The organism is Microcoleus sp. FACHB-831 (genome assembly GCF_014695585.1).
GTDB lineage: Bacteria > Cyanobacteriota > Cyanobacteriia > Cyanobacteriales > FACHB-T130 > FACHB-831.
Window position 1 is genome coordinate 113,933 of record NZ_JACJON010000058.1, and the last position, 52,243, is coordinate 166,175.

Here is a 52,243-nt window from a genome sequence, read left to right on the forward strand (position 1 = left end):
CGGGGCTGATGTAGATAACCTGGCTGTTATCAGGGTTAGTCATCCAGAACACTTCATCAATATTTTCTGCCAGCTGGCGGAACCGTTCCTCACTCTCTCGCAGCGCCAACTCCGCAAGTGTGCGTTGTTGGTACATAGATATTGCCGTTGCTGCCGCTCGGAGAATATCCACATCTGATGAAGCCCAGGAGCGAGCTTCATGGCAATTATCAAAGCCAATAAAGCCAAACAACTTATCATTAACAATCATAGGCAAAACTAAAATCGAAAGAATCCCCTGCGGTTCTAAAATCTGACGCTCTGACTCTGGAAATTTCGCCACTACCCCAGAAACGATTTTCCCCCGCGCCAATAGGTTAGCCCAGCGAGGAAAATAGTCATTATAAGAGAGGTTTTGCAGCAAAGGATTGTCAATTTCGGGGTTGACACCCTCGGCGCACCACTCGGCACGCTGACTCATCCGCAGACAACCCGATTCATCTGTGTGGTTCTCGAACACGTAAATCCGGCTGGCACGCGAAACCGCCCCCAGCGTTTTCAACACCTGTTTGTAGCAGCTTTCTTTGTTGTTGGAAACCAATAACCGACGCCCAATTGCAACCAATGCTGCCCAGTGGCGTTCGCGCTTTGCCAGTGCTTTCTCAGCGGCTTTGCGTAGAGTGATATCCCGACCGACTGCCTGGAATTCGACAAACTGACCAAATTCGTTAAATATTGCCCGGTTTGTCCACTGCTGAATGCAAATCTCCTTGCTTGGCATTACTACCTGATGTTCGTAACTCAGTACTGATTTTTCTGGGGTAAGAAAAGCCATTTCCTGTGTTATCCATTCTTGCTTCTCTTCTAACATAAAGGGAGCAAAAGTTTGCCCGACTAACTCTTCGGGCTGTTTGTTGAAGAAACGACAGTAAGCGTCGTTGACGAAACTTAGGGTTCCGTCAGGCAAAAAGCGACAGATCATTTCCGTTTGATCTTCAACAACTGCACGATATCGCGCCTCACTTTCTTGCAGTGCAACTTCTGCTTGTTTACGCTCAGTAATGTCGTGGAAGTAAACGCTTAAGCCATCTTCATAAGGATAAACTTGTAACTGATACCAGGTATTTGATGACCCATAAAATGTCTCAAAATGAATTGTAATATTTTCGGATACAGCTTTGTGATATTGCTTTATTAAGCTAGAATTAGCTACCTCTGGCAACTCGTCCCAGATACATTTGCCAATTAATTCGTCTCTGGTTTTTAATAAGTACTGCTCGGCTTTTGAGTTTAAGTAAGTGAAGCACCACGATTTATCGAGGGCAAAAAAAGCATCTGTGATACTTTCTAAAATTTTAATAGTCCGCTGATTTGACTTTTCTAATTCTGCTTCGGCTCGCTTGCGTTCAGTGATATCAAAGATTGCCCCGTCGAGCCAAAGTACGCTCCCATCATCACCAAAGAATCCTTGACCTCTATCATAGACCCATCTGATGCTGCCATCTGCTCGAATAATCCGATATTCAGCGAGAAACAGTTGTCCCTCTTTCACGGCTTTCAAAACTAAATTTTCACAATTGGCTGTGTCTTCGGGATGAATAATACTAGCGAAAGTGCGAATTTTGTTGTGAATAAAGTCACTAGGTGGATAGCCAGAAATTTCTGCGATCGCATCGCTGATAAACTCCATTGTCCAGTCCGAATCGCAGCCAGAGCGATAAACTACGCCGGGAATATTGGAAACTAAGGAGCGGAACCGTAGTTCGCTTTCCTGCAAAGCAAATTCAGCTTGCTTGCGCTCCGTGATATCGTTCAGCCTACCGGAAGTACCCAATATCGCATTGTCGTCAGCCAATGTCAGACTTACATGAACCTCAATCCATCTGTAATCACCATCTTTTGTCAAGTACCTAATCTCATGTTTGCAATATTCTTTCTCTCGATTAATCAATAGTTGAAATAGCTCTATATTATGTTGGCGCTCCTCAGGATGGATATAATTTAGAAAATTTGTATCGATGCTTTCTTCGATGCTGAATCCAGTAATTTCTGTCCATGCAGGATTTAAAAATGTCCATATACCTGCTGTATCTGTCTGGAAAAATACTTCTTTAACGTTGTCAACAACCGACTTATACTGTCTCTCTCTTGCTAAGAGAGTCTTAAAACTATCCTGCTCCTCGGCAACTTTAACTGATAGGGTTTCATAAGGTTTTTTTAGGTCATTTGCAGGCGTTTCTACTGGAATTGCTAATTTTTCCTCTGCCTGTTGCCAGCTTGCTTCTAATTGCTGGTGTCGGCTTGCGTTTGGGGCTATAATCCCGATTTTATCGCTACCTTTTGAGCTATCCTGGGTGACGCTGCTCAAATTTTCCCCTTTCGGAGATTTCAAATTGGCAAATGTAGAATTAAGATTTGAAATTTCTTTTTCCAGCACTCGGCAAATACTTTGAGGGGTGATTACTCCCAATATTTGATCGCGTTCGCCTACTATAGGCAGATGGTGAATTTGATGTTGTTGCAATAGTGAAGATAATATAAAAATATCCGGTAAATTTGATATATTTAGAGTAATAACGGGTGCCGTCATCACATCAGCAACTTTAACATTTTCTAAAGAACTTTGTGCTAGGTTAAGGGGTATAATACTATGCTCGCTAAACAACCCAACTAACCGGGATTCCTCCATCACTAAAGCACACCTGCTCGAATCTCCAGACTGAAGACTAGCTATGACTTCTGGTAGAGGGTTGTCACGAGCAACAGTTAACAAGTGACGGTCAATTGCTTGTTCTAAAACTAAAGAACAATTGGGCTGGTTGTGGAGTTGCATAACAGTAAAGATTAAAATGCCCTGTTCGGGTGTCTTCAGTTTGTTGAGAGGGGAGATAAGATTAAAAAATGTAGTGGATTTTAACTAATTTTTGTGTTTGCTGCTAAATAAAAAAAACTTACAGCTTTTGTCTGCACAAAAAAGCAGTAGAAAATTAGATATTTTTGGCTTACATTTGGTAAGCTTACGGGAAAAGATAAAAGAAAAAATCTCTACTTAGAGTAAGTTTATAATTTTTACTCAGGAATGCCAACCAAGGATGCGATCGCGATCGCATCCTTGGCTGACAAGGAACCCCCAATTACCAATCCAAAATCCAAAATGGTATTATCCGTTACCATCGCCGACGTGGAAGCTGCTGCGGTGCGCCTTAGCGGTATTGCCCACCGTACACCTGTGTTGACCTCAAAAACTGTCAATCAGCGCACAAACTCCCAGGTGTTCTTCAAGTGCGAGAATTTTCAACGCACAGGTTCGTTTAAGTTTCGGGGTGCGTACAATGCAATGGCGCAGTTATCAAAAGCACAAAAGCAAAGCGGCGTTTTGACGTATTCATCGGGAAATCATGCCCAAGCGATCGCGCTTGCTGGACAACTGCTAGGCATTCGCACTACCATCATCATGCCTGATGATGCACCAGCAGTGAAGCAAGCCGCAACTCGCGGTTATGGTGCTGAAGTAATTTTGTACAATCGTCAGGAAACGACGCGGGAAGCTTTGGCGAAAGATATGGTCAGCGATCGCCATCTCACCCTAATTCCCCCCTACGATCATCCTCATGTGGTAGCAGGACAAGGTACAACAGCTTTAGAACTGATTGAGGAAGTTGGAAAATTAGACTTAGTGCTAGTTTGTTGCGGTGGCGGTGGTTTATTATCCGGCTGCGCGATCGCTACCAAAGCTTTTTCACCCAATTGTCGAGTCATCGGCGTAGAACCCGAACGCGCCGACGATGCTACGCGATCGTTTCACACCAAAACGCTGCATACTGTTACCAATCCTGACACCATCGCCGATGGCGCACGCACCCCCTGTTTAGGGAAAATTACCTTTCCGCTGGTGTTGCATTATGTTGATGATATGGTGACAGTTTCTGAAGAAGCCATCCGCAGCACCATGTTTTTCTTGTGGCTCCGCCTAAAGATTGTCGTAGAACCCACAGGCGCTTTAGCAGCAGCTGCTTTACTTTCAGGAGTTGTTACAGATGCAAAGATTGGTGTCATCATCACTGGGGGAAATGTGGATATGACACAAATTGGTAACATTTTCCTAGCCCGCTAAATGTAACACTAAGAGATAATGCAGGCAACAGTTGAGCAACTTTCTGAGATTCGGGTTTTTGTGGATCTAACTCCTGCGGAATTAGAACATTTACAACCTTACACCCAAGTACAGAAATATAGCAAAGGGGAGATAGTCTTACATGAAGGCGATCGCTTACCTCCTAAACTATACGCCCTGCTGGGTGGCTCTTTGCAAATCACCAAAACTGCAACAACAGGCAAAGAAACGATTCTGCGTACCCTACCACCGGGGGAAATTTTCGCTGCACCTGCCTTATTGGGTGATGGAATTTCTCCGGCGATGGTAACAGCTGAGCGTGATTCAATAATTCTTACAGTACAACGAGATGCCCTCTTAGAGGCAATTAGGCAAACCCCAGAAATTTCCTTGCGAATGCTGATGGTTTTCAATTCTCGATTGCAACAACTCCATGACACAGTGCATGGATTGGTTTCTGAAAGGGCAATTGTACGCTTAGCGCGGTTTATTCAGTATTTTGCATCTCAAGGAACTGAATCAACCCCCACTGGCGCATCTTTGAAGGTGAAGCTTTCCTATTATCAAATAGCGCGGAGTATTGGCATCACTTACGAGGAGTGCGTGCGAATGTTCAAGAGTTTGAAGTCGGTTGTGACTTACAGTCGCGGTGGTAAGATTACAGTGTTGGATGCGGAAAAATTAGAAGCGATCGCTTCCGGCACCTCAGAACTCCATGCTTGAGAGAGTGCGAAATGGAGGTTAGCGGACTCGAACCGCTGACATCCTGCTTGCAAAGCAGGCGCTCTACCAACTGAGCTAAACCCCCGAAATTTCAGTAGGAACTAAACCCACTTTTGTTATAGTAGCTCATATCTTTGGATGAGTAAAGGGGGTAAAGGAAAAAATATCTAGACGCAAGCCATCGTAAAGCTTCCTTTGTTAGGTTAGATGGGAAACTAGAGGAAAATATTTCTACTCCTTCGGGTGGAGGGGGAAAATGAGCCAAGTTGTTGTAACTTTCTATAAATTCGTCAAGTTGCCGGACTTTGCCGAGAAGCGATATCCCTTGTTATTGCACTGCGAAGCACAGGGTATTAGAGGGACGATATTGCTTGCAGCAGAAGGCATTAACGGGACGATTGCAGGATCGCGTCAGGCAATTGACTCGGTGCTATCGTTTTTACGTTCAGATCCCCGTCTGGTTGACTTAGAGCATAAAGAGTCTTATGCCGATTCTCCACCATTTGATCGGATGAAGGTGCGGTTGAAGAAAGAAATTGTCACCTTGGGATTGCCCCAAATCGATCCAAGCGATCGCGTCGGCACCTATGTCAGTCCGAAGGAGTGGAATGAGCTGATTTCAGATCCAGAAGTAACGATTATTGACACCCGCAACGATTATGAGGTGTCTATTGGTAGCTTTAAAGGAGCGCAAAATCCCAAAACTGCCTCATTCCGCCAATTTCCCGACTATGTTCGCAGCGACCTCAATCCGAGCAAACATAAAAAAGTTGCTTTATTCTGCACTGGCGGCATTCGCTGCGAAAAAGCGACATCATTCATGATGGCTCAAGGGTTCCAAGAGGTCTATCACCTCAAGGGCGGCATTCTCAAGTATTTAGAGGAAATTCCACCAGAAGAAAGTCTGTGGGAAGGGGAATGTTTTGTCTTTGATCAACGTGTCGCTTTACGTGAGGGTTTGGAGATAGGAACTCATGAAATGTGCCCTAGTTGCGGGCATCCTATCTCCGAAGCCGATAAAACTTCACCTCATTATCAAGAGAATGTTTCTTGTCCCTACTGTTGCGATCGCCCAGTTTGACACAAGAGCGGTATTCAACAGCACCCCAATTTCCAAATCGACGAGGAAGTCAGATGTACGACTTGACGAGATTCACTTTAAGGGACATGGTGGAGTGCGGGTTGGCTCTACGCCAGTTCGGCTTGGGGGCTGAAAGTATGGAAGAGGCGAGTAACAGAATTGTTAGGTATCTTTACGAAAATTTCTGTACTAAGTCAACTGGTGAGAAATCTTGCGCCCTCGTCCGTTTGTTCAAAACTCACCCTTATGAAGACTTAGAAGCCGAACTTGCCGAGTATGCCCGTAGTATGTTGGGCGACTATCCCCCTTTGCCTGCCATGAAGTGCATGACTCCACTGGCAACGGTAGGAGAACAAACGGAATGGAACTCAAGACACACATCCGTTGGACACAAGGCTATTCCACTGGCAAGCGAATCTGTAGTTGCTCAGATGCCGATGATCTCACAACTCATCAGACAGCTTGGCTTAGATATAAAAACAGTTATCAACCCTGACCCGAATCTTTTAGTAGAAATCGAGCAAAGGAAATACAACGTTTTCTATGTGCCTGAAGCGATTGGCAACCCCTATATTCCCGCCCAAGACTCCTTTGTGATTCCATTCGGAATCAAGTCTGTATTGGGGTTTGGTGGTCTATTGCCTTCGGGCAATCTGTTTGCAATCATCATGTTCTTGAAAGTCCAGATTCCTCATAGCACGGCTCAGATGTTCAGCACTCTGGCGCTGAACGTAAAGACAGCACTGCTGCCCTTCGATCGAGGAGCTGTCTTCGCTCAAAAAGATGAATCTGCTCCAGCCTCTAGGCAAATATTCACAAGAAACACTGAGCGGGAGCTAGCGCAGCTTAAATCCCAGGTAGTGACTTTAACGCAGTTGCTTGATGTTTTTGAGAAATCGATCTTAGTACAATCCGATCGACTCGAACAAGCCATAGAGCAACTGGCGGACTCCGCGCAAAAGTCAGAAGAGTTATTGCTCAATATTTTGCCAGAGGCAATCGCCAAGCAGCTCAAACAAAATCCAGCTGCGATCGCTGAACAATTCAACGAGGTGACAATTATGTTTGCCGATCTTGTTGGGTTTACGCCCCTATCGGCTCGCTTAAAACCGATTGAGCTGGTTAACTTACTCAATCAGATTTTTTGCACCTTCGACGCACTGGCTCAACAGTTGGGATTAGAAAAAATCAAGACGATTGGCGATGCCTACATGGTAGCCGCTGGGCTACCACTTCCGAGAGCCGATCATGCCGAAGCGATCGCAGATATGGCACTGGCAATGCAAGCTGCGATCGAGCGCTTGCGAACCGAAGGAGGTGTGAACGTTCAAATTCGCATTGGCATTAATACAGGCATTGTCATCGCTGGAGTCATTGGCACGAAGAAATTTATCTATGACTTGTGGGGAGATGCCGTTAATATTGCTTCGCGCATGGAGTCTTCCGGTCAAGCAGGAAGCATTCAGGTGACGGAAGCCACCTATGAGCGACTCAAGGATAAGTATGTGTTCCAAAAACGAGGAGCTATCAAAGTCAAAGGGAAGGGAGAAATGGTGACATATTGGCTCGTTGGCTCCTTTGCAAGTACAAGGGTTGGGGCTTAGTGAGAGCAAAGGTTATTGCCCGGAAGAGTGAGAGACAGTTGCTTTATTCTGCACTGGCAGCATTCGCTAGGGACTCATGAAATGTGTCCCAGTTGCGATCATGCCATCTCGGAAGCTGAAAAAACTTCCCCTCATTATCAAGAAGACATTTCCTGTCCCTATGGTTGCGATCGCCTCACGCCAGAGAAACCAGTACGATAGGAAGCAACAACATTACTGCTGAGATTAACTGCTAGAGCCTACGCTACTTGCAGCAGAATTTCTCTTTGCTTCATAGAAGCGGCTGGCAACATATCCTAGAGAGTAAATCAAACTAGCGTTACTCGACGCTCCAACCACAGCACCGATTACAGGGATGAGTTCCACAAAACTCAGCCCGCCTTTGAGGACTCCAGAACTTCCCACAGACAAACCGAAAATTACCAAGACTTCGCCCCGGCGTGTGGGATCTTTTAGCGGAAATCCGTATGCCGCAGCAATGCGATAAATCATCTCAGATTGCAGTGCTGCGATCGCAGCTAGCTCGATCCCGAACAAAGCAAGCGCTAAAGGAGGCAAAAAGTTAGTAGCTAATCCAATTCCCCCCGCTTTCAGGGCAGTATCGACCATTATTCGGTTAGCCAGTTGCTCAGGTTTGTCTAGAGGATATTCTTGTCGCAGCTTGTCTACCTCATTCTGAGCCTTCTCGACATCAACCTGACCGAGGGCAGTCATTAACACATTAATGCCTGGTACTTTGGCAGCATATTTGATTAACGGATTTTCAGCGATAGGAGTAACGATTCTGCCTACCGTTTCCGTCCCCTGCTCCACGAATTGCACAGCCGCAGGTACCGCCGACTTGCTGACAGCAGTGGTAGTATTTGTAATCTCTTCTGCTGTAACCATTGCTACATTAGAACCCCACTTAGCGGCACAAGCAGCCATTTGAGTTGCTGTAGCGATCGCTTCACTCATTTGGTCTGTGGATGAACCTTGTCTGTTCTTTACTGGCATAGTTTCAGTTAATATTTTTACATCTTTTAATTAACTTACACTCAATAACACCAAGGAATTATCTACCCTCTGATAGTAATTTGATGCTCTGGCGAATGACATAGAGCGATCGCTTTCCTTTAATGCAGAGGGGGGAAGATGCGATCGCGCTTATCGTTGCACAATAGGGAAGATGCGATCGCTTTCCTTTAATGCACAATAGGGAAGAAGCGATCGCGCTTATCGTTGCACAATAGGGAAGAAGCGATCGCGCTTATCGTTGGACAATAGGGAAGAAGCGATTCCCTGCGGGATAGCTTTGCTGCACGCAGATTCTACTTATGTGAAAAACTTCCTTAGAAAATTCAATATTTTAGAAGTTTTAATGAAGTTTGGGCTGCCGTCATTGACGGCTTCAGAAATAGTAGCTTTAAATAGAGCTAACTCGTGTTAAATGCTACAAGGCTAGAGCGTAATTGCACAGTAGTTCCAGGAAATTTAAGAGACGAGCGCGTCCATTAAATCTGAGCTGCTTTGTACGGAACCTGGTCATGGCTAGTAGTTATCTAGGGAATTTTTGTACTAAGCAAACAGATGTTCAAAATTAACATTCAGGAAATAGAAGCTGTAGCTTCAACGTTTCAAGAAACCGCATCCCAGGTTGTATCGACTACTCAAAGTGCAGTATCAGAAGCACTCTCAACAACCCAAGAGGCGACAAGTAGTGCAATTCAACAGGTTTCCAACTCAGTCACTTCTATAGCTTCAACGTTTCAAGAAACCGCATCAGAGGTTGTGTCAGCTACTCAAAATGCAGTATCAGAAGCGTTCTCAATAACACAAGAAGCTGCGAGTAATGTAATTATTGAAGCTCAACTGGCTTCTAGCTCAGTCACTGGCGCTGCAACAATTGCTGCACACGAGGCATTCAAAGTTGCTCACAACATTAAATTTGAGAACTTACCCCACAATTTGCAACTTAAATTTCACCGAGCTGGAGTACGCGAAGGTATTCGCAATGTTCAAGAAGCTGCCAAAGTGTATGAGACAATTCCAGCACAAATTCGCGCTCAAGGATATGAAGCGATTCGCGAGTTTTGCAACGATAAAGATTGGAGCCATATAAAAGCGCACGTCAACGGTGGAGGAAAAGAAGCTTCAAACGGTATCTTCGAGAACTTCCGAATCAACCGATCTCGTGGTGGAGTTGATATGACTCCTGAAGAACTTGCAGCAGCACGTAAGGTACTTGGCGATGCAGCTTTCAAAGCAAGTGTAGAGCAAGTGATTGGAGCTGCTGTTCAAGGTGCTTTGGTAGCAGCAGTTATTGAACTTGTATTCTCAACTCTAGAGAATTCATTGTCCTTTGCTGAAGGGAAAATTACGCAAGAAGAGCTAATTCGTAAAGTTGCAGTGGCAACAGCAACAGCTGGAATCGCTGGTGGTGTAATTACAGCTATTTTGATGTGCATCTGTATGATTTTCCCACCAATTGCTGCTCTACTTGGTTACGCTGCTGTTCCTCTTGCAGTGATTGGTATCGGCTTCATGTGCGTTCGTGCCTGGGAAATCTTCATCCGTGCTGATAAACTTTTTGGAATTACTGAAGAACTGGGAAAATTTACCCAAAACATTGAGCAAACAATTTTAAATTTTGACGCTTTGTGATCAGCGATCGCTCTTTGTCAAATTCAGTTTATACGCGCTCGGCTCCTCCCAAAAAATCCCCAACTTAGAATAAACGGTGGGAGCGATCGCATTTATCATTGCAGAAGATTGGCAACTCAGTTATCCTTGCGGTTGATTGTGCATTCCGCACTTGAAGATCGCACCCTACAATACCAATGCGATCACGCTAATTAGTTAACCGATAATCCTAGAAGTATTTAAATATGATAGAAAATATGGTTGCTGGCGCATTTTATCCTTTAACCGGCTTGTTTGAGACTATTCTCAAAGAAGTTTATGCTGAAAAACAAAGAAAGCATGAACAACGGATGAAAGAACTTCAAATTATTGCTGATTCGAGCCTTCGTGATGCCTATGTGCAACAGCTTTTACTGGATAAATTTCTTGCTCCTGTTGACAATGCACAGCATGAAATTCAAAATACAGCTAAACACGCACAGTATTTAGCGGAAACCTTTAACTATTACCATCAAGATCATCGTGCGACAAAAGAAGAAGCAAAAGAAATATGTTACCAACTTCGGCTATTAGCAATTAAGATATCTCAAATAGATTCACTCTATGAATTAAAAGTTATTTATCAAGCAGCTACTCTGTTTGTTTATCAATTGTCAAGGTTTAAACACGAAGATCGAAAATACTCTTTAGAGCGAGCGCTCCGCAAAAACATATTAGATGTATTAAATACTTGCATTGCTGTTGAGACAAATTTTCAAAGACGAGTTAGTTTTATGGGTGTTGATTGAGGCTAAAATCGCCAGAACAAGTTAGGGCGGTTAAGCTTTTGATGAGTGGTTTGATTCCCTTCGAGATACCAAAACTAAAACCTAATCAATAAGAGACTCAACCGCGTTAGTCTTAGCAATTTGGGAGATTATCGCTAATTATCGGCAACAGATACAGCAAAACTCCCCTTAATAAGGGGAGCAAACTTGCGATACCAAACAATTCAACTGGTAGTAGAAATATTCTGGGTGCTGACTACGACATTTCTACTGGCTCTTTTTCTGCCTGCTGTGCAATGTTAGCAGTACGCTCGTCAATGGCAGCTCTAATTGATTCCGGTAGAGGTAGTTTGTTGGCGCTGTGAGGACTTTGGAAAGTTTGTTGAGCGTCGGGTTGCTGACAAGCAATCATTGTTTTGACGTGTTCTAATTCGTCATCTCGGATAGCAAAAAACACATCATAGAGATTTTCGATGTGGGGACGACGTTGTTGCGGATCGCGCATAGTTTGAAATTCATCAAATAGATACAGGTCGCCGTTATGGTAGTAATCGATGGCTACGTCTGGGGCTGGCAAAGTTTTAAGTTCCTCGCCATGCTCTTTCAGAAAAGTGTCATAAGTGTGGTATGCGTGTTCTTCCACCTGTTGCATGAAGTTATAAGCAGACCGGGGAGACACCATATATACCAAGACAATAATCCAGTAGTAAACGAAGGCTCCCGTATGAGCAACAAAGCGATCAATCCAGTATTTATTACCACCAAGTGACTCGGCAATTAGTAGGTGATGTAATTCGTTCCAAGATTCGGCAAAGTGAACTTTTAGCCAGTCAGCCTTACGCCACCAACCCATAGTTTCATATAGGTGCAGAACTGAGGTGTAGGCGAAGTAGGGAACGCGAGCAACTGTTTCTAAGACAAAAAATCGCGGATATACACGAGTGCGATAAAAAGTGTTCAACAGTGCTTCTAGGAAATTCACGAGGAGTCTGATCATTTTAGTATCCTCTTACTCTTTTCTTTATGGAAATCCTGGGATTTACTATCGCCCTCCCTCTTCAGAAGTAACTAATCCTGAAATGGTACATCTTATACAGTAGAGGGCGATAGTAATTAGACTTGCGATCGCACGGCACACCATCCCTAAGATTGTAGAGCCTAAATTAATAGTATCTCTCTATTTCGGCTGATGCAGCTTGAGGGAAAAAATGGTGAAAAAAGTACCAGTGCAACAGTCCTCAACAAAAATTAGACAGCAACTAAACGAGACTGAGCCTCTTCACGGGCGGCGACAACTAGAACTAGACAAAGGGCTGCGATCGCTTGTTGCCATTCTTGACGCACTTGGGCATCTTCTACACCGTCAAACAACCCCACTAAGCGAGGAATTGAGGCTTCCAAAGCTGGACGCGGAACTGGACGATGCAGTTCCACTAAGCGCGTCAGACTTTCCTCCTGTTTCAGAAAATTAACAACCCATTTGGTAGTATGGTCAGGGCTATCTGGAACACGCTTCAGTCCTAATTCGTTTTTCAGCCAATTATAAAAGGGTGGCAATTCATTGGCTAAAACGGCGGCAGCGGTGGGTAAAGTTTTTTGCAGCAACCCAATATTTAAACTGTCGAGTTTCTCCTTAAAATCAGGTGTTTTGAGTAACTCCTGCAACCGTAATGAAAGCATTTTTTCTAGGTCGGTTTGGGAGAGATTGAGGTGTTCAGTAAAAGTGTTAAGCATGATCGTCTATTGGTTTGCTACTACAGATATTATGGCGTTTGAGAAGAGTTAGCAACTATGAGCTACCTCAGTTTTCATGTGAATGATGTTCAGAAAGTGTTAGCAAAAACGCTAGATTTTCCTGAGCCTGTAAAGCATGGGGCGCATTAGCAGGCATGAAGACGAATACACCTGCTTCGAGGGAAATTTCTCTTCCCTCTAAAGTCAGAATTCCTCGTCCTTCGATAACCGTGACAGTGGCATTGCGAGTTGATGTGTGTTCGGCAATTTCAGTGCCGGTTGCTAAACAAAAAAGCGTATGTTGACAGTTGTTGTCTTTTATCAGTACCTTGCTCAAAACTCCAGATTTTGGATACTCAATCTGCTCCCGAAGATTACTAACGAAAGATGTGCTATTTGTTGTTATGGAAGCCATAATTAATTTTCCACCTGAATAGTTGATTTGGTTAATGAACAAAGAATGGGGACTAGGGACTAGGGGCTGGGGACTAGGGACTAGGTAAGATTCTTCCCAATCCCCAATCCCCAGCTACGCGATCGCGCACACAGCGATATATCCCAACTCTTGCTGGTATTGGCTGAAAACGCGACGCATTTCCAGAACTCGGCTGCGAATAGCAGGTTTAGTTAACACATTCCACAAAATACGTGCCGTATTCAGCAACCCTTCATCCCGCAAGATTTGCCGCAGATTTAACAATGCCATTGCTCCAGTTTGATGCTGCTTTACCTCTAACCCAGCGGTGGAAAAAGCAGCTATCCAATTGGTTTCTGATAGAGGTGTGCTATTGATGCGAATTACCTGCGCCAAATCGCGGTGAATTTGTTCTTCGCGATCGCGTGCTAAAAGTTCATGAGAGAGAAATTTTCCTCCCGGCTTCAGGCGGTCGTGGATAGAACGCAGAATTTTAGCTTTCCCTGGTGGAGATTGCATCGTCAGAATTGCTTCTGCTAAGACGTAATCAAACTTCTCAGATATTGCATCTAGGCGGAAAATATCGCCCTCAATGACCTCCACCTGACCCACCAAGCCCGCCGCCGCAATGTTGGCACGCGCACACGCCACGCTGTCGGGGTTTTTCTCCACACCGACCACTCGCACGCCGTAGCGTTGGGCTAATGCGATCGCGCTGTAGCCAAAACTAGAAGCTAATTCTAGAACTGTCTCGCCGGCTTTGAAGCCAGCCCATTGAAACAGTTTCTCTGTGGCAATTCCTCCCCCCGGACGCAACATTTTCTTCCCAGCTGCTGCTAAAACTTGATGCCCCGAAGCCGTTTTAAAATTGAGGGTAGTAGTATTGGTCATATCTTTGACCCTCCAGATTGCTGATATCTCCACTCTGACAGAGGTTCAAGAGTGCGAATATGAGCCAGCTCATATTTATACCACTAGAATCAATTTGCTGGTACCAGCTACTCTTACGAACCCCCCTCAATCCCCCCGTTTCAGGAGGTGGTTTCATTTATTAAAAGAAAATTCTGTAACGTTGATTTTGGTTGGCGGTAGGGGCTTTTTGATTGCCATGCCCCTACAAAATGTCACAATTTTCGATATTTGCTTCGATTGTATGAAACCACCTTGAACCAACCGGGTTGGGGAGCAGTTCTTTGAGAATTACTGAATGGGTACTCTAGCACTACCCGAAATTGGCTATCATCGCAGGAGAAAGAGTTTCAGGCACGATGATGAGCGAATTTGCGTTTACAGTTCCAGAAACAGTCACATTTGAGGAAGCGATCGCCCTCACCCAATCAATTCTCGACAAGATGCAAGCGGGTGAATTATCGCCAGACGCGATCGCCGCCGCAATCTCAGAATTAGTGAAAACTGAAAATGGTGCCAGAGGCTTTTTTGTCAACTATCTAACATCGGAAAGCACAATTGCAGACAATCCCAGTCAGGAAGTCGTGCAGGCATTGCAATCAAATCCAGACACAGTTTCCGAATTATTAGTGAAAAATCTGGCAATGTCTGCGGGGATGGCAATTACCCATCGTCGCAATGATAATCACCAGATGGCTGAGGGTTCCGATAGAGTGCGATCGCGTACTGCCCGTATTATAGAACTGGTTAAACTTCCCCAAGTGTACCAACTAGCTCAAAGCTTGCTGGAAAGTGCCATTACTGGCGAAGGCGAATACAAACCTTTTTTAGCAAAATGGGGTTATGATGCCGAACAACGGCAAGTTATCTCTGAACAATTGCAACAAATTTTGAACTAGCTAACAGCTAAGAAATCTTAAATAATTAGCAATTAGCCATTAGCAATTAGCAAAAACTATGGTTACATCCTCTCCTCAATTCTCTGATATTCAAGATCATTGGGCGCGTTTATTCATAGAAGCCCTCGCCAGACGTGGCATCATTAGCGGGTTTCCCAATGGCACTTTTCGCCCTAATCAATCAATGACCCGCGCTGAATTTGCTACTATCATTAGCAAGGCCTTTGTGAGACCTGTAAAGCGAAAATATGTCCGCTTTGTCGATGTTCCCTCTGGCTACTGGGCAGGGGCAGCAATTGTAAATGCTTACGAAAGAGGATTTATCAGCGGTTTTCCCGATAATACCTTTCGTCCGACAAACAGAATCTCCAAGGTAGAAGTTTTAGTTTCCCTAGTCAGTGGCTTAGAAGTTGCCGCCAATATAAAACCTCACCTGCAAACATCACTGTCACAAATATATTTAGATGCTGCTCAAATTCCGAACTATGCAACAGATGATATAGCCGTAGCTACCAGTGCCGGAATGGTAGTTAACTACCCGAATATAAAATTACTAAATCCCAATGGTGCAGCAACTCGCGCCGATGTTGCAGCTTTTATCTATCAAGCTTTAGTGTATCAAGATGAAGCTCCGGCAATTGCATCTAGCTACATTGTAGTTCCTCCAAAACCGGGAACTTTACCGCAAACAGTTAAAGTTAGTCATCAGCGAGAATTTCGGGGTGCGTGGGTAGCAACAGTCTGGAACAGTGACTGGCCCTCCAAACCGGGATTACCCGTTGAACAACAGCAAGCCGAATTAAGAGCAATTCTAGACCGGATGCAAGCAATGAAGCTGAATGCTTTAATCTTGCAAGTACGACCGGAAGGGGATGCCTTTTATGCTTCGCAATTAGAGCCTTGGAGCTATTGGCTCTCAGGAGCGCAGGGAAAGGCACCAAACCCATTTTACGATCCTCTGGAGTATGCGATCGCCCAAAGCCACCAGCGCAACATTGAACTTCATGCTTGGTTCAACCCCTACCGCGCCAAAGTTAGCACCAAGCTACCGCCAAACGTCCGCCCTCACCTCTCTGTCACCAATCCCGAAGCCGTTTACCCCTGGGGAAATCAGCTGTGGATGGACCCCGGACTAAAAGTAGTTCAAGACAGAGCATACAACGTAATTCTCGACGTAGTGCGTCGCTACGACATAGATGGCGTCCATTTAGATGACTACTTCTATCCCTATCCCATCGAAGGCAAATCCTTCCCCGACGACAAAACCTACGCCGCATATCAGGCGAGTGGCGGAAAACTATCCTTGGGGGACTGGCGGCGAGAAAATGTCAATCAAATGGTTCAACGCCTCTCCACAGGCATTAAAGCAGCAAAATCCCACGTCAAATTTGGCATTAGTCCCTTTGGCATTTACCGCCCCGGACAACCGCCGCAGATTAAAGGACTAGATGCCTACAGCGTACTTTATGCCGACTCAAAAAAATGGCTAGAACAAGGTTGGATAGATTATCTAGCCCCACAACTGTACTGGCGCATCGACCAAACCGCCCAGAGTTACCCCGTCTTACTCAAGTGGTGGACTGATAATAATCCCAAAGAGCGACACATTTACGCAGGTAACAATTTAGGACAGCTGGACGGAAAAGCTTGGAACCTTGAGGAGATTAAAAAGCAAGTTCAAATTACGCGCAACTTGAGTGATAACTTGTCACTGGGAAATATCTTCTTCAGCATGGAAGCTTTCACCCAAAATCGTCAGGGCATTTACGACAACTTCAAAACTTCAACTTATACCCAACCAGCACTCGTTCCTAATATGTCATGGCGGGACACAATACCACCAGCCCCCCCAGCCGGAGTAGCGGTGAAAGATGGCAAACTAACGTGGAATGCTGCCAATCCCGATATTCGTTCTTGGACGCTTTATAAACAGAATGGTTCTACCTGGACGCTACAAAGAATCCTTCCAGCAGGAACCACATTTGCCACTCTGGAACCAGGAAAATATGCCTTAAGCGCAGTGGACAAAATGGCAAATGAAAGTGGAGGAGTTCTCGTTTCCGTCACTTAAAAACTTGTAGTTTCTAGCTTTGTTTGAGGCACCTTACCCGACAAATACTTATGTTATTTTCATTCCTGGGCTGCGGTCTGGGAATGAAGATAAAGAGGTGCCTCCATTTATTGAGAATACTGCATATTCTTGAGTATTCAAACTTCAGACAGAATAGAAATCTAGGCAACTATGTTAATTTCTATAAAATCTGCTTCTCACCCAATACTTCTCGGTTAGGAAAAATTGTAGGTTGGGGAGCCGCCCCCTCCGCTGTGTTCCCCGCGCCCTTGGTGCGTGGCGTTTGAGGTGAGCGTTACCCAACGCTAATAATATTAGGTTTGTTGGGTTGAGCGATAACGAAACCCAACTTACTTGCTCTCAAATTGTCGCTTATCCGAGAAGTATTGCTTCTCGACCTATTTACCTAAAAATCATCTCAACAAATTAAAGGATAATTCAATGGATCAACAATTTATCGAAAAACAAGTTAATTTAGGGGAATGTTGCATTACCTACTTTGAAAAAGGGGTAGCATCAGGATTATCTCCTATACTATTTATCCACGGTTGGGGTGTATTAGTTGAACCTTATCAAGGCAGCTTAAATATTTTGTCAGAGCGTTATCACGTTATCGCACCTATATTACCAGGTTTAGGACAATCAACTGCGCCTGAAATTATCCAAGATTACACAGATTATGCGCGGGTGTTAATTGATTTTCTAATGGCGCTGAATCTGAAAAAGGTTCATGTAATCGGGCATTCCGAAGGCGGAGCAATAGGCATGGCATTGGCAGCCTTAATGCCATCTATGGTTCGCAGTCTCACAATAGCAGATAGTACGGGAATTCCTCTAGGTTCCGTGCCGGAAGTCGTTGCCAAAAGGGCGATTGAGATGCCTGCACAAATGTGGCAAATGAAGGTTGAACCTGTGGCTGAAGTTTTTAAAAACTTGCTTTATAACAGTTTTACTAATACTCAAAATCTTATAAATATGGGATTTATTGGTATAGATAAAGACATCAGACCGCTGTTGCCAAGGATTGAATCTCCCTGTCTAATTTTGTGGGGAAAGAACGATTTGCTTACCCCCGTTTCATTTGCTCAAGAATTTTATGAAAATATTAAAGATTCGCAATTAATTGTCGTGGATGAAGTATACCACGAATGGGTACTTTTCTTCCCCGAAAAATTTGCATCTATGATTCTGAATTTTATTGATAAAATTGAAAATGTTAACTAATAGCAAGTAGGTTGGGGAGCAAGTAGGTTGGGTTGAGGTGAGCGTTACCCAACGCTAATATTACGTTTGTTGGGTTTTGCTGGCACACGAGTCCAACCTACAATTTTTACTAACCGAGAAGTATTGACATACAAACCCCATGAGTGAAGCTGTTCTAGTTAGTATAAGAAGTGCCTTTCTCAATGCGCCCGGTTTATGGGAAAGTACCCTAAAGCCACGCCAAGGTAATTGGTGCAAAATTATTGATGGTATTGATAAGACGCGAACTGATGGCTATTCCATTGAAGGGTCGTTTGTAAGTCAAATCGACTTGGTAACTTATCAACAACCAGGACTTTATCTGTTCTGCGAAAAGAAGGGACGCAAGCAGGGAAATCAGGTGCAATTATATGCCCTTTTTGCACTTGAGCCAAATGCCGAAGTTAAAGTTTTCAGGGAACTGAAAACTGCTACTAAAGATTGGGCGGTGCAGTTGTGGCCTGATATTGAAGCTTATATGCAAATACAGGAAACGAGTGCAGAAATTCGTCGCCAGGAATTATTAAGAATAATTCAATCTTTGGAATTTGAACTGAGTCAGCGACGTGCTGAACTGGGGGTTTTAGAAATGCAAATTGATGAAGAGTATTAAGTGTTATATAGCAAGTAATACTCCCATCAAACGCCACGCACCCCGTGCGCGGGTTCCCCGCGCACGGGGTGGCTCCCCAGCCTACGTTTATTTAAAATCGATTATGGGGCTGTACCAATGCCATCAATCAGCCATTGACCAATTGAACTGTTCGGAGCAACTAAGGTGTAAAATTGGGGCAACTGCTGATCGTTGGCAGAGAAAACTGGCTGGATGTAAGAGGCGCTGTACTCCACAGCAAATTTGTGGCCGTTGTTAGTCGAGAACTCCGGCATTAGCTGCACAGACTTGATAGTGACACCTTTGATGATGTAGTCTCGATACATCTTCACGAACTGCTGGTAGGATATTTGCGCCCGATAGCGGGGAGAAAGCAGATTGTAAGCTTCTTGATAGTTTCGGAGTGCGATCGCTTGAAAATATTTTTGCAGTACGCTTTCGGCAGGCGCTAGAGTTAAACCAGCAGCAATTTCCCTGGAAGATTGGGTTTCAAATGTTTGCGCCTGCACTGGTGCAATAATACTGGTGGTCAGAAGCAAGGTTGAGATCGCTAGAATTGCGCGTTTCATAGTTCGCGGCTTTTAGAGGCTAGAAACAAGTAAATCCTCTGTTGTCTCTAGCTTCGCTTCTCTGACCTTTTGATGACTTCGCACGATAGGATCGCCCGATTGGGTGATTTTTTTAATTTGATAATGGGTAATTATTCCCCATTCCCCATTCCCCGTCTTCAGTTGGAGTTCAGTCGCTTGGAAATTTGGCTAACCAACGCACTGAGAATTGCTCCTCCCATGAGAACGCCAAGCGCTGGGGTAAACAATGGTTGCCAAAGCTTGTACCACAAATCGAGTCCAAGGGGAACCCCTACCGAGTGACCGAAGACTGCGATCGCTAACCACCCAAAGCTTAGGAATACTAAGAATACATCAGCTACTAAAATCAGGTTTAGCCAATTGAGGAGTTTATCTTTGATCATCATATTTTGTCAAAAAATTTTCCTTAAACAACGCTTTCAGGTTTTCCATCCGCAGCTTAAACACTGTCTCCATGAGCTTACCAGACTTGTTCTACTGATAGAGCCACGGTTTCGCTCAACCTTTACAAATTAAAGCATATTTTGGCAAATTAAAGTTTTATATTATGACTCTTCAGTACCTAGCATGATAAAAAGTAGTTTAGTAAGTAAATGAAGGGAAATAAAAGCCTAAAATAGTAGCGCTAAAACCTTTATAGGGTTGACATCCAAAACTTATTTATAACTCAGTAATAGTTGAGCAAAATATAATCTTGAAGCGGCAGATGAGCATGACTATACAGTGGCGAATTAAATGACATCGGGACAAATTCGTGTCATCACGCAAGCTTGATCGCTGCACGCTTACAGCAATTTAGGTTGATGCTCCGCTTGTAAGTTCCCTGTACTCACTTAGAGCTGAACGCTAGACAAGCCAAGCTTCACAGCCTCAGTCACACTAAGTTGGCATTTTGACAAATAAAGAGGCACTGTACATTCTTCAGGGTAAAGAAGGCAATAGCTAATTTGTTTGCTTTTCCCCTTGACTCTCACGCAACGTGAGGCTCTTACCATGAATTTATCAATTGGAATTGTCTCGGAGCGGCAAGGAGGAAAGAAATGCAACCCGTTGCAATGAAAGTCGGTGATCTGGCAAAACAGACAGGAGTTTCCGTTCGGACATTGCACTATTACGACGAGATTGGATTGCTCTCGCCTTCTCGGAGGACGGAAACAGGCTACCGACTGTATATCGAAGATGACATTATCCGGTTACAGCAAATCGTGTCGTTACGGCAAATTGGCTTCTCCTTGGAACAAATCCGAGAGTGTCTGGAGCAAAGTCAGTTTTCGCCTCATCATGTAGTGCAACTGCACCTCTCCAAGTTGAAGGAGCAGATGGAGTTACAGCAACAGCTTTATGCGCGACTCGAAGCGATCGCTGCTCATCTGCAATCCGCAGAGACAATCTCTATCGAAGAATTTATTCAATTAATCGAGGTCACGATGATGGTAGAAAACTACTACACCCCAGAACAGCTAGACTATCTCCAAGAACGACGGCAAATACTTGGTGAAGAACGGATTCGGCAGGTTGAAGCTCAATGGCAAGAATTGATCGATCAAGCTCGAACTGCAATGCAAAACGACATTGATCCAACCAGCGAAGCAGTGCAGAAATTGGCTCGACGCTCACAAGAACTGATTCAAGAATTCACCGGAGGCGATGCCGGAATTGAGCGATCGCTTAATCAAATGTATCAGCAAGAAGGCGTCGAAGTTGCCAGTCGAGGCGCGATGGATTCAGTCTTAATGGAATATATGAACAAAGCAAGAGCAGCCCTAAAGCAACCGGAATAGGGAATATCAGATGACCACTGGCAAGGCTGCGAAATGAATGAAAAGCCTGCCAGTGGTAATCAATTTAAAAAAGCCCAATCAGTAAGGCGATGGGTGCTGCAAGCAACATCCACATCGTAGGTTGCAAACCATACTGTTGAGCAACCAAACCCAGCGCCAACGGAGCTAAACCACCCACGAAACCCGCCAAATTATCGAGCGTCATGACGGTACCACTCTGCCCTGGCATTGCTGTGTACAATTGCCCCTGGAGAATAGAGTACCAACCCGAATTAAGAAGACCCAGAAAGCCAAGAATGACCAACTTGATATTGATATTGGGTACCACCAAAAAAGCTGGATAAAGACACAAAATAAGAATGGCGCTAATCCTCAAATAATCTAATCCTCGCACCCGCTCTAGTAAGGGAATGAGAAGAAAATCTCCCAGCAAGCCAAAACCTAACCAGATTGTGAGAGCAAAACTTGCTTGCGTATTGTTTACACCCACAACATCAACAAAATACAGTGCCAAAAAGCCACGCAGAACATCCAACATCAAATCGCAAAATTGCAACAAAGTTAACCAACGCAACACCTTGCGCCGTTTTAATGCGTTGATGGCATTAGAGACACCATCTTTGAAACTAAGTACAGGTTCGTCAACTTGAGAAGATGTTGTTGGAGTTGTAAACGGATACTTCCACAACATTCCTACAAGTAATACCGTCAGTACCGCCAAAATTAAAAATACACTCCGCCAACTTTGATGGAATGCGATCGCACCCGCTAAAGCCAAAGGCCCAAGGACATTGCCAATAGAACCCGCCAATGCCCACCGTGCCATGTTTTGTTCGTGGCGCGTGGGTTCCATGTCCATCAGCGTCGCCTGGGAAAGACTGACAAAGGCACCAGATGCTGGATAAAACAGCACAAAGGCTGCTAATAACCAGGAAAAGTTATCGCTAACGGAGATGAGGAGTAATGCGATCGCAAAACCAACGCCTCCCCCCAAAATCAATTGCCGTCGCTGACCGATATCTGCCCAAATTCCCAAAATTGGCTCTATTAGGCTGCTGATTGTATTGGGTATCGTCAGCAATAGCCCAACTTGCACATAGGAAAGATGCAAGTCATTGCGAATTAATGGATACGTAGCACCCCGGACTCCATCCACCAATTCGTCTAATACTTCAATCACCAGGAAGATCAGAGTTAATAGAATGACAGTCCTGGTCGTTTTGTTTTTACCATTCAATGACATCGTGAAATTCTCCCGTCCTCAAAATTTGAACACCAGCGCAACATCTTCACGGCGTTGGCAAACGGAGGGGGAATCCACGAACAGACTTTCCGCCTTAGTTCTAAGGCGAATCGCTGGTTGGATTGGGTTCTAGAAGCTTACCAGGGAGGAAAAATCATACAGGTGAAGGGTAAAGAAAGGACTTGCAAATACGTCTGTAGCCTATTGTAGGCATACTAGAAGAGATTGCTTCTTGACGGGTTGAAACTCTATAGATTCAAAAGTTGGCAGCAAAATATGTCTGTTATGAAGACGGTTGGGATGTTATACAAACAATACCTACATAACATCCCAATTTTAAAAGTTAGACAGGAGCTGTCGAATCATGAGTTAGGTGTACTACAAGACAAATATATGGTAGGTCTTCATATCGATCCCTAAATTGAGAGCATGACGACGTTCCTTACAGACTCGGCTGACATCGCCAGGATTCATTTCTCTTCAAAGCTGAATTTCAAGCAGCGTAGTGAATTGGGACAGTTTATGACTCCTGCTCCGGTTGCTCGTTTTATGGCGAGACAATTTAGCAGTCTATCCGGTCACGTCAACCTTCTAGATCCCGGAGCCGGAGTTGGGGCATTAACGGCTGCCTTTGTAGAGCGACTATTGGCAAATCCTAACAAGGTTGAGAGCTGCTTCATAACAGCATATGAAGTTGAATCAACTTTTATATCATCTTTAAGAGAATGCCTCATAAAGTGTTGTGTAGCTTTAGAAAGCAGAGGTATTCAAGCAAATTACTGTTTACATGAGGAAAGCTTTATAAAGTCATTTACTGAAATAAATTTGCCGCTTTTTACTACGTCCTCCATTCGTTTTACTCACGCGATTCTGAATCCACCTTATAAGAAAATTAACAACCAATCAATCGAAAAAAAAATTATTTCAAAACTTGGGATTGAAACTGTAAATTTATATAGTGCGTTTGTTTGGCTTACTGTATTACAGCTTGCTAAGGACGGAGAGATAGTTGCAATTACGCCTAGAAGTTTCTGTAATGGTGCTTATTATCGTACTTTTCGTAAAGCTTTTCTTGAAAAAATCGAGCTTAAAAAAGTTCATGTTTTTGAGAGCCGCTCGACCGCCTTTTGCGAAGATAGCGTATTGCAAGAAAATATCATCTTTCATGCTTTAAAGTCCGGAGAAAAGCCTAATCATGTAGAAATAAGTAGTAGTTGTGGCACCAATATAAATGATTTTTTAGAATCAAGAATTATTCCTTACAACCAAGTTGTTGAAACAAATGACCCGGAAAGTTTTATTCATATTGTCACAAACCCTCTTGAAGATGCTTTAAAAGTGCAAATGGATAAATTTTCATCTACTTTAGATGAAATTGGGTTAAAAGTTTCAACAGGTCCAGTTGTTGATTTTCGTCTCAAATCAGCTTTGAGAAATTATTTGGATGAGCAAAGTGTTCCACTACTTTACCCAGAAGCTATGAAAGCAGGGAAAGTTTTATTTCCACCCAACAATCCTCGCAAGTCGATCGCAATTGAACAAAACCAAGAAACCGGAAAATGGTTAGTTCAATCGGGTTGGTACGTTTTAACAAAGCGTTTTTCTGCTAAGGAGGAAAAACGTCGTATTGTTGCTGCTGTGTGTCCTCCCGTAAATGCGCCAGCACTAGGCATAGAGAATCATCTTAATTACTACCATGCTAGAGGTAAGGGAATGAATCCCGACCTTGCACGAGGATTAGCTGCATTTCTCAATTCAACTTTATTTGACAGTTACTTCCGGCAGTTCAGTGGACACACACAAGTCAACGCAACGGATTTGCGTAAAATTAAATACCCTTGCAAAGATGATCTAATGCGACTAGGAAGGCAAATTAATGATTCTCACTTTGATCAAAAGCAGCTTGATACGGTTGTACACAAAACTCTGTCAATTATGAGCGAAGCAATAAATGCAGTTCAGGCTGGCAAACGAATTGAGGAAGCACTTGCAATTCTCAAAGATATTTCTGCTCCCAGAGAGCAACAGAACGAACGATCAGCACTTTGCTTACTTGCATTGGCAGACATTCGGCCTGAAACATCTTGGAATCAAGCGACAACACCAAGACGCGGAATTACAGAAATGATGGATTGGTTTCGTGATTACTACGGAAAACAATACGCACCCAATACACGCGAAACAGTTCGACGGCAGACAATGCACCAGTTTGTGCAGATGGGGATAGTTGTTGAGAATCCAGATCGACCTGATCGACCAATTAACAGCCCCAAATGGTGTTATCAACTTCATCAACAAGCATTGTCACTTCTTAAAGCCTATGGCTCTGAGCAATGGGAAGAAGCCCGTCGAAATTATGCTGTTTCAGTCACAAATCTATTGCAGTATAGAAATCGAAATATTCCGACAATTCCCGTAAGTTTGCCTGATGGTCAAGCCATTCAGCTATCATCAGGTGGACAAAATATATTGATAAAAGATATTTTGGAAAGCTTCTGCCCCAGATTTACACCTGGAGGTTTAGTTCTGTATGTTGGCGATGCCGGAAATAAGTTCATCATCAATGAAACTCAGAAATTCCGAGAAATAGGGATTGAATTAGATCCTCACGGTAAAATGCCAGACATTGTAATTTACTATGAGCGGCAAGATTGGCTTGTATTGATAGAAGCTGTGATTAGTCATGGTCCAGTCAACTTGAAACGTCACAATGAATTAAAGCGGCTCTTTCAGTCAAGTCGTAAGGGATTAGTTTTTGTTACAGCTTTCCCAAGCCGTAAGGAAATGACTCGGTATCTTGCTGAGATTTCTTGGGAAACAGAAGTTTGGGTAGCAGATCAACCCGATCACATGATTCATTTCAACGGGGAGAGATTTCTGGGACCCTATGAAGATCCAGAGAATTATTCTTAAATATCTCGGACAGTACACCTAACACGACGCAGCAAGCGATCGCTTAAATCAGCACTTGACATTCTTGGATAGTTTATTTAGCCTTGTAGTTAATTAACTTGGTGGTTAAATAAAAGTGTCTTCCGATCAACTGAGCGTCACCTTTGCCGCCCTTGCTGATCCCACCCGGCGTGCAATCCTAGCTCACCTCGCCAAGGGTGAGGCATCGGTGACTGAGTTAGCAGAACCCTTTGAGATGAGCCTTCCTGCCATTTCCAAGCATCTCAAGGTGCTGGAACGTGCTGGACTGATCACGCGGGGTCGGGAGGCTCAATGGCGACCCTGCCAGATCAAAGCGGAACCACTTAAGGACGCAATGGATTGGATCGAGCAATATCGCCAATTCTGGGAAGAGAGACTTGATCGGCTGGATGATTACCTGCACGAGTTACAAACCCAGGAGAAACAAGATGACCAACAAAAATGATTCCACCGATGCTCAGAGCGAGGGTCTACGACCGACCTCCGGTCAACGCGAGATCGTCATCACCCGCGTCTTCAACGCACCCCGTGAACTGGTGTTCAAGGCGTGGACTGACCCGAAACACGTAGCGCAGTGGTGGGGGCCGAAAGGCTTCACGACCAAGGTGATTGAGCTGGATCTGCGTCCAGGCGGTAAATCGCGCTACGTTATGATTGGCCCAGACGGCACAGAGTACCCGGTTAAAGGTGTCTTCCGCGAAATTGTGCCTCTTGAACGGATTGTTACCAGTGATGAATTTGATGAAGGCTTTGAGAAGGTCGTGAACGCCGATCTGCCAAAGGGGATCGTGATGACAGCGCTTTTCGAGGATTTGGACGGCAAGACCAAGCTCACACTCCGCATTGTGCATGAGTCTGCCGAAGACCGCCGGAAGCATGAGGAGATGGGGGTTATTGGAGGGTGGAACTCCAGCTTTGACTGTCTTGATGAGTTTTTGGTGACGGCTTGAGTCTCCCTTGCCACGCATGAGACGGTCAACTGGTGGTCTTTTGTGAAACGACTCAAGCGGAACATTAGCATCGCCTTGCCGATACTTCCATATATGCAATGAACTCTCAAAAGGAGAAAACATGGCTACTAAAATTTTCGTAAATCTGCCTGTAAAAGACCTCAATCAGTCTGTCGAGTTTTTTACAAAACTTGGCTTCAGTTTTAATGCCCAATTTACTGATGAAACGGCGACTTGCATGATTGTCAGCGATGACATATTCGTGATGCTCTTGACTCATGACAAGTTTAAAACGTTTACTCCGAAAGAAATTTGTGATGCAACCAAAAGCACAGAAGTGCTGGTTTGCTTATCTTCTGACAGCCGAGAACAAGTCGATGAAATGGTTCGCAAGGCAGTCGCCGCTGGTGGATCAACCTACAATGAACCACAAGACCACGGTTTTATGTACGGACATGGGTTTCAAGATTTAGATAGCCACATTTGGGAACTTGTCTACATGGAACCTAGTGCAATAAATCAAGGTTGAAAATGGAATCAGAGGAATGCTATTCAAGGGTCGATCGTTGTGGTAGTCAAAGGAATTTCGGGTTGAACGCTCGCTAACGCAGATTGCAACGCCTGGAAGCGGGTTTCAATTTGGTAAATTTGTGGCGATCGCATGGAATCAGTTTGTCCATTTAAGCTGTTGGCTGCTGCGGAAAATCGTTGTAATTTAAGTTTCTCGATGCGCCGCTGAACTTGCCCGGGTGTGACGACAATCCATACATGACGTTGCCGTTTTACTGCATCCTCGACCATTGTTTCGATCGCTAAGGCAGCCGTAACCCCAATCGATGGCACTTCGCTCAGATCCAACACCAAGGCTTGATAGTCTTTAACGATTGCCATCCGTTGAGAGATAATCTTGGCGGCTCCAAAGCTCAAGGGGCCGCCCAATTGGAATAGCAAAATGTCTCCCCCAGCCTGGGTTAAGATATCTTTCTCGGCAGGAGTCAGGTTCTGAGATTGAGTCGGGTCGGTAATGGCTTGGACGCGATCGCGTCCAACATCCGCGCAAACTTATCAATAAATTAAGAGGGCAGGACTCCTCGGCAAGCTTAGTAAGTTTCAAAATGATCTGAAACGCAGGAGTCCTTGCCTTAGCCCCAATTGAGATTTCTGTGGCTTAACCTATCTCAATCTCACCTGCTGTTAAATTCAAATTCAATTTGGGAACTATAAGGGTAGCAGCCTTTCTAGAGATTGGCTGCTCTTATGGTATGTGCGCGGAGACCGGAAATGCAGCCGATGGCAATAAAGCAGAAATTCCCAGTTAAACTCGACCGCACTTTCTTGATAGCAGCACTGGTAATTCCGGCTGTTCACCTCTATTTAGGATACGTAGGATTATCCACGACATTTGTCAATGGTGCCTCCGTATTTTGGCCTTCACTCGGTGTCTTTTTGGCAGCGATGCTAATACTGGGCTATCGCGTCTGGCCAATTTTATTTGTGAGTGATTTCATAGTTAGTCATATTCTTTTTTTCCCAAACAATCTTTTAATCAGTCTGATTATTCCTGCTGTCAACCTGCTCACTCCATTCAGCGGGACTTTTTTAATTAATCGCTTCATCAAACGCCACAATTTTTTAGAGCGATCGCAAGACGTTTTTAAATTTATCATCCTGACCATCCCCACCCCTCTGCTCAGTTCTCTCCTAGCCGCCGTCACGCTTTGCACAAGTGGGATTGCTCCCTGGACAGCCTTTGCAGAAGTGTTTCGTACCTGGTTGGCATCAGATAGCACGGGCATTTTGGTCGTTACACCCCTATTGCTGGCATGGTGGCAAAAATCTGAACATCCCAGAAACTTTAACAAGCAAGAAATTATAGAGTTTGTATTTGTATTAGTCTGGGTAATCGCGCTCGACCATATAGCTTTTTCGGGAGGATATCCAATCGAATACATGGTAATTCCCCCGCTGATTTGGTCGGCGTTTCGGTTTGAAGCGCGGATATCAACGCTACTCGTGCTAATTGTGTCAGCGATCGCAGTTTTTGGAACCGTTCGCGGTTTCGGCTCGTTTGCCAAACAAGCCTCGCCCAACGAATCGCTCATCTTGCTGCAATCGTTTATTTGCGTCATTGCGATCATCACCTTTGTCATCTCTGCGGTGACGAGTGAAAACCGCAAGGCAGAAAGAAAACTCCGGCAAGCGAATGATGAATTGGAGCAACGAGTTGAAGAACGGACGACTGAACTCAATGAGGCGAAAAATTCTGCCGAAGTTGCCAACCAAGCTAAAAGTGAATTTCTTGCCAACATGAGTCACGAACTCCGCACCCCTCTCAACGGTGTCCTGGGGTATGCTCAAGTTCTTTCTGCTGCCCCCAACCTTACCGAACAGCAACAACACGGCATCGACATCATCTATAATTGCGGCTCTCATTTGCTAACGCTGATCGAAGACGTACTCGATCTCTCCAAAATCGAAGCCCGGAAGATGGAACTGCATCTGAGTGATTTACATCTACCTGCCTTCCTGCAAGGAGTCGAGGAAATTTGCCGCATTCGCGCCGACCAAAAAGGCATTCAGTTCATTTATCAGCCACCCGATAATCTGCCCACAGCGATCGCCACCGACGAGAAACGCTTGCGACAAGTGCTGCTGAACCTTTTGGGCAATGCTATCAAATTCACCGACTCCGGTAGCGTCACATTCCGAGTCGAGGTGATTGAAAGTTCGCTGCAACCATCCTTCGCTCGATTTCGCTTTGCTGTTGAAGACACTGGCATTGGGATGTTACCAGCACAACTAGAGCAAATTTTCCTCCCCTTCGAGCAGGTTGGCGATACCAAGCGACAAGCGGAGGGGACTGGATTGGGACTTGCGATCACCAAAAAAATTGTCGAGATGATGGGAGGGGATATCCACGTTAAGAGCTTACCGAACGTCGGGAGTACGTTTGAGTTTGAGATTGAGTGTGCTTTAGCAACGAACTGGATAGTAACCAACACAGTTACTAAAGCAGGACGAATTGCTGGTTATACAGGCGATCGCAAAAGCATTTTGATTGTGGACGATCGATGGGAAAATCGCTCGGTCATGGTTAACTTGCTCCAACCGTTGGGATTCACCGTCATTGAAGCCTGCAATGGGCGGGAAGGGTTGGACAAGGCGCATCAAGTTCAACCAGATTTGATTATTACTGACCTGATCATGCCTACCATGAACGGTTGGGATTTTCTGGCGCTTCTGCGCCAGTCAGAAACGTTGAAGGATGTGCCAGTCGTTGTGTCATCGGCAAGCGTGTATGATGCCGATCGGCGTAAAAGCCTTGCAGCAGGCGGCAACGATTTTCTAACTAAACCCGTGCAAGTCGAGGAATTATATCGCCTCTTGGCAAAACATCTGCAACTGGACTGGATCTATGCCGAGGCAAAACCTGTTGAACCAGCGATCGCAACGCGCTTGGCAAACGCAACCCCAACGGAACTCGCTGTGCCACCCCTATCTGAACTGTCGAGCCTATTGGAATGTGCCAAGCGAGGACAAATCAAAGGTATCCAACAAGAACTGGAACGACTTGCCCAGCTAGATGAAAGCTATCAGCCGTTTGTCAATAAATTAAGTTTGTTAGTCAAAGAATTTAATATTCGGAAAATTCGCCAATTTCTTCAGGAAAAGGTGGGGTAATTTTCCCCTATTGCCCATCTATAAATACACCAGATTTCGACCGCAGGAGCAATTAAACCATGTTATTTAATGCCAGTCATGAAGTTATTTTAGTAATTGACGATAACCCAACCAATCTAGAATTACTGCATAATGCTTTGGGTTCGTGTGGCTATGAAGTTTTGGTAGAGATGGATGGTTTTAGTGGAATTGAGCAAGCCAAGAGCTATCCGCCAGACTTGATTTTGTTGGATGTCCAGATGCCAGGAATTGATGGATTTGAAACCTGCCGTAAATTGCAGTTCGATCCGTCTACAAAAAACATTCCAGTCATCTTCATGACGGCGCTGACTGATACCACAGACAAGGTGAAAGGGTTACATTTAGGGGCAGTAGACTATATTACAAAACCGTTTCGCCAAGAAGAAGCGCTTGCCCGGATTCAAACCCACTTAAAAATTCGACGTTTGAGCTTGGAACTTGAACAACAAAAACAAGAACTTGAGCAAGTTGTTCAAAAACGCACGTCTGAATTAACATTCGCGCTCCAAGAATTAAAAAAAACGCAATTGCAATTAATTCAAAATGAAAAACTGTCTACGATTGGTCAGTTAGTTTCTGGCATCGCTCATGAAATTAATAATCCAGTTGGTTGTATTACTGGCAATCTAGAGCAAGCTACTCTTGCTGTTAAAGATGCAGTCGATTACATACGTCTTTATCAAACCAATTTTCCTAATCCTGGCATAGAAATTGAACAAAAAGCGGAAGAGATTGACATTGAATTTCTTCTAGAGGATTTACCTAAAATGTTCGTATCTATGCAGACAGGAATCGAGCGAATTCGCAACATTAGTACATCACTCAGAACATTCTCGCGTGCTGATGTAGATTGCAAGGTATCAGTTAACATCCATGAGGGACTTGAAAGTACCCTGATGATTTTGCAACATCGTTTGAAAGCTCAGGATTATCGTCCGGCAATTCAAGTAATCAAAAAATACGCTGAAATTCCTAAAGTCGAGTGTTATTTAGGACAACTCAATCAGGTATTTATGAATATTTTGGCAAATGCGATCGACGCCTTGGAAGAAGCGAACCTGGGGCGCAGCTATGAAGCGATTAAAGCAAGTCCCAACCAAATTATCGTTGAAACCGAAATGAAGAATGAACAGCAGGTTGCAATCCGAATTATAGATAATGGCATGGGGATGACGAAAGATGTTAAACAACGTATCTTTGACCATCTATTCACGACTAAACCCGTTGGAAAAGGAACAGGTTTAGGACTGACGATCGCTCATCAAATTATCGTTGAAAAGCACGGAGGAACCATCGAAGTAAATTCTGAATGGGGAGGAGGTACAGAGTTTGCGATCGCGCTTCCGATTGTGTAATCTAGCCTCTAGAGTTAGATTAGATGAATCAATACCTCAATCAGATATGGTTTTGCTATTGTTTTCAGAGATGACGCTCTTAAATTTGTTCCCGGTATATTAGAAAGTTTGGAGCTGTTTAAATCTTTCAAACAGAAGATCATCAACTGTTCGGGATGTGGTAACAAAGAAGTACAAACCGTTGCTAAGGTTTTCAACCCCACTTAAGCCTAGGCTTCCTTGAGGAGATGCATCAGGCTATCGATCAAGCGATCGCTCTCCATCGGCAGAATATCCTGACCGTGAAGCATTTTCTGTACCAGCATGAAATGAACTAATGCACCTAACAAAATGCGTGCGGTTGCTTCGGGATCGGCAATCTTTAAGTTCGGACACGATGCTAGATACTGGCTTAAGGTTTCAACGCCCGGTTTTACCAGCGTCCGAACAAAGATTTGCGCCAGTTCGGGAAAGCGCCCAGACTCACCAATAATTAGCCGCAACAGGGCAATTTCTTCACTATCGCAAATGATCTCATTTAATGCCTTCGTTAATAGCTGCCGCAGCACCACGGAACCATCTCCTTCCAACGGCAGCAAACGTTGGATGATGGAAAACTTTCTGCGAGCAAACTGTTGGATGAGGGCAGCGAACAGTCCTTCTTTATCTTGAAAGTAACTGTAAACCGTTGCTTTGGATACGCCAGCCGTCTTCGCCACCCGATCCATGCTCGTAGCGGCATAGCCATGCACCAGAAACTCTTGCATTGCGCCTGTCAATATCTGTTCGGCTTTTTCTCCCAACCCATCCTGCTTCGTTTCCGTCATCTTCATCCGTCTCATTCATTCCTGACCTGAGTGCCACAGTCATTCTAGAGGTATTCGCTTTCTAGGAGTTCTAGAGAATTTTCCGGACTCCCTTGACGTTATTGTACTAGACCGTTTAGTTTAGTTGTATGAAAACTAAACCGTTTAGTTTAGTCACCTCATAGAACTGGGGAATCTGACAGATGATGCAAGAAGTAGCAGCAGGTAATCCATCCTCTAAACGTCTTTCTCGACCACTGACTCTGGTGGCGATCGCTGCAACGCTGGCAACAGGAGGAGTGATGGCATATAGCGTTTCCCAAGGGCGTATCCAGCAATCCAGTACCACCCCATCCACAGTTATTAGTACGCCCCAAATCAAAACTGTGACGGCGTTGGGACGGCTTGAGCCAGAGGGTGAAGCGATCGCGCTTTCTGCACCCACATCTGCTGAAGGGAATCGAGTGGATCAACTGTTAGTCAAGGAAGGCGATCGCGTTCGCAAAGGACAAGCGATCGCCATACTCAACAGTCGCGATCGCCTCCAAGCATCTGTGATGCAGGCACAAGAACAGGTGCGAGTTGCCCAAGCCAAACTCGATCAGGTGCGTGCAGGAGCAAAGACAGGCGAAATCCAGGCGCAACGCTCCCAGATAGCCCAACTGGAAGCGGAACGGGTTGGGGACTTGAACACGCAAGCCGCTACCGTTGCCCGTCTAGAAGCGGAAGTCCAAAATGCACAGGTGGAGTATCAGCGTTACGCATCGCTTTACCAAAACGGAGCAGTTTCGGCATCCCAGCGCGATAGTAAGCGACTAGCATTTACAACTGCCCAAAAGCAACTCCAAGAAGCGCAAGCCGCCCGCGATCGCACTCAGAATTCTCGCCAACAGCAACTAAATGAAGCCCGCGCCACCTTGGATCGAATTGCAGAGGTGCGTCCAGTTGACGTGCAGGTAGCCCAAGCTGATGTCAGACAAGCCCTAGCAGCCGTTGAGCAAGCCAAGGCAAACTTAGAGCAGGCATCCGTGCGATCGCCTCAGGATGGTCAAATCCTCAAAATCTACACCCGTCCAGGCGAACTAATTAGCAACGATGGGATTGCCGAAATTGGGCGAACGCAGCAGATGTTTGCGATCGCAGAAGTTTATCAGAGTGACATCAAGAACATCCGTCCAGGGCAAACGGCGCAGGTGAGTAGTGACTCCATCGACAGCGAACTTATCGGTACTGTCGAACAGGTTGGCTACAAAGTGCTGCGCCAAGACATTGTGAATAGCGATCCGTCCGCCAATATTGATGGGCGGATTGTGGAAGTCAAAATCCGTTTGGATGCAGACTCCAGTGGCAAGGCTGCCCGACTAACGAATCAGCAAGTTAAGGTGGTCATTAAATTATGATTGGCTTCCAACAACTCCAACGCCGGACACCTTTAGGATGGTTGCAACTGAGTCATCAAAAAGGAAAACTGGTTGTAGCCTGTGCGGGTGTCGTGTTTGCAGATGTCTTGATGTTGATGCAGTTGGGGTTTCAAGGTGCGCTATTCAACAGTGCCGTTCTTGTCCACAATAGCGTTCGCGCCGATGTCGTTCTGATCAGCCCTCAAGCACGCAATCTAACCAATATGTCGTCCTTCCCGCGACGGCGTTTGTACCAGTCAATGGATATTCCGGGCGTTCAGTCTGCGGAAGCGCTCTACGCCAACATGGTGAACTGGAAGCATCCGACCACCCAGCGCGAAACCAGTATGCTGATGTTGGGATTTGACCCTAATAGCTCAGTCTTTGAGCAACCGGACATTAACCAACAATTAAACTCGATTAAGCTGCCTAACACGGTTTTGTTTGACAGCGGTAGCCGTGGAGACTACAAAGCAGCGATCGCGCAACTCGGACAAAACCAGCCACTGAAGACAGAAATTGAGCGCCATAGTGTTACCATTGCTGGCACAATTCGCATCGGATCTTCCTTTGGTGCAGACGGACACCTGATTACCAGCGACCAAAACTTTCTGCGGTTGTTTCCCCGCAGACAGGCAAGCAGCGTCAGTGTCGGCTTATTGCAACTGCAACCCGGAACCGATCCAGTGCAAACAGTACAAGCTTTGAAAGCACACTTGCCGAATGATGTTCAGGTTCTGACTCGGCAAGAATTTATCGAGTTTGAAAGAAGCTACTGGGCAAGGAATACACCGATTGGATTTATTTTTAACTTGGGCGTGACAATGGGCTTCATTGTTGGGGTCATTATTGTCTACCAAGTTCTCTCAACAGATGTGAACGCACACATGGGAGAATACGCCACTTTCAAGGCAATGGGCTATCGCAATCGCTACCTACTCATGGTGGTGTTTGAAGAAGCCGTTATCTTAGCAATCATCGGTTTTTTCCCTAGTGTTGTTATTTCCGCAGGACTGTACCGCCTGACTCGTAACGCGACGAATTTACCTCTCTACATGACTCTGGCACGAGGGATTTTCGTGCTGATGTTGACGATGGTGATGTGTACCTTGTCTGGAGCGATCGCTACCCGCAAATTGCAATCCGCTGACCCGGCTGATATGTTTTAGGTTTATATGATGTCTCCTCAACCTGTCATCTCTATTTGCAACCTCGATCACTACTTTGGTCAAGGTCAACTCCGCAAACAAGTTTTATTTGACATTAGTTTAGAAATCAATGCTGGTGAGATTATCATCATGACTGGCCCCTCCGGTTCCGGCAAAACCACGCTACTAACTTTAGTTGGTGGATTGCGATCTGCCCAATCGGGTAGTCTCAAGGTGTTAGGACAAGAACTCTGTGGTGCAAATCCGACAGCACTGGTACAAGCGCGACGGCACAATGGTTATATCTTTCAGGCGCACAACTTGCACGGTAGCTTAACAGCACTCCAGAATGTCAAGATGGGCTTAGAGTTGCACAAGAATATTTCTTTGCACCAGATGCGCCAGCGCTCAGCCGAAATGCTAGAACAAGTAGGATTGGGAAATCGGATCAATTACTATCCCGCCGATCTGTCGGGTGGACAAAAGCAACGGGTAGCGATCGCCCGCGCCTTGGTAAGTCATCCTAAACTCATTCTTGCTGATGAACCGACTGCTGCTCTCGATAGCAAATCCGGTCGTGAAGTTGTTAGCCTAATGCAAACACTGGCAAAAGAACAAGGTTGCACCATTCTACTGGTTACTCATGACAACCGCATTTTGGATATTGCCGATCGCATTGTTCACATGGAAGATGGACACTTAATAAGTGATACTGCCAAGGTTGCAGCGGTCACTTAGAAATTATTTGTTACGATATTGGGCGATCGCCTTTACAGATGTCGTGCAACTGTCAGTCGGTTACATCTGCACGCCAGGGAACTTCCCTTTGTGCATCCACAATCTGGAGATTTGCATTTACGAACAAAGACACTGTTTTGATGAATTTCTCTTACGACGCTAACTTATCAAAATGCGATCGCCACTGCTTCAAAAAGACCCTCGCAAAACACTGATTCCAAGAGTGGACAAAACACCCCCAGAACCGATGGCAATCGTTTTGCCATCCGGGCTAAAGGCAATGCTGGTTGTGTATATGCGACCAACGTGTTGGTCGTTAATGGAAGGCTCAAACAGGGTTTTAAGTAACGTTCCAGTCCGCAAATTCCACAACTTGACTGAATGATCCCAAGCAGCCGTAACCAGCTTCTGCCCATCAGGGCTAATTGCAATGGAACCGGAAACTCCGGGTAATGTGTGGAGAAGCTGCTTTGTTCTCAGGTTCCATATCTTGATGGAATCTGCAACACTGACAAGAGTCTGCCCATCGGGAGCGATCGCAATGGAACTGATTGGGCTAGTATGTCCTTCGAGGGTACCCAGCAGTTTTCCTGTCTTGCTATCCCATAGCTTAATGCTGGTGTCCTTACTGGTATTTTGATCCACACTCTCTCCACCACCAGTTGCAAGCAGCTGACCGTTTGGGCTAAGGGCAATCGCTAGAATCGGCGTTGATTGGGGATTGATGGTCTGTAGGCGTTTGCCTGTTTTCAGGTTCCACACCAACACTTTCTTGTCATTACTGGCACTTACTAAAGTTTGCCCATCGGCACTAATTTCAAGGTGATTGACAGGTTGTGAATGACCGTTCAAGGTGCGGAGAAGTTTATTAGTTTTCAGGTTCCACACCTTAATCGTTTTGTTATTAGCCTGTGCTTTCTGGTCAACCGTCACCAAGGTTTGGGCATCGGGAGTAACCGCAACGACACCTGCGGCATATACTTTTTCATTAAGGGTACGCAGCAGCTTACCTGTCTTGAGGTTCCACAGCTTGATTGCCGTACCAGCGCTATGACTGACCAGGATTTGACTATTCTGATTGAAGGTCAGGAAAGTAACATCGTATTTATGTCCGCTTAAATCGTAGATTTGCTCAAAGTCTTTTTTGGAGTTAGAGGCTGTTGGCGTTGTTGAGCTGGTTTGGGTTGAGGATTGGGCTGTTGATGGGAGTTGAGCGATCGCTTCCAGCGCTGCGCTCCGCGCAATCGCGCCAGTGGCAATGGTTGCCATAACAGCCAGAGCGATCGCTTTTGGCGCTGCGCTACGCGCGATCGCGTTTTTCCAAGACAACTGGTCGAGATTTTTCATATAGATAGGTATGTAGCTCTAGTAGGACAACAACTCTATTACTAGCCGATACAATCCAATAAGACGGCAGTTGTATACGCGAATGTTTCTGTCATAACAGTTACAACAGCCCGACCTTAACAAAGTAATGTGCTGCACATCACCCAGTTGATTTACCTAAATGATTGATGCTTTTTTGAACTGGCAGGACTAGATTATGTAAGCTTCAATTACACCTTGCGGCGAACTAAAGTTCCGGCTGAAAGCTCAAACCCGTTTAACGGGTTGAAAGGGTCAAGTTGATAACTTTTAATTAACTTCTTACACCTAACTACAAAAATGTCCTGTTGATCAGGGGATATTACAGGAGTTCGAGCGAGGATTTTTGGACAGGAGTGAAAACTTAAAGTAGATTCCTGACCTCTCCAGTCCTCTGACATTATCCAATTGGTATTGGTGCATTGTCCTGCTTAGAGTCACCCAGCACATTCATGACTTTTCCACTCAAAGCACGTTTAAAACCCCATAAAAATTCACCAAAAATGGTGGTGCCGTCAATCAACCAACATTGGTTGGTGCGGATCGTCCTCCGGTCTATTTCCTACTTCCGCAAGGACTTCTGGCTGATCGTCACACTCTTGCTTCTGATCGGGGCATCGGTGCTTTTCAACCTTCTCAACGCTTGGCCTATGGCGATTCTAGTTGATACGGTTCTCTCACCGACCCCGAAACCTAACTGGGTTCATACGCTGTTTCTTGCCCCGTTCGGCGAAGGCAAGCTGAACCGAATTTTCGGAATGGCGTTCGTCGCGATGATCATCAGGATCATGAGCGATACCGTCTTCATGCTTCGTAAGATGTTGAACTACCGCATCCAGTACAACGGAACCTTGCGGGTTCGCACCGAATTATACGACAAAATGCAGGCGCTGAGTCTAGGCTGGCACGGTTCGCGATCGCAGGGTGATGCAATCTATCGGTTGAGCTATGACAGCCTCGGCCCCTGGGGGGTGATCGATACGCTGATCGGCTCCACCGCCGCCTCGGTGACGCTGACAGCGATGATTTGGATCATGCTGTCGCGCCATGTCCTTCTTACTGTGTTCGCACTTTCGTTCACGCCGCTTCTGTTACTCGCGAATTGGTACTTCGAGGAAAGGATTCGGCGTCGAGCCTTTGAGTCGAAGCAGACGGATGCGGTGATGACCTCAACCATGCAGCAAGCGATAGAGTTGATCGGACTGATTCAGTCTTTCCGCCGAGAAGCAACAGAGTCGCGGCGCTTCACGCGGGTGGTTGAGCGAAGCGTTGGTGCCTCTATGCGGCTTCATTGGCAAGAGAACCTCTATCCGCTCACGGTTCAGGTAGTCTTCGCTCTAGGAAGCGGGGTAATCTTCGGCTACGGCGGATACTTGGTCTATCGCGACCAGTTCTTGCGCCAGGTGCCGAACGGACTGACCCTCGGCGATCTGATCGTATTCCTGGCGTACCTCAATCAGTTCTGGGACCCAATCGGTTGGGTGTTGGGGTTCACGACCAAGATCCAGACGTTTGTAGCTTCATGCGATCGCGTCTTTACGGTCATTGACGAGCCGCCCACCATAGCGGACGAGCCTGATGCGCGATCGTTTCCCGTCCATCCCCGCACCCTAACCCTTGCCGATGTGAGCTTTGAGTACATCTCTGAGCGACCCGTGTTACGGGAGATCGATGCAACTATCGAACCGGGTCAGATGGTGGCGTTTTTGGGGCCTAGCGGCACGGGAAAAAGCACCCTGCTCAATCTCTTGCCGCGCTTCTACGACCCGACAGCGGGGAGCGTTCAACTCGATGGCTTCGACATCCGCACCCTTAAGGTTGCCGATGTCCGCAAACACATGGCACTGGTTACGCAAGGCAGCCCGCTTTTCCCTGGAACGATCGCGGAGAATATCGCCTACGGCTGCGCGGACGCGACCTTGCAGGAGATTCGGGAGGCGGCGGTGGAATCTGGGGCGGCTGAGTTCATCCTCGCCTTGCCGGAGCAGTACGATACTATTCTCAGTGAGGGCGGACAGAACCTATCGGGTGGACAGCGGCAGCGTTTAGCGATCGCGCGGGCGCTAGCTACTAAGGCTCCGATACTCATCCTCGACGAACCGACGAGTTCGCTAGATTTGAAGCACGAGCAATGGGTGATAGAAACCCTCCAGCGTCTGCGTCGCAAAAGAACCATTATCTTAGTGACGCACCGACTCGAAACCGCCGTAGACTGCGATCGCATTTTTGTGATGCAGGAGGGCGAGATTGTCGAGGAAGGCACTCATGACGAACTTCTGTCCCAACAAGGGCTCTACTTCCGAATGCTGGGCTACAAGCCATCCTCGACCTGACGGCCCTGGAAAATTGAAACACTTTAAGCTCATTCCCCGCCTGAAAGCCGGAGGATAAGCGGTAAAGCAGCCAATTCCAGATAACATCACCTGGATTTTGATCGGGTAATTATCGCACCCAGCAACCTGGAACACGACGGTAAGCGACAGTTTCCGATAGGCTATGAGTGTCTAGGGATGTCCGTCTAATCAAGACATTGGAGTTCGCATGGCAACTTATTTGGTCACGGGTGCTAATCGGGGAATTGGTTACGAATATTGCCGCCAGCTGCAAGTACGGGGAGAGCGAGTTATTGCCATTTGTCGCACTGCTTCTGAAGAGTTGAAGCAGCTAGGGGTGCGGGTTGAGGAGGGGATTGATATTACCTCAGATGCTTCGGTTACAGATTTACGCGATCGCCTTGATGGTACGACCATCGATGTCCTGATTAACAATGCGGGAATTGTCAAGCGCGTCACGCTGGAAGACTTAGATTTTGAGAGCATTCGAGAGCAGTTTGAGGTGAATGCTCTGGGGCCTTTACGAGTGACTCACGCGCTATTGCCACTTCTCAAAGCCGGCTCCAAAATCGCCTTGATGACAAGTCGGATGGGGTCAATTGCAGATAATACCTCTGGCAGTTCCTATGGCTACCGAATGTCTAAAGTGGCGTCGTCGATGGCAGGCAAGTCGCTATCTCTCGACCTCAAACCGCGTGCGATCGCAGTGGCAATTCTGCATCCAGGGTTAGTTCAAACCCGCATGACGAATTTTACGTCTGGTGGCATTACTCCGGAAGAGTCTGTCAAGGGGTTGTTGGCTCGGATTGATGAGTTGACACTGGAGAACACAGGCACTTTTTGGCACGCCAATGGAGAAGTGCTGCCGTGGTAGGTGCGTGATACGAATTTGAGGGATTGGAAGCTGCTATAGCCCAGTTGCAGGGAATTTGTAAGAATTGGGTGAGGAATTCAGTTTGTAGGTACGGAGTGAGAACTATGCACAGCATCACACTAAAATCCCATATCGGTAGCGATGGTCTTTTGAAGGTTCATTTACCTGACATGAGAGATACAGATATCGAGGTTGTCATTGTCTATCAAACTAGCCTGCCCAAAGGTGTTGAAGCTGCATCTGTTTCACAGTTTTACGGATGTATTCAGGATGACTCATTTATCAGGCATCCTCAAAACGAACAACCTGAACGCGAACCCTTGTAATGAAATATCTTCTTGATACAAATGTCTGCATCATTTATCTAAAAGGCAGAAATTTGAACTTAAAGCAGAGGCTTGAGGCGGTTCCGATTCAAGAGATAGCTGTTTGTTCGATTGTCAAGTCAGAACTTTGCTTTGGAGCGATGAAAAGCGCTAATCCAGAACGCAACTTTGCCCTACAACAGGCATTCTTGGCGCAATTTGTCTCACTCCCTTTTGACGATCTCGCCGCTACTATCTTTGGGGTAATCCGGGTACAGTTAGAAACTAAAGGGATACCCATTGGGGCTTATGATTTGCAAATTGCAGCGATCGCTCTGGCAAATAATTTAACTCTGGTGACACATAATACACGAGAGTTTAGGCGGATTGAGGGGTTGCAGGTTGAGGATTGGGAAATTGAGGCGTAAGCGATCGCTTCCTCTGTAATATGCAATTGCTCTCTCTTCATCAAGAATGCGATCGCCAAAATGCTCGAAGGAAGTTCTCAGCACATGGAAGCGATCGTAGCATAGGGAGTATCTACGCACTCAACTCAACTAAATACACACACTAGACCAGTTCTTTAAGGCTAGAGGCAGCTTCGTTGAGTTGTTGAGCAGCGGTTTTAGTTTGACTGATAACATTAGTTGTTCGGCTTGCTCCTAGGTTTAGAGAGTTCATCGCTTCAAAAACTTGTTGTATGGCAACAGCTTGCTGTTGAGCAGTCAACGAAATTTGCTGGCTATTTAGGGTAATCGTATTCACAGCGTTAGCAACATTATTAAATGTCTGAGCGCTCCTGTGAGTGAAATTCATGCCTTCACTAACGGTTTTCGTCCCTTCGTCCGTTACCATAGCCGTTGAGGTAATGGCTAATTGAATATCGTTGACCAGATTAGCAATCTTTTGGGCTGATCCTTTGCTTTGGTCGGCCAATTTGCGAATTTCTGAAGCAACGACTGAAAATCCTCTTCCAGCTTCACCTGCCCGAACTGCTTCCACAGCAGCATTAAGTGAAAGCATATTGGTTTGATTGGCTAAGTCCCTAGCCAAGCTAGAAATAGTACCAATTTGTCGGGTTTGCTCACTTAGGCAGGAAATCCGATCCGCGATCGCTCCTACCTTATTTTTCAAAGTATCCATACTGTTGAGGGTTTGACTAACAACCTGAGTTCCATTGTCTGCTAAGTTTAGAGCTTGCTTTGCTTCTATTAGGGCTACTTCAACCTGCTCTGCTGACTGACGCGCCGAACTGCCTAACTCATTCATTGTGGCGGTTGTTTGACTAACGGCGGAAGCTTGTTCTACTGCTAACTCTTCTTGCTCTTGGATAGCGGATGTGATTTGAGTAGTTACCGCAGAGATGGTAGAACTCACCTCGCGAATTGATTGAATTGAGTTTACTAGCATCCGCAGCACAAAAATCCAAACCAGTATTAAGATTATCAATGTTGCAATCACGATCAAGATTGCGATCGATGCTTTTTGGGTTTGTGTCTTGAGCGAGTTTTCTGCATACTGTTGCATAGCAGATGTAACCTGCCCCATTGCTGCTGTATAAATCTGTTTTTGTGTTTCATATTCTTGACCAAACAAAAGCTCGGATGCTAGTTGCCGCTGACCCCGTTGAACCAACTGAAACGCCTCTTCTTCCATAGCCAGCAGCTTTTGAGCAGAAGCATTAATCTGCTCGCTAGCCTTGCCCTCAAAAACAGTCGGGATTAACTTTGTCGCTTCTGCCAGCGCTGCAATAACTTGGGGGTCATATTTTTGGTAACGCTCTATCCATTGAGAATCACCTGTTGCAACAGCCATGTGAGCTGACATCGTTAGCACTTCATCAAGATAGGTAATCTCTGCACTCAATTGTTGAATCTGCATATCTTGTGTCTGGATTCTTTTGAAAGCTTGATAAGAATCCCACACATACCAACCGATCCCTCCAATCAAGGTGAGAGTAAGTGCTAAGGGAACTGTTAGAAGCTGGAGACGAGAGAGACTCCCAGAAGATAATATTTTAGATTTCATACTCAGGCGTATTATCACAATAAAGATATAGATTTAGTCATTGACAAGGTTCACCTAAACAACATAAGTACTCGTCCCTGCTCTATATCTCTAATATTAGGATTTCCTCTTAATATTTGCTGTGTTATTTATTGATAAGGAGAGCGCTCACTTTCGGTATACTATGCTAGGCGAGCGCTCTCCCTTCACGAATAATGCGATCGCCCAAATGCTCAAAGAAAGTTCTCAGCAAATGGAAGCGATCGCATTCTAGGGAAAATCTGACCAGATGTTAGACGGCCTCACTGCACCAGTAGTGATCGCACTTGTTCAGTGTTGGGTGAGTGCGATCACTATCCTCAAAAATGTGTCTTTACTCCTAGATGAACGGTTTATCGCGATCGCTTTCTTCTCCTCAACCAGGGAATTATAGCGATCGCGCTTTATACCAGCATATGTGGTAGCAGTTGTGCCGTACCCTCTGGAGCAGAAACTATTTTTCAATAGTTTCCTGTTTAAATGCTAATTTGACTGCTGGTAAACCAGAATTTTCTAATCGCTTACGAATCTCTCCTTTAGCAGATACGAAGGTAGAAAACTCCTCATTTAGTCCAAAAGGAATCCAAGCACTATATCCAATAGTTTCCAGTTTTATATTCACCTTCGCAGGTACTATATACTTACGAGCCGATATATAGAACTTCTCTACATAGCCTTCCCCATTACTTAACTTAGTAGCAGCAGGAATAGCAAAATCTTTCAGATACTCCTCAACCAAGAGCCATCCCTTTTTGTCAACACTAGATAAAAGATACACAATATCAAATTGATAAGATGCAGCGCGGGTCTTTTGGTTGTTTAGTATCCCGTAGGCTGTATTATAGCTAGGATGCTTCCGGTTGTTGACATCCATTACATATTGGTAAGGTATCTTCATATCAGCGCTAAAACATTTAATCCATAGTCCCATTCGCTCTCCAGCATAACCAAAGTTAATTACCCCTCCTGTACTATATTTCTGAGGATCAATTCCTCTCTCGATCAGTAGCTCTTCAATAGTCATAAATTCCGAGCTAATCAGCTTTGACTTAATAAGTCTGGAGCGGCTACCTATTCCACGCAACCCCGCTTTGTAGTCTTCACTAATCTTTGCCATCAGTGTTTTAGCAGTCTCACGATCCACTGGTTCATTGAAGAGTGGCTTTATCCGGTCTGAACTATAAGGATTGAGTCTCTTTAGGTACAAAGCAGATTGTGACTTTTCATCAGCCTGATTTTTAATTTTACCTAATGATTCTGGGGTTAATGCTCTAATAGACTCTTGAGCTAAAGTAGTCTCAGTATATTCTCTAATCCCTTGTGGTTCTTCTTTGGGACACCAACGGCTCCAGTAATTAACTTCGACTACATAGCCATTTACCCAGAGGCGATAGATAAAATAATGAAGATTTTCCCATTTACTAGCATAAGCTTTGCGACTGCTAAATGCTGCTTTGAGCACTGCTTCTTGCTCGTTTATTGAATCTGGCTGGAATTTTTCCTTGAGAATATCTATGTCTAAACAAACATGAATAACGCTTAATTCCAATAGTTTCTTCTGTGCCAGCCAGTCAATGCTAATTTGAGACTGAATTTCTTTTCTGGGCGGCTCTACTCCTAATAAGAATGCAAAATCAGCGATTGCAGTTATGGTTTCCCTTAATAGGGTTTCAGTCGGGCGCACTTTTTTCGTCTTTACTGGGCTAGAGTTTAAGTGTGGATGATATTTCTCAATCCTTTGCTTTTCTACGCTGTCTAGTTGAGATTCGCTAATTTGCTCATAGTAAATGGTGAAGTGTTTCTTTTTCTGGACTTCTAGTTGGTAGAAACGATGATGAGCTTTACCTTGCCAGCGGTTACGGATGTTTTTTGCCTGTCCTACGTACCAAACATTTTTACTTTCATCCAAAACGTAGTAGATTCCCGAATATTCGGGGAGTAGCTGTTTCGCCTGTAAGGTAACTTTCGGCAGTTCCAAAATTACTGCATCAGCAATCAAATGATGTACCTCCAATATTGCTTTACCTAGTTCTGATCTCAGTATTCCCATTACCGTGACTATTTCTCTCACTGAATCTGTAGAAATATCGTCAAAACAGTTTCTTGGCCGACAGATGGAGGGTTTGTTCAGATTGCAGATGCTCGACCAATTCCATTTACGTGTAGATGTAACCGACTGGCAACTGCGCTGCATCCATAGGAACGATCGCATAGGTTAGCTTTTGCTGCACGTAGACACCAGAGCGATATCTCATATTAGAATATAGTCACTAACCACGGATTGCGATTATGACAGTTGAGCAAATTGAGGCTGCCATCCTGAAGCTTCCGCCTGATGAATTTCAGAAACTTCGGGAATGGTTTTTGGAATTGGACAATCAGCTTTGGGATAAGCAGTTAGAGAAAGACATTGCTAATGGCAAGTTAGAAGATTTAGCCACTGAAGCGATCGCTGATTTTGAGGCTGGTCGCTATCGGGCAATTTGATGCACTACACAACTCGCCGATTTTGGGAATGTTACAACACTCTACCTGAATCTGTGCAGCGGACAGCCGATCAATGCTACGAGTTGCTGAAAGCCGATCCATCTCACCCATCCCTCCATTTCAAAAAAGTTGGCAAGTATTGGTCAGTAAGAGCAGGACAAAGTTACCGAGCATTAGGTGTAGAAATCGAAAAGGGTATTCTATGGTTTTGGATTGGCACGCACGCAGAATACGATAATCTCATCGGCAAATAGGATAGCGGCTACGCACTTGTTTAGTGTTGAGTAAGTGCGATCGCATCTTTGCTAATTTTTCGCTGCACGTAGTAGTGCGATCGCTCTTCTTCTCAACCACTATTTGTAATTGTCAGGCGCGATCGCGCTTATATGCGATGTTGTGCGATCGTCAAAACGGCGTATTTGCTTGCTGATGCTGGGGAAAGCGGGTCACTATGCCTTTGTATCTCAAACTGAAACAAAGCAACCGATTCAATCGCAAACTTGCCAGACTGGAAACGACATCAAGATCGAAGAATACTTAAGTTAGCGATATGAAGCGCTCTATTGTAGTTGGGTTACTAACATTTCTGGCTATTGGCTGTAGTACAAATCTTCCAACATCATCCACTCAATCTCCCACGCCTGAGGCAATTGCTGCCAAACCTGCGCCCAACTCCTCAATCCAAAGTCGGGATGTTTTTTACTTTAGCGATCGCTTTGGGGTTCGCTTCGTTTCTCCGCGTGGCTATGTCATCACGCCTACCGAAACGACTCAATCGACAAAGCCAAGTCCCCCGCTGGAAGTCTTAGAAATCTGGCAGCAGAAAGATTTTTTGAACCGGGAGAATCTACCTGAAACTCCTCCAATCGTCAGCATCAGTATTTACGACAACTCCAAGCGGTTGCCCCTAACCAGCTGGAAAGGCGAACTCAGCCAAAATGACGATCGCCCCCTCACCGTTGCGGGACAGAAAGCGATCGCTTACACTTCGACTGGACTCTACGAGTCTGATAACGTGCTGTTCAGCAGCGCTGATGGTCGCTATGTATTTCGGCTACAAGGCGCTTACCTGCAAAAGAACGATTCCATCCGGCAGGTATTTCAGGACATCGTTAAAAGCTTCACCTTCGATGCGATCGCTAGCACGGGTTCCCCCAACAAATGGCGCATCAACTACAGCCGCCTCAAAGGCCTTTTAGCAGCCGGTGACTGGCGGGGTGCGGATGTGGAGACTCGCGCCATCTTCCAGCGATTGCAGAAACTCCAAGGACAGGGTGCAGACTTACTCTACGGCAGCAAAACCCTGCTCAATAGTCTTCCCTGCGAAGACTTTCGTACCATAGATACCCTCTGGTCGCAAGCCAGTAAGGGACGCTTTGGGTACAGCGCTCAAAAGCGCATCTGGCAGCAAACTGCCTCCCAGACGAAAAATCCGAAAGCACGAGTTGAGAAGTTCGGGCAGGCACTGGGATGGTATAGATCCCAACCATTGCCGGAAAAGAATTCTTTTGGGGTAGTGTTAGCTGGAACCAAATGGCGGTTGGATTCAGAACTGAATTCTACTGCTACCGCACCAATTGGACAGTTTCCTTGGGGAGGAATTTCCTCAAACTTATTGAGTGACATGCTCAGCGAACCTGGTTGTGGCAGTTGTACCACGGATGCCATTTATCTTGCTAGCGATCGCTATTACGACTACGTGCCTGCTTTGTTTACCAAGCTCAATCAGTGTCAAGTTCGCTAGTGAGGCGAACTGACAAGTCAATGACTCGAAAGGTCAAATTAATCCGGGGAGGAACCGGACGTTTAGTTTTAGGAATTTGATGCTGCCAGTAATGTTGCGTTGTCCCTTGCATCAACAAGAAACTACCAGAGGTTAACTCTATTTGATGCTTCAAGCCTTTCTCGGCTCGGTGTCGCAGCATGAACCGCCGTGTTCCGCCCAAACTCAGAGAACCAATGATCGGATTTTGCCCCAACTCCGGTTCATCATCGCTGTGCCAGCCCATACTGTCGTTGCCATCTCGGTAGAGATTGAGCAACACACTGTTGAACACGACACCAGAAACCGCTTCAGCCTTTGCCTTGAGGTCAAGTAGCGTGCGCGTCCAGGGAGAGGGCTGCATCGTGATGCCAGAGTAAGTGTAGGATATACCGGGATTACTATACCAAGCCGTTAGCCTGGGTTGAGGCATTGAACGCCCGTAAATCGTAATCCAGTCCTGTCGCCAGTCGATTGTTTCAGTCAGTTGTGTGAGCAAGCGATCGCTTTCCTGCTCATCTAGCAGAGACGGGTAGAACACGATATCTGCATCAGGCAGTTGGAGAAGGACACTGAGCATAACATAACTGAGGGAGGCAAGAAATCAGCTTTCATTATTACTTCATTGGGTTAGCTTGCGCGTAACAAGCATCTGTCGCTCTAACAGCGCTTTTCTCTAGAATTGATGCCATGCCCATGCGTCAGCCAAAAATGCGCTCAAGGGCAATAGCTTGAATGGATGGAAACTGCCGTGCGAACTCTTAAACTACCTTCTGGACAATTAATTCCGATTCTTGGCATGGGCACCTGGCAGATGGGGGAGAGTGCCAGAAATCGCCAAAGCGAAATTGATGCTTTACGCCACGGACTCGATTTGGGTTTATCTTTAATTGACACTGCCGAAATGTATGGCGAAGGCGGTGCAGAGGAAGTAATCGCCCACGCGATCGCTTCTCGTCGGGCGGAAGTCTTTCTAGTCAGCAAGGTTTACCCTCATAACGCCTCGAAGCGAGGAGCGATCGCTGCCTGCGAAAGAAGTCTCAAACGCTTGAAAACCGACTATCTTGACCTTTACCTGCTGCACTGGCGCGGTTCTGTGCCACTGGTAGAGACTTTGGAAGCATTTCAAACGCTGCAACAAGCGGGCAAAATTCGCAGCTATGGGGTGAGTAATTTTGATGTGGAGGATATGGAAGAAGCGATTGGGTTGAAGGGTGGGAAAGCAATTGCTACCAATCAAGTCCTCTACAACCTGATGCGACGGGGAATTGAGTGGAATTTACTGCCCTGGTGTCAGCAACGAGGTATCCCTATCATGGCGTATTCCCCGATTGAGCAAGGGCGTTTGCTGAACAATCAAACACTCAAGGCGATCGCTCAAGAACGAGGCGTCACTGCGGCTCAAGTAGCGATCGCGTGGTTGTTGCATCAAGACAATGTAATTGTAATTCCCAAATCCAGCCGCATTGACCATGTAGAGCAGAATTATGCTGCCCTGAATTTGAAATTGAGTGCTGATGAATTGGCTTCTTTAGATGCTGCCTTTCCAGCACCCACTAAACCTGTTTCCTTAGAAATGCTGTAAACACTTCTCCAAGGAACTCAACGGATTTATCTCGCGTTGGATAGTGTCTCAAATGAGCAAGAGTGCCTACCATGACGAGTAAACTTACAGAGCAAACGCATGGCTCAACGACCTGGAATCTTCCCCACCTTCTTCATCTCTGGCTTTGAGTGTTCGACGTTTCTGTGGAAGGACAAGGGACGGCGGAATCTGATTGCAGAGACACAGCACGATCGCCACGCACAGGAAGACTACAACATCTTGCGATCGCTAGGAATTGATGTGGCGCGGGAAGGGATTCCTTGGCCTCTAGTCGATCGTAATGGCTGCTACGATTTCTCTAGCATTAACTCGATGATCGAAGCAATGCAGCAGACACAAATCGTTCCTATCTAGGATCTCTGCCACTACGGATATCCAGACGATCTCGATCCATTTAGTAATGAGTAAAGCGATCGCTTTACTCGTTACTGTCGCGCCGCAGCTGAGTAGCTATAACATTGTTTAAAGTTGTAGGATAAGCCATTGCGCGTTTTGTCGTTTCACACCTCTGTGCAATGCGGCCCGAGCTATCAGTAAGGAAAAAAGTTTATGAACGAAAATCTGATTTGTCGTCATACGTTCAACGCGCAACGCCTGGTAGATTCTTATCCACCAAAACTGTATGACACAAACAAGAAAATTGTTTACCAGAGCGCTTGTCCCCCTGGTTCTACGTTTAGTGGTGAGTTAGTGTTCTCGCGATGGCGTGCAATGCCATTTCCAAATATTCTTTCTTTCTCAGATTCTCAAACTGAGTTTCATCAGCAAACTGGTTACTTTGGTTACGAGCCATCAAATCAGAACACTAACCAGGTTGAGTGGTATCTCAATTTCGCCCATTCTGACCTTTTCTGTGCATACGGTGGTTCGCTATTCGCTCAGGATGAGATGCAGGTAGCTGAACATCCTGTTCTTGGTTCGCTTCGAGAAGCCTTGTTAGATGCAGGCATTCAGCCGCTAACCGTAGAGGCAGGAGAACCCACACCTGTCCTGATTTGTGGAGTTGAACGGCGATGTGAGATCGCTACTAATCCAAATGCAGAAGAGGGAAGACCTTTTGGGCTTTACGGTAACAATTTCGGACGTGCTACAGCAAAAGCCATTGAACTGGCAACAAAACCACTCAATCCACCCACAATTACCAACATTATCGCTATGGAAGCCCCTTCAGGTGGCTATGGCTCTTACTCCCAAGAAGATATTGAATATATTCTTGCGACAGCGTTTACTGGATTTTCGGCGGCAAGGATTGAATCATACTCACAATTGAAAGAACCGATTGTGATAATTCATACTGGTTTCTGGGGATGCGGAGCCTACGGAGGTAATCGTGTATTGATGGCTCTTTTGCAACTTTTGGCGGCTCGTCTTGCACAGGTAAATCGCTTGGTTTTCCATACAGGTGATACTACAGGTTCTCAGGCTTTTGCAACTGCTCAACAAATTCTCAATCAGGATTTAGCACCCATTGGTTCAAGTGTTGAAGTTTCTACTTTAGTAGCGAAGATCCATGCAATGAAGTTTCAATGGGGTGTCAGCGATGGAAATTGAGAGTTGTAATCCAGCGCGATCGCCCATACTCCTCGGTGCTATGCTGTTTGAGAATTGCCAGAATTCCTGGCATTGCTTGCAGAACGTAACTCCTGAAGCCGACATCATGAATGTAAGCAAGGTCTTTTCTGTACCACTCACTCATCCGTAACTTTTCCTCGCATCGTCTTAAGTTGCGATCGCTTAGTCTTGCTATCCAGACGCTTTCTTTGAGAACTCCGAGTCGGTTTGCTGGGTTTACGAGGTTTGGGGAGTGCGATAGCGAAGCGCTGCTGCGAAGCGCAGATCGCATTCTTAATCAAGTCTTGCAGTCGTTGCAACGCCTCTTCTCGGTTCTGCTCCTGGCTGCGGTGTTCTTGAGCCTTAATAACGATTACCCCATCCTTAGTAATGCGCTGGTCGGAAAGCTTCAACAGCCGCTTTTTGTAGCGATCGGGTAGCGAGGAAGCGATGATGTCAAAGCGCAGGTGAATGGCAGAGGATGTTCCAAATCTCTATTGTGTAGGAGCCGGAACCCATCCAAAAGCGGGATTACCAGGGGTTATGAGTTCCCAGAAGATTGTGGCAGAGATGATTGGTAGGGCAAGATAGTTGCGTTGTTAGGAATGTTAGGAATGTAGAGCATATCTTTTTTATTGACTGATTATTCAGTCATAAAATATCATGGAGATGAAACAATCGATCCTATCAGCCCAGGCTGTTGCTGGAAAATCGGGCTGAAACGTTCATTCTGACTGTCCTACAAACCTGAAAGGAGACAGATATGGATTTGCATTACGAAGTTCAAGGTAAGGGTGAGGCGGTTGTCTTGATTCATAGCGGTGGAGCAGATTTGGGGGATTGGGAGTTGATTGCCCCGCAACTAGCCCAGACCTATCAAGTGATCGCGTTTGACGGACGCGGTGCCGGACAGTCACCCCCACTGCTCGAACCTGCCCAGTATGTTGAGGATTTGCGGCAGTTGCTTGACCATCTCAATCTCGATCGAGTGATTCTAATTGGGCATTCGATCGGCGGTCAAATTGCGACCGATTTTGCCCTGGCTTATCCTGATAGAGTCACCAAGCTGGTGCTGGTAGCTCCGGGATTATCGGGCTTCCAGTTCTCACCCGATGTTCAACAATGGTACGCGCAAGTCAATACGGCAGCTCCAGATTTGGAAAAAATGGTTGAGTTGATGTTGAACCACCCTACGTACAGCGTCGTGATGTCCAGTCCACAGCGCGATCGTATGATTGAGATGACGACGCACAACACGAAACGGTATTTTGAATGGAAAACCTTTGAGATGCTCTGGGCACAGCCACCGACAATCGAGCGCTTAAGTGAGCTTCAACCCAAAACTCTGTTTATCATCGGCAAACAGGATATGGCTGATAATTTGCACGTTGCAGAGTTATTCCAACAGGTGCCCGACATTCGCTTCGCGTACATTGAAGGGGCAGATCATATGCCCACACTCACCCATGCAGATGAGGTTTCCCGTTTGCTCGTCCAGTTTCTCAGTCAGTAGAAGCCATGCCCCGTACCCCAGCAGAAAACGAGCGCATCCGTCAGGCAACGCGGGAGCAAATCTTGAAAGCGGCGATGGATTTGTTCTTCACGAAAGGCTATCACGCCACTTCGATTGAAGATATCGCAAGACTTGCAGAGATTTCCAAGGGACTGCTTTACCACTACTTCAAGGGTAAGGAAGACGTTTTGGCAGCACTGGTCGATGTGCGGCTCAATGATCTGCTGGTTGTCATGAATGCCGCCGCCGCCAAGTCAACGCCTGCTGAGCAAATTCGCCATATTGCCGAGGGTGCGTTAGACGATGTGCGACGGCAACCAGAGGTTTTCCGATTTTATCTCAATCTGTTTACCCAACCCCGGCTCGACCCGATTGTGGCGAAATATAGCCAGAAGTTGATGGATGAGCAGGCAAAGCAGTTTGAAATCCAGACGCAGATGTTCAGCGAGTTGGGAGTTGCTAACCCACGACAGCGATCGCTCTATTTTTCCTCAACACTTCAGGGCATTATGCTGATGTTTTCAACTTATCCCAAAACCTATCTGTTAGATGCGGTCAAGGCACAGGTGATTGCGGAGTTTTGTGAGGAAGATTGAGTGTCACAAAGCCATCTCATTCATCTGTGACTTTTCCTCGCATCGTCTTAATCTGACTGCGCTTAGTTTTGCTATCCAGACGCTTTCTTTGAGAACTCCGAGTCGGTTTACTCTTTTTGCGGGGTTTGGCGACTGCGATCGCACTCTTAATCAAGTCTTGCAATCGTTGCAATGCCTCTTCTCGATTTTGCTCTTGGCTGCGGTGTTCCTGTGCCTTGATGACAATGACACCTTCTTTAGTGATGCGCTGGTCAGAAAGCTTCAACAGCCGCTCTTTGTAGCGTTCAGGTAGTGAGGAAGCCACAATGTCAAAGCGCAGGTGAATGGCAGTCGCCACCTTATTTACATTTTGTCCCCCTGCCCCTTGCGATCGCACCGCACTCATCTCAATCTCATGCTCTGGAAT

At 45.7% G+C, this 52,243-nt stretch carries 53 protein-coding genes and 1 tRNA gene (1 of these 54 only partly in view); 35 read left to right on the top strand and 19 right to left on the bottom strand.

The annotated features are described in order from the left end of the window. On the bottom strand, window positions 1-2,812 hold the 5' portion of the coding sequence (locus H6F77_RS16015; protein ID WP_190427829.1) for a PAS domain S-box protein. The gene continues 1,730 nt to the left of window position 1, outside the view; the window shows 2,812 of its 4,542 coding nt (coding positions 1-2,812); it begins with the start codon at window positions 2,810-2,812; the stop codon falls past the left edge of the window. Between the two features lie 321 nt (window positions 2,813-3,133). On the opposite strand from H6F77_RS16015, the gene H6F77_RS16020 reads away from it, so the two are divergent. Both H6F77_RS16020 and H6F77_RS16025 read left to right on the top strand, forming a co-directional pair. Next, window positions 3,134-4,093, top strand: a complete 960-nt coding sequence (locus H6F77_RS16020; RefSeq protein ID WP_190428029.1) for a threo-3-hydroxy-L-aspartate ammonia-lyase — start codon at window positions 3,134-3,136, stop codon at window positions 4,091-4,093. Between the two features lie 18 nt (window positions 4,094-4,111). Further along, complete coding sequence (locus H6F77_RS16025; protein WP_190427827.1) at window positions 4,112-4,816, top strand: Crp/Fnr family transcriptional regulator; 705 nt, start codon at window positions 4,112-4,114, stop codon at window positions 4,814-4,816. 12 nt (window positions 4,817-4,828) lie between these two features. Here the strand turns inward: H6F77_RS16025 and H6F77_RS16030 are convergent. Beyond that, a tRNA-Ala gene (locus tag H6F77_RS16030) sits at window positions 4,829-4,901 on the bottom strand. Between the two features lie 171 nt (window positions 4,902-5,072). Between H6F77_RS16030 and trhO the strand changes: the two genes are divergently transcribed. Together trhO and H6F77_RS27590 are read left to right on the top strand one after the other, a co-directional pair. After that, window positions 5,073-5,897, top strand: a complete 825-nt coding sequence (gene trhO / locus H6F77_RS16035; protein ID WP_190427825.1) for an oxygen-dependent tRNA uridine(34) hydroxylase TrhO — start codon at window positions 5,073-5,075, stop codon at window positions 5,895-5,897. Further along, a complete protein-coding gene (locus H6F77_RS27590; protein ID WP_242022186.1) occupies window positions 5,867-7,501 on the top strand; it encodes an adenylate/guanylate cyclase domain-containing protein in 1,635 nt (544 codons plus the stop codon). The genes trhO and H6F77_RS27590 overlap by 31 nt, the downstream gene beginning before the upstream one ends. A gap of 225 nt (window positions 7,502-7,726) precedes the next feature. Here H6F77_RS27590 and H6F77_RS16050 read toward each other — a convergent pair whose 3' ends face one another. After that, window positions 7,727-8,497, bottom strand: a complete 771-nt coding sequence (locus H6F77_RS16050; RefSeq protein WP_190427821.1) for an EcsC family protein — start codon at window positions 8,495-8,497, stop codon at window positions 7,727-7,729. Between the two features lie 573 nt (window positions 8,498-9,070). Here H6F77_RS16050 and H6F77_RS16055 point away from each other — a divergent pair. Both H6F77_RS16055 and H6F77_RS16060 read left to right on the top strand, forming a co-directional pair. Continuing rightward, window positions 9,071-10,144 carry a hypothetical protein gene (locus H6F77_RS16055; RefSeq protein ID WP_199313357.1) on the top strand — a complete coding sequence of 358 codons (1,074 nt, stop codon included), beginning with the start codon at window positions 9,071-9,073 and terminating at the stop codon, window positions 10,142-10,144. A 224-nt stretch (window positions 10,145-10,368) separates the two neighbouring features. Beyond that, the gene (locus H6F77_RS16060; RefSeq protein ID WP_199313356.1) at window positions 10,369-10,911 is read left to right on the top strand and encodes a hypothetical protein; all 543 of its coding nucleotides are present in this window, start codon (window positions 10,369-10,371) and stop codon (window positions 10,909-10,911) included. Window positions 10,912-11,146: 235 nt separating this feature from the next. Here H6F77_RS16060 and H6F77_RS16065 read toward each other — a convergent pair whose 3' ends face one another. The 4 genes from H6F77_RS16065 to H6F77_RS16080 all read right to left on the bottom strand — a co-directional run bounded on the left by H6F77_RS16065 (window position 11,147) and on the right by H6F77_RS16080 (window position 13,930). Then, window positions 11,147-11,887 (bottom strand): alternative oxidase, encoded by a 741-nt coding sequence (locus tag H6F77_RS16065; RefSeq protein WP_190427819.1) that lies wholly within the window; start codon window positions 11,885-11,887, stop codon window positions 11,147-11,149. 251 nt (window positions 11,888-12,138) lie between these two features. Then, a complete protein-coding gene (locus H6F77_RS16070; RefSeq protein ID WP_190427817.1) occupies window positions 12,139-12,624 on the bottom strand; it encodes a hypothetical protein in 486 nt (161 codons plus the stop codon). A 67-nt stretch (window positions 12,625-12,691) separates the two neighbouring features. Beyond that, entirely contained in the window at window positions 12,692-13,039 is a 348-nt protein-coding gene (locus H6F77_RS16075) for a cupin domain-containing protein (RefSeq protein WP_190427815.1), read from the bottom strand. A 114-nt stretch (window positions 13,040-13,153) separates the two neighbouring features. Next, entirely contained in the window at window positions 13,154-13,930 is a 777-nt protein-coding gene (locus H6F77_RS16080; protein WP_190427813.1) for a class I SAM-dependent methyltransferase, read from the bottom strand. A 341-nt stretch (window positions 13,931-14,271) separates the two neighbouring features. Here H6F77_RS16080 and H6F77_RS16085 point away from each other — a divergent pair, with 341 nt between their 5' ends. The 4 genes from H6F77_RS16085 (at window position 14,272) to H6F77_RS16100 (ending at window position 18,773) form a co-directional block, all read left to right on the top strand. Beyond that, window positions 14,272-14,847 (top strand): sll1618 family protein, encoded by a 576-nt coding sequence (locus H6F77_RS16085; RefSeq protein ID WP_309228860.1) that lies wholly within the window; start codon window positions 14,272-14,274, stop codon window positions 14,845-14,847. A 58-nt stretch (window positions 14,848-14,905) separates the two neighbouring features. Continuing rightward, window positions 14,906-16,918: a glycoside hydrolase family 10-like protein gene (locus tag H6F77_RS16090; protein WP_190427810.1), complete on the top strand. Its 2,013-nt coding sequence runs from the start codon at window positions 14,906-14,908 to the stop codon at window positions 16,916-16,918. A gap of 441 nt (window positions 16,919-17,359) precedes the next feature. After that, window positions 17,360-18,142 carry an alpha/beta fold hydrolase gene (locus tag H6F77_RS16095; RefSeq protein ID WP_190427809.1) on the top strand — a complete coding sequence of 261 codons (783 nt, stop codon included), beginning with the start codon at window positions 17,360-17,362 and terminating at the stop codon, window positions 18,140-18,142. A 139-nt stretch (window positions 18,143-18,281) separates the two neighbouring features. Continuing rightward, window positions 18,282-18,773, top strand: a complete 492-nt coding sequence (locus H6F77_RS16100; protein ID WP_190427808.1) for a hypothetical protein — start codon at window positions 18,282-18,284, stop codon at window positions 18,771-18,773. 101 nt (window positions 18,774-18,874) lie between these two features. Here the strand turns inward: H6F77_RS16100 and H6F77_RS16105 are convergent, their stop codons facing one another. Continuing rightward, window positions 18,875-19,342, bottom strand: coding sequence for a DUF4829 domain-containing protein (locus H6F77_RS16105; protein ID WP_190427807.1), 468 nt, complete (start codon window positions 19,340-19,342; stop codon window positions 18,875-18,877). Between the two features lie 158 nt (window positions 19,343-19,500). Then, window positions 19,501-19,743, bottom strand: a complete 243-nt coding sequence (locus H6F77_RS16110) for a DUF8620 family protein (protein ID WP_190428018.1) — start codon at window positions 19,741-19,743, stop codon at window positions 19,501-19,503. Between the two features lie 660 nt (window positions 19,744-20,403). Between H6F77_RS16110 and H6F77_RS16115 the strand changes: the two genes are divergently transcribed. Next, window positions 20,404-21,144 (top strand): MerR family transcriptional regulator, encoded by a 741-nt coding sequence (locus H6F77_RS16115; protein ID WP_190427806.1) that lies wholly within the window; start codon window positions 20,404-20,406, stop codon window positions 21,142-21,144. A 64-nt stretch (window positions 21,145-21,208) separates the two neighbouring features. On the opposite strand, the gene H6F77_RS16120 is transcribed toward H6F77_RS16115, so the two are convergent. Then, on the bottom strand, window positions 21,209-22,387 hold the full coding sequence (locus H6F77_RS16120; RefSeq protein ID WP_190427805.1) for an MFS transporter: 1,179 nt from the start codon (window positions 22,385-22,387) through the stop codon (window positions 21,209-21,211). Between the two features lie 429 nt (window positions 22,388-22,816). Between H6F77_RS16120 and H6F77_RS16125 the strand changes: the two genes are divergently transcribed. The 4 genes from H6F77_RS16125 (at window position 22,817) to H6F77_RS16140 (ending at window position 26,800) form a co-directional block, all read left to right on the top strand. Further along, the gene (locus H6F77_RS16125) at window positions 22,817-25,300 is read left to right on the top strand and encodes a BsuBI/PstI family type II restriction endonuclease (RefSeq protein ID WP_190489606.1); all 2,484 of its coding nucleotides are present in this window, start codon (window positions 22,817-22,819) and stop codon (window positions 25,298-25,300) included. 115 nt (window positions 25,301-25,415) lie between these two features. Further along, window positions 25,416-25,766: an ArsR/SmtB family transcription factor gene (locus tag H6F77_RS16130; RefSeq protein WP_190427802.1), complete on the top strand. Its 351-nt coding sequence runs from the start codon at window positions 25,416-25,418 to the stop codon at window positions 25,764-25,766. Then, window positions 25,750-26,271 (top strand): SRPBCC domain-containing protein, encoded by a 522-nt coding sequence (locus H6F77_RS16135; protein WP_190427800.1) that lies wholly within the window; start codon window positions 25,750-25,752, stop codon window positions 26,269-26,271. Before H6F77_RS16130 ends, H6F77_RS16135 begins: the two co-directional genes overlap by 17 nt. Window positions 26,272-26,392: 121 nt before the next feature. Beyond that, window positions 26,393-26,800 carry a VOC family protein gene (locus tag H6F77_RS16140; protein WP_190427791.1) on the top strand — a complete coding sequence of 136 codons (408 nt, stop codon included), beginning with the start codon at window positions 26,393-26,395 and terminating at the stop codon, window positions 26,798-26,800. 23 nt (window positions 26,801-26,823) lie between these two features. Here H6F77_RS16140 and H6F77_RS16145 read toward each other — a convergent pair whose 3' ends face one another. Next, window positions 26,824-27,297 (bottom strand): sodium-independent anion transporter, encoded by a 474-nt coding sequence (locus H6F77_RS16145; RefSeq protein WP_190428017.1) that lies wholly within the window; start codon window positions 27,295-27,297, stop codon window positions 26,824-26,826. A 255-nt stretch (window positions 27,298-27,552) separates the two neighbouring features. Here H6F77_RS16145 and H6F77_RS16150 point away from each other — a divergent pair, with 255 nt between their 5' ends. Beyond that, complete coding sequence (locus H6F77_RS16150; RefSeq protein WP_190427789.1) at window positions 27,553-29,952, top strand: MASE1 domain-containing protein; 2,400 nt, start codon at window positions 27,553-27,555, stop codon at window positions 29,950-29,952. Window positions 29,953-30,011: 59 nt separating this feature from the next. Then, window positions 30,012-31,328 (top strand): hybrid sensor histidine kinase/response regulator, encoded by a 1,317-nt coding sequence (locus H6F77_RS16155; RefSeq protein WP_190427786.1) that lies wholly within the window; start codon window positions 30,012-30,014, stop codon window positions 31,326-31,328. Between the two features lie 209 nt (window positions 31,329-31,537). On the opposite strand, the gene H6F77_RS16160 is transcribed toward H6F77_RS16155, so the two are convergent. Beyond that, window positions 31,538-32,149 (bottom strand): TetR/AcrR family transcriptional regulator, encoded by a 612-nt coding sequence (locus tag H6F77_RS16160; RefSeq protein ID WP_190427783.1) that lies wholly within the window; start codon window positions 32,147-32,149, stop codon window positions 31,538-31,540. Window positions 32,150-32,316: 167 nt separating this feature from the next. Between H6F77_RS16160 and H6F77_RS16165 the strand changes: the two genes are divergently transcribed. From H6F77_RS16165 to H6F77_RS16180, 4 genes are read left to right on the top strand one after another with little or no spacing between them, the layout of a single operon-like run. After that, a complete protein-coding gene (locus H6F77_RS16165) occupies window positions 32,317-33,513 on the top strand; it encodes an ABC exporter membrane fusion protein (RefSeq protein ID WP_190427780.1) in 1,197 nt (398 codons plus the stop codon). Continuing rightward, complete coding sequence (devC, locus tag H6F77_RS16170; RefSeq protein ID WP_190427777.1) at window positions 33,510-34,682, top strand: ABC transporter permease DevC; 1,173 nt, start codon at window positions 33,510-33,512, stop codon at window positions 34,680-34,682. Before H6F77_RS16165 ends, devC begins: the two co-directional genes overlap by 4 nt. Window positions 34,683-34,691: 9 nt before the next feature. Further along, window positions 34,692-35,399 (top strand): DevA family ABC transporter ATP-binding protein, encoded by a 708-nt coding sequence (locus tag H6F77_RS16175; RefSeq protein WP_199313375.1) that lies wholly within the window; start codon window positions 34,692-34,694, stop codon window positions 35,397-35,399. A gap of 7 nt (window positions 35,400-35,406) precedes the next feature. Then, window positions 35,407-35,562: a hypothetical protein gene (locus H6F77_RS16180; protein WP_190427769.1), complete on the top strand. Its 156-nt coding sequence runs from the start codon at window positions 35,407-35,409 to the stop codon at window positions 35,560-35,562. Window positions 35,563-35,588: 26 nt separating this feature from the next. Here H6F77_RS16180 and H6F77_RS16185 read toward each other — a convergent pair whose 3' ends face one another. Further along, the gene (locus tag H6F77_RS16185) at window positions 35,589-36,746 is read right to left on the bottom strand and encodes a WD40 repeat domain-containing protein (protein ID WP_190427767.1); all 1,158 of its coding nucleotides are present in this window, start codon (window positions 36,744-36,746) and stop codon (window positions 35,589-35,591) included. Window positions 36,747-37,216: 470 nt separating this feature from the next. Here H6F77_RS16185 and H6F77_RS16190 point away from each other — a divergent pair, with 470 nt between their 5' ends. From H6F77_RS16190 to vapC, 4 genes are all read left to right on the top strand, one after another. Beyond that, a complete protein-coding gene (locus H6F77_RS16190; protein WP_199313355.1) occupies window positions 37,217-39,097 on the top strand; it encodes an ABC transporter ATP-binding protein in 1,881 nt (626 codons plus the stop codon). Window positions 39,098-39,305: 208 nt separating this feature from the next. Beyond that, on the top strand, window positions 39,306-39,971 hold the full coding sequence (locus tag H6F77_RS16195; RefSeq protein WP_190427765.1) for an SDR family oxidoreductase: 666 nt from the start codon (window positions 39,306-39,308) through the stop codon (window positions 39,969-39,971). 104 nt (window positions 39,972-40,075) lie between these two features. Continuing rightward, entirely contained in the window at window positions 40,076-40,297 is a 222-nt protein-coding gene (locus tag H6F77_RS16200; RefSeq protein WP_190427764.1) for a hypothetical protein, read from the top strand. Further along, a complete protein-coding gene (gene vapC / locus H6F77_RS16205; RefSeq protein ID WP_190427762.1) occupies window positions 40,297-40,704 on the top strand; it encodes a type II toxin-antitoxin system tRNA(fMet)-specific endonuclease VapC in 408 nt (135 codons plus the stop codon). The genes H6F77_RS16200 and vapC overlap by 1 nt, the downstream gene beginning before the upstream one ends. A 142-nt stretch (window positions 40,705-40,846) precedes the next feature. Here vapC and H6F77_RS16210 read toward each other — a convergent pair whose 3' ends face one another. Further along, window positions 40,847-42,304: a methyl-accepting chemotaxis protein gene (locus H6F77_RS16210; RefSeq protein WP_190427760.1), complete on the bottom strand. Its 1,458-nt coding sequence runs from the start codon at window positions 42,302-42,304 to the stop codon at window positions 40,847-40,849. Window positions 42,305-42,572: 268 nt separating this feature from the next. Here H6F77_RS16210 and H6F77_RS16215 point away from each other — a divergent pair, with 268 nt between their 5' ends. Next, window positions 42,573-42,716, top strand: a complete 144-nt coding sequence (locus tag H6F77_RS16215; RefSeq protein ID WP_190427758.1) for a hypothetical protein — start codon at window positions 42,573-42,575, stop codon at window positions 42,714-42,716. Window positions 42,717-42,776: 60 nt separating this feature from the next. On the opposite strand, the gene H6F77_RS16220 is transcribed toward H6F77_RS16215, so the two are convergent. Further along, a complete protein-coding gene (locus H6F77_RS16220) occupies window positions 42,777-44,321 on the bottom strand; it encodes a GIY-YIG nuclease family protein (RefSeq protein ID WP_190427756.1) in 1,545 nt (514 codons plus the stop codon). 290 nt (window positions 44,322-44,611) lie between these two features. Here H6F77_RS16220 and H6F77_RS16225 point away from each other — a divergent pair, with 290 nt between their 5' ends. From H6F77_RS16225 to H6F77_RS16240, 4 genes are all read left to right on the top strand, one after another. Further along, window positions 44,612-44,809, top strand: a complete 198-nt coding sequence (locus H6F77_RS16225; protein WP_199313354.1) for a hypothetical protein — start codon at window positions 44,612-44,614, stop codon at window positions 44,807-44,809. Then, the gene (locus H6F77_RS16230) at window positions 44,809-45,063 is read left to right on the top strand and encodes a ParE family toxin-like protein (protein ID WP_190427754.1); all 255 of its coding nucleotides are present in this window, start codon (window positions 44,809-44,811) and stop codon (window positions 45,061-45,063) included. The genes H6F77_RS16225 and H6F77_RS16230 overlap by 1 nt, the downstream gene beginning before the upstream one ends. A 26-nt stretch (window positions 45,064-45,089) precedes the next feature. Continuing rightward, a complete protein-coding gene (locus H6F77_RS16235) occupies window positions 45,090-45,239 on the top strand; it encodes a hypothetical protein (protein WP_206753471.1) in 150 nt (49 codons plus the stop codon). A gap of 120 nt (window positions 45,240-45,359) precedes the next feature. After that, a complete protein-coding gene (locus H6F77_RS16240) occupies window positions 45,360-46,553 on the top strand; it encodes a GUN4 domain-containing protein (RefSeq protein ID WP_190427752.1) in 1,194 nt (397 codons plus the stop codon). Here the strand turns inward: H6F77_RS16240 and H6F77_RS16245 are convergent. Further along, window positions 46,531-47,151 (bottom strand): alpha-ketoglutarate-dependent dioxygenase AlkB family protein, encoded by a 621-nt coding sequence (locus H6F77_RS16245; protein WP_190427751.1) that lies wholly within the window; start codon window positions 47,149-47,151, stop codon window positions 46,531-46,533. The two genes, H6F77_RS16240 and H6F77_RS16245, sit on opposite strands and share 23 nt — an antisense overlap. 171 nt (window positions 47,152-47,322) lie before the next feature. On the opposite strand from H6F77_RS16245, the gene H6F77_RS16250 reads away from it, so the two are divergent. From H6F77_RS16250 to H6F77_RS16260, 3 genes are all read left to right on the top strand, one after another. Continuing rightward, window positions 47,323-48,156, top strand: a complete 834-nt coding sequence (locus H6F77_RS16250; RefSeq protein ID WP_309228861.1) for an aldo/keto reductase — start codon at window positions 47,323-47,325, stop codon at window positions 48,154-48,156. A gap of 99 nt (window positions 48,157-48,255) precedes the next feature. Next, window positions 48,256-48,531, top strand: a complete 276-nt coding sequence (locus H6F77_RS16255; protein ID WP_190427747.1) for a hypothetical protein — start codon at window positions 48,256-48,258, stop codon at window positions 48,529-48,531. Between the two features lie 195 nt (window positions 48,532-48,726). Continuing rightward, window positions 48,727-49,728 (top strand): hypothetical protein, encoded by a 1,002-nt coding sequence (locus tag H6F77_RS16260; protein WP_190427743.1) that lies wholly within the window; start codon window positions 48,727-48,729, stop codon window positions 49,726-49,728. On the opposite strand, the gene H6F77_RS16265 is transcribed toward H6F77_RS16260, so the two are convergent. Together H6F77_RS16265 and arfB (H6F77_RS16270) are read right to left on the bottom strand one after the other, a co-directional pair. Continuing rightward, the gene (locus H6F77_RS16265) at window positions 49,712-49,873 is read right to left on the bottom strand and encodes a hypothetical protein (protein ID WP_190427740.1); all 162 of its coding nucleotides are present in this window, start codon (window positions 49,871-49,873) and stop codon (window positions 49,712-49,714) included. The two genes, H6F77_RS16260 and H6F77_RS16265, sit on opposite strands and share 17 nt — an antisense overlap. Further along, window positions 49,866-50,201, bottom strand: a complete 336-nt coding sequence (gene arfB, locus H6F77_RS16270; RefSeq protein ID WP_309228864.1) for an alternative ribosome rescue aminoacyl-tRNA hydrolase ArfB — start codon at window positions 50,199-50,201, stop codon at window positions 49,866-49,868. The genes H6F77_RS16265 and arfB (H6F77_RS16270) overlap by 8 nt, the downstream gene beginning before the upstream one ends. A gap of 290 nt (window positions 50,202-50,491) precedes the next feature. Here arfB (H6F77_RS16270) and H6F77_RS16275 point away from each other — a divergent pair, with 290 nt between their 5' ends. Continuing rightward, on the top strand, window positions 50,492-51,241 hold the full coding sequence (locus tag H6F77_RS16275) for an alpha/beta fold hydrolase (RefSeq protein ID WP_190427738.1): 750 nt from the start codon (window positions 50,492-50,494) through the stop codon (window positions 51,239-51,241). Between the two features lie 5 nt (window positions 51,242-51,246). Beyond that, window positions 51,247-51,837: a TetR/AcrR family transcriptional regulator gene (locus H6F77_RS16280; protein WP_190427736.1), complete on the top strand. Its 591-nt coding sequence runs from the start codon at window positions 51,247-51,249 to the stop codon at window positions 51,835-51,837. Window positions 51,838-51,853: 16 nt separating this feature from the next. Here the strand turns inward: H6F77_RS16280 and arfB (H6F77_RS16285) are convergent. Then, a partial coding sequence (gene arfB, locus H6F77_RS16285) for an alternative ribosome rescue aminoacyl-tRNA hydrolase ArfB (RefSeq protein ID WP_199321365.1) occupies window positions 51,854-52,243 on the bottom strand: 390 nt, incomplete at its 5' end.

Excerpts from the sequence above, each read along its gene's own strand:
- H6F77_RS16115 (WP_190427806.1), top strand. The coding sequence starts at position 20,404 with ATGCAACCCGTTGCAATGAAAGTCGGTGATCTGGCAAAACAGACAGGA.
- H6F77_RS16225 (WP_199313354.1), top strand. The coding sequence starts at position 44,612 with ATGACAGTTGAGCAAATTGAGGCTGCCATCCTGAAGCTTCCGCCTGAT.
- H6F77_RS16280 (WP_190427736.1), top strand. The coding sequence starts at position 51,247 with ATGCCCCGTACCCCAGCAGAAAACGAGCGCATCCGTCAGGCAACGCGG.
- H6F77_RS16255 (WP_190427747.1), top strand. The coding sequence starts at position 48,256 with ATGGCTCAACGACCTGGAATCTTCCCCACCTTCTTCATCTCTGGCTTT.
- H6F77_RS16195 (WP_190427765.1), top strand. The coding sequence starts at position 39,306 with ATGGCAACTTATTTGGTCACGGGTGCTAATCGGGGAATTGGTTACGAA.
- H6F77_RS16095 (WP_190427809.1), top strand. The coding sequence starts at position 17,360 with ATGGATCAACAATTTATCGAAAAACAAGTTAATTTAGGGGAATGTTGC.
- H6F77_RS16245 (WP_190427751.1), bottom strand. The coding sequence starts at position 47,151 with ATGCTCAGTGTCCTTCTCCAACTGCCTGATGCAGATATCGTGTTCTAC.
- vapC (WP_190427762.1), top strand. The coding sequence starts at position 40,297 with ATGAAATATCTTCTTGATACAAATGTCTGCATCATTTATCTAAAAGGC.
- H6F77_RS16200 (WP_190427764.1), top strand. The coding sequence starts at position 40,076 with ATGCACAGCATCACACTAAAATCCCATATCGGTAGCGATGGTCTTTTG.
- H6F77_RS16050 (WP_190427821.1), bottom strand. The coding sequence starts at position 8,497 with ATGCCAGTAAAGAACAGACAAGGTTCATCCACAGACCAAATGAGTGAA.
- H6F77_RS16240 (WP_190427752.1), top strand. The coding sequence starts at position 45,360 with ATGAAGCGCTCTATTGTAGTTGGGTTACTAACATTTCTGGCTATTGGC.
- H6F77_RS16215 (WP_190427758.1), top strand. The coding sequence starts at position 42,573 with ATGTTAGACGGCCTCACTGCACCAGTAGTGATCGCACTTGTTCAGTGT.
- H6F77_RS16185 (WP_190427767.1), bottom strand. The coding sequence starts at position 36,746 with ATGAAAAATCTCGACCAGTTGTCTTGGAAAAACGCGATCGCGCGTAGC.
- H6F77_RS16070 (WP_190427817.1), bottom strand. The coding sequence starts at position 12,624 with ATGCTTAACACTTTTACTGAACACCTCAATCTCTCCCAAACCGACCTA.
- H6F77_RS16080 (WP_190427813.1), bottom strand. The coding sequence starts at position 13,930 with ATGACCAATACTACTACCCTCAATTTTAAAACGGCTTCGGGGCATCAA.
- H6F77_RS16055 (WP_199313357.1), top strand. The coding sequence starts at position 9,071 with ATGTTCAAAATTAACATTCAGGAAATAGAAGCTGTAGCTTCAACGTTT.
- H6F77_RS16160 (WP_190427783.1), bottom strand. The coding sequence starts at position 32,149 with ATGAGACGGATGAAGATGACGGAAACGAAGCAGGATGGGTTGGGAGAA.
- H6F77_RS16260 (WP_190427743.1), top strand. The coding sequence starts at position 48,727 with ATGAACGAAAATCTGATTTGTCGTCATACGTTCAACGCGCAACGCCTG.
- trhO (WP_190427825.1), top strand. The coding sequence starts at position 5,073 with ATGAGCCAAGTTGTTGTAACTTTCTATAAATTCGTCAAGTTGCCGGAC.
- H6F77_RS16165 (WP_190427780.1), top strand. The coding sequence starts at position 32,317 with ATGATGCAAGAAGTAGCAGCAGGTAATCCATCCTCTAAACGTCTTTCT.
- H6F77_RS16190 (WP_199313355.1), top strand. The coding sequence starts at position 37,217 with ATGACTTTTCCACTCAAAGCACGTTTAAAACCCCATAAAAATTCACCA.
- devC (WP_190427777.1), top strand. The coding sequence starts at position 33,510 with ATGATTGGCTTCCAACAACTCCAACGCCGGACACCTTTAGGATGGTTG.
- H6F77_RS16230 (WP_190427754.1), top strand. The coding sequence starts at position 44,809 with ATGCACTACACAACTCGCCGATTTTGGGAATGTTACAACACTCTACCT.
- H6F77_RS16140 (WP_190427791.1), top strand. The coding sequence starts at position 26,393 with ATGGCTACTAAAATTTTCGTAAATCTGCCTGTAAAAGACCTCAATCAG.
- H6F77_RS16125 (WP_190489606.1), top strand. The coding sequence starts at position 22,817 with ATGACGACGTTCCTTACAGACTCGGCTGACATCGCCAGGATTCATTTC.
- H6F77_RS16275 (WP_190427738.1), top strand. The coding sequence starts at position 50,492 with ATGGATTTGCATTACGAAGTTCAAGGTAAGGGTGAGGCGGTTGTCTTG.
- H6F77_RS16065 (WP_190427819.1), bottom strand. The coding sequence starts at position 11,887 with ATGATCAGACTCCTCGTGAATTTCCTAGAAGCACTGTTGAACACTTTT.
- H6F77_RS16075 (WP_190427815.1), bottom strand. The coding sequence starts at position 13,039 with ATGGCTTCCATAACAACAAATAGCACATCTTTCGTTAGTAATCTTCGG.
- H6F77_RS16020 (WP_190428029.1), top strand. The coding sequence starts at position 3,134 with ATGGTATTATCCGTTACCATCGCCGACGTGGAAGCTGCTGCGGTGCGC.
- H6F77_RS16100 (WP_190427808.1), top strand. The coding sequence starts at position 18,282 with ATGAGTGAAGCTGTTCTAGTTAGTATAAGAAGTGCCTTTCTCAATGCG.
- H6F77_RS16135 (WP_190427800.1), top strand. The coding sequence starts at position 25,750 with ATGACCAACAAAAATGATTCCACCGATGCTCAGAGCGAGGGTCTACGA.
- H6F77_RS16105 (WP_190427807.1), bottom strand. The coding sequence starts at position 19,342 with ATGAAACGCGCAATTCTAGCGATCTCAACCTTGCTTCTGACCACCAGT.
- H6F77_RS16120 (WP_190427805.1), bottom strand. The coding sequence starts at position 22,387 with ATGTCATTGAATGGTAAAAACAAAACGACCAGGACTGTCATTCTATTA.
- H6F77_RS16155 (WP_190427786.1), top strand. The coding sequence starts at position 30,012 with ATGTTATTTAATGCCAGTCATGAAGTTATTTTAGTAATTGACGATAAC.
- H6F77_RS16265 (WP_190427740.1), bottom strand. The coding sequence starts at position 49,873 with ATGAGTGAGTGGTACAGAAAAGACCTTGCTTACATTCATGATGTCGGC.
- H6F77_RS16090 (WP_190427810.1), top strand. The coding sequence starts at position 14,906 with ATGGTTACATCCTCTCCTCAATTCTCTGATATTCAAGATCATTGGGCG.
- H6F77_RS16025 (WP_190427827.1), top strand. The coding sequence starts at position 4,112 with ATGCAGGCAACAGTTGAGCAACTTTCTGAGATTCGGGTTTTTGTGGAT.
- H6F77_RS16060 (WP_199313356.1), top strand. The coding sequence starts at position 10,369 with ATGATAGAAAATATGGTTGCTGGCGCATTTTATCCTTTAACCGGCTTG.
- H6F77_RS16210 (WP_190427760.1), bottom strand. The coding sequence starts at position 42,304 with ATGAAATCTAAAATATTATCTTCTGGGAGTCTCTCTCGTCTCCAGCTT.
- H6F77_RS16175 (WP_199313375.1), top strand. The coding sequence starts at position 34,692 with ATGTCTCCTCAACCTGTCATCTCTATTTGCAACCTCGATCACTACTTT.
- H6F77_RS16150 (WP_190427789.1), top strand. The coding sequence starts at position 27,553 with ATGCAGCCGATGGCAATAAAGCAGAAATTCCCAGTTAAACTCGACCGC.